Origin of the sequence: Bacillus sp. FSL P4-0334 (assembly GCF_038004825.1) — a bacterium.
GTDB lineage: Bacteria > Bacillota > Bacilli > Bacillales > Bacillaceae > Bacillus > Bacillus velezensis.
Genome location: NZ_JBBORX010000001.1, coordinates 1,656,048 through 1,713,718 on the forward strand (window position 1 = coordinate 1,656,048; position 57,671 = coordinate 1,713,718).

At 46.8% G+C, this 57,671-nt stretch carries 56 protein-coding genes, 2 tRNA genes, 2 rRNA genes and 2 riboswitches (2 of these 62 cut by a window edge); of the genes, 48 read left to right on the forward strand and 12 right to left on the reverse strand.

What is annotated here, in order from left to right:
• From NSQ37_RS08565 to tsaD, 9 genes are all read left to right on the forward strand, one after another.
• Positions 1-925: ribosomal RNA gene (locus NSQ37_RS08565) — 23S ribosomal RNA — on the forward strand (it extends 2,005 nt beyond the left edge of the window).
• A 50-nt stretch (positions 926-975) separates the two neighbouring features.
• Positions 976-1,091 (forward strand): 5S ribosomal RNA (gene rrf, locus NSQ37_RS08570).
• Between the two features lie 19 nt (positions 1,092-1,110).
• A tRNA-Met gene (locus tag NSQ37_RS08575) sits at positions 1,111-1,187 on the forward strand.
• Positions 1,188-1,197: 10 nt separating this feature from the next.
• Positions 1,198-1,274: transfer RNA gene (locus NSQ37_RS08580), tRNA-Asp, on the forward strand.
• A 182-nt stretch (positions 1,275-1,456) separates the two neighbouring features.
• Entirely contained in the window at positions 1,457-2,434 is a 978-nt protein-coding gene (gene thiL, locus NSQ37_RS08585) for a thiamine-phosphate kinase (RefSeq protein ID WP_043021605.1), read from the forward strand.
• Between the two features lie 15 nt (positions 2,435-2,449).
• Complete coding sequence (gene tsaE, locus NSQ37_RS08590) at positions 2,450-2,926, forward strand: tRNA (adenosine(37)-N6)-threonylcarbamoyltransferase complex ATPase subunit type 1 TsaE (RefSeq protein ID WP_007408853.1); 477 nt, start codon at positions 2,450-2,452, stop codon at positions 2,924-2,926.
• Positions 2,907-3,596 (forward strand): tRNA (adenosine(37)-N6)-threonylcarbamoyltransferase complex dimerization subunit type 1 TsaB, encoded by a 690-nt coding sequence (gene tsaB / locus NSQ37_RS08595; RefSeq protein WP_043021606.1) that lies wholly within the window; start codon positions 2,907-2,909, stop codon positions 3,594-3,596. The genes tsaE and tsaB overlap by 20 nt, the downstream gene beginning before the upstream one ends.
• A 10-nt stretch (positions 3,597-3,606) precedes the next feature.
• A complete protein-coding gene (gene rimI / locus NSQ37_RS08600) occupies positions 3,607-4,062 on the forward strand; it encodes a ribosomal protein S18-alanine N-acetyltransferase (protein ID WP_043021607.1) in 456 nt (151 codons plus the stop codon).
• The gene (gene tsaD, locus NSQ37_RS08605; protein ID WP_043021608.1) at positions 4,055-5,095 is read left to right on the forward strand and encodes a tRNA (adenosine(37)-N6)-threonylcarbamoyltransferase complex transferase subunit TsaD; all 1,041 of its coding nucleotides are present in this window, start codon (positions 4,055-4,057) and stop codon (positions 5,093-5,095) included. The genes rimI and tsaD overlap by 8 nt, the downstream gene beginning before the upstream one ends.
• 222 nt (positions 5,096-5,317) lie before the next feature.
• On the opposite strand, the gene NSQ37_RS08610 is transcribed toward tsaD, so the two are convergent.
• Entirely contained in the window at positions 5,318-7,246 is a 1,929-nt protein-coding gene (locus NSQ37_RS08610) for an ABC-F family ATP-binding cassette domain-containing protein (RefSeq protein WP_043021609.1), read from the reverse strand.
• A 139-nt stretch (positions 7,247-7,385) separates the two neighbouring features.
• Between NSQ37_RS08610 and moaC the strand changes: the two genes are divergently transcribed.
• Genes moaC through tatC form a run of 4 tightly spaced genes read left to right on the forward strand, consistent with a single transcriptional unit; the run spans position 7,386 to position 9,496 of the window.
• Positions 7,386-7,898 carry a cyclic pyranopterin monophosphate synthase MoaC gene (gene moaC / locus NSQ37_RS08615; protein WP_003155986.1) on the forward strand — a complete coding sequence of 171 codons (513 nt, stop codon included), beginning with the start codon at positions 7,386-7,388 and terminating at the stop codon, positions 7,896-7,898.
• On the forward strand, positions 7,895-8,542 hold the full coding sequence (locus NSQ37_RS08620; RefSeq protein WP_003155984.1) for a redox-sensing transcriptional repressor Rex: 648 nt from the start codon (positions 7,895-7,897) through the stop codon (positions 8,540-8,542). Before moaC ends, NSQ37_RS08620 begins: the two co-directional genes overlap by 4 nt.
• An 18-nt stretch (positions 8,543-8,560) precedes the next feature.
• Positions 8,561-8,731 (forward strand): twin-arginine translocase TatA/TatE family subunit, encoded by a 171-nt coding sequence (locus tag NSQ37_RS08625; RefSeq protein ID WP_003155981.1) that lies wholly within the window; start codon positions 8,561-8,563, stop codon positions 8,729-8,731.
• Between the two features lie 6 nt (positions 8,732-8,737).
• On the forward strand, positions 8,738-9,496 hold the full coding sequence (tatC, locus tag NSQ37_RS08630; RefSeq protein ID WP_095352346.1) for a twin-arginine translocase subunit TatC: 759 nt from the start codon (positions 8,738-8,740) through the stop codon (positions 9,494-9,496).
• Positions 9,497-9,534: 38 nt separating this feature from the next.
• Here the strand turns inward: tatC and NSQ37_RS08635 are convergent, their stop codons facing one another.
• Both NSQ37_RS08635 and NSQ37_RS08640 read right to left on the reverse strand, forming a co-directional pair.
• The gene (locus NSQ37_RS08635; protein ID WP_003155975.1) at positions 9,535-9,726 is read right to left on the reverse strand and encodes a YdiK family protein; all 192 of its coding nucleotides are present in this window, start codon (positions 9,724-9,726) and stop codon (positions 9,535-9,537) included.
• The gene (locus NSQ37_RS08640; RefSeq protein ID WP_003155972.1) at positions 9,723-10,457 is read right to left on the reverse strand and encodes a CPBP family intramembrane glutamic endopeptidase; all 735 of its coding nucleotides are present in this window, start codon (positions 10,455-10,457) and stop codon (positions 9,723-9,725) included. The genes NSQ37_RS08635 and NSQ37_RS08640 overlap by 4 nt, the downstream gene beginning before the upstream one ends.
• 236 nt (positions 10,458-10,693) lie before the next feature.
• On the opposite strand from NSQ37_RS08640, the gene groES reads away from it, so the two are divergent.
• The 4 genes from groES (at position 10,694) to NSQ37_RS08660 (ending at position 14,497) form a co-directional block, all read left to right on the forward strand.
• Entirely contained in the window at positions 10,694-10,978 is a 285-nt protein-coding gene (groES, locus tag NSQ37_RS08645) for a co-chaperone GroES (RefSeq protein WP_003155970.1), read from the forward strand.
• 41 nt (positions 10,979-11,019) lie between these two features.
• Entirely contained in the window at positions 11,020-12,654 is a 1,635-nt protein-coding gene (groL, locus tag NSQ37_RS08650; protein WP_326365023.1) for a chaperonin GroEL, read from the forward strand.
• Positions 12,655-13,071: 417 nt separating this feature from the next.
• Positions 13,072-13,644: a hypothetical protein gene (locus tag NSQ37_RS08655; RefSeq protein WP_025284352.1), complete on the forward strand. Its 573-nt coding sequence runs from the start codon at positions 13,072-13,074 to the stop codon at positions 13,642-13,644.
• A gap of 463 nt (positions 13,645-14,107) precedes the next feature.
• Positions 14,108-14,497 (forward strand): hypothetical protein, encoded by a 390-nt coding sequence (locus NSQ37_RS08660; protein WP_025284353.1) that lies wholly within the window; start codon positions 14,108-14,110, stop codon positions 14,495-14,497.
• 197 nt (positions 14,498-14,694) lie between these two features.
• Here NSQ37_RS08660 and NSQ37_RS08665 read toward each other — a convergent pair whose 3' ends face one another.
• Positions 14,695-17,172, reverse strand: coding sequence for an NB-ARC domain-containing protein (locus NSQ37_RS08665; protein WP_341123572.1), 2,478 nt, complete (start codon positions 17,170-17,172; stop codon positions 14,695-14,697).
• A gap of 200 nt (positions 17,173-17,372) precedes the next feature.
• Between NSQ37_RS08665 and gutB the strand changes: the two genes are divergently transcribed.
• The 8 genes from gutB (at position 17,373) to NSQ37_RS08705 (ending at position 25,166) form a co-directional block, all read left to right on the forward strand.
• Positions 17,373-18,434 (forward strand): sorbitol dehydrogenase, encoded by a 1,062-nt coding sequence (gene gutB, locus NSQ37_RS08670; RefSeq protein ID WP_326365025.1) that lies wholly within the window; start codon positions 17,373-17,375, stop codon positions 18,432-18,434.
• 73 nt (positions 18,435-18,507) lie between these two features.
• The gene (locus tag NSQ37_RS08675) at positions 18,508-19,884 is read left to right on the forward strand and encodes an MFS transporter (RefSeq protein ID WP_326365037.1); all 1,377 of its coding nucleotides are present in this window, start codon (positions 18,508-18,510) and stop codon (positions 19,882-19,884) included.
• Positions 19,885-19,985: 101 nt separating this feature from the next.
• A complete protein-coding gene (locus NSQ37_RS08680; RefSeq protein WP_160242600.1) occupies positions 19,986-20,948 on the forward strand; it encodes a carbohydrate kinase family protein in 963 nt (320 codons plus the stop codon).
• Between the two features lie 232 nt (positions 20,949-21,180).
• A complete protein-coding gene (locus NSQ37_RS08685) occupies positions 21,181-21,498 on the forward strand; it encodes a YjdJ family protein (RefSeq protein WP_025284358.1) in 318 nt (105 codons plus the stop codon).
• A gap of 113 nt (positions 21,499-21,611) precedes the next feature.
• Entirely contained in the window at positions 21,612-22,298 is a 687-nt protein-coding gene (locus tag NSQ37_RS08690; protein ID WP_015239300.1) for a PspA/IM30 family protein, read from the forward strand.
• 50 nt (positions 22,299-22,348) lie between these two features.
• On the forward strand, positions 22,349-23,374 hold the full coding sequence (locus NSQ37_RS08695) for a TFIIB-type zinc ribbon-containing protein (protein WP_047935395.1): 1,026 nt from the start codon (positions 22,349-22,351) through the stop codon (positions 23,372-23,374).
• Positions 23,374-24,135 carry a TPM domain-containing protein gene (locus NSQ37_RS08700; RefSeq protein WP_122503754.1) on the forward strand — a complete coding sequence of 254 codons (762 nt, stop codon included), beginning with the start codon at positions 23,374-23,376 and terminating at the stop codon, positions 24,133-24,135. Before NSQ37_RS08695 ends, NSQ37_RS08700 begins: the two co-directional genes overlap by 1 nt.
• Before the next feature lie 26 nt (positions 24,136-24,161).
• Positions 24,162-25,166 (forward strand): SPFH domain-containing protein, encoded by a 1,005-nt coding sequence (locus NSQ37_RS08705; protein ID WP_020955434.1) that lies wholly within the window; start codon positions 24,162-24,164, stop codon positions 25,164-25,166.
• Between the two features lie 41 nt (positions 25,167-25,207).
• On the opposite strand, the gene NSQ37_RS08710 is transcribed toward NSQ37_RS08705, so the two are convergent.
• From NSQ37_RS08710 to NSQ37_RS08725, 4 genes are all read right to left on the reverse strand, one after another.
• A complete protein-coding gene (locus NSQ37_RS08710; protein WP_160222896.1) occupies positions 25,208-27,139 on the reverse strand; it encodes an acyltransferase family protein in 1,932 nt (643 codons plus the stop codon).
• Between the two features lie 271 nt (positions 27,140-27,410).
• Positions 27,411-28,271 (reverse strand): anti-sigma-V factor RsiV, encoded by an 861-nt coding sequence (gene rsiV, locus NSQ37_RS08715; protein ID WP_012116981.1) that lies wholly within the window; start codon positions 28,269-28,271, stop codon positions 27,411-27,413.
• On the reverse strand, positions 28,271-28,768 hold the full coding sequence (locus NSQ37_RS08720) for an RNA polymerase sigma factor (protein WP_003155802.1): 498 nt from the start codon (positions 28,766-28,768) through the stop codon (positions 28,271-28,273). The genes rsiV and NSQ37_RS08720 overlap by 1 nt, the downstream gene beginning before the upstream one ends.
• A 188-nt stretch (positions 28,769-28,956) precedes the next feature.
• Positions 28,957-29,997: a 2,3-butanediol dehydrogenase gene (locus NSQ37_RS08725; protein ID WP_341123578.1), complete on the reverse strand. Its 1,041-nt coding sequence runs from the start codon at positions 29,995-29,997 to the stop codon at positions 28,957-28,959.
• A gap of 363 nt (positions 29,998-30,360) precedes the next feature.
• On the opposite strand from NSQ37_RS08725, the gene NSQ37_RS08730 reads away from it, so the two are divergent.
• Both NSQ37_RS08730 and NSQ37_RS08735 read left to right on the forward strand, forming a co-directional pair.
• Entirely contained in the window at positions 30,361-30,729 is a 369-nt protein-coding gene (locus tag NSQ37_RS08730) for an RlpA-like double-psi beta-barrel domain-containing protein (RefSeq protein WP_007408877.1), read from the forward strand.
• Positions 30,730-30,794: 65 nt separating this feature from the next.
• On the forward strand, positions 30,795-31,841 hold the full coding sequence (locus tag NSQ37_RS08735) for a TolB family protein (RefSeq protein ID WP_025284362.1): 1,047 nt from the start codon (positions 30,795-30,797) through the stop codon (positions 31,839-31,841).
• Between the two features lie 30 nt (positions 31,842-31,871).
• On the opposite strand, the gene NSQ37_RS08740 is transcribed toward NSQ37_RS08735, so the two are convergent.
• The 4 genes from NSQ37_RS08740 to gabP form a co-directional block, all read right to left on the reverse strand.
• Positions 31,872-32,030 carry a hypothetical protein gene (locus NSQ37_RS08740; RefSeq protein WP_012116985.1) on the reverse strand — a complete coding sequence of 53 codons (159 nt, stop codon included), beginning with the start codon at positions 32,028-32,030 and terminating at the stop codon, positions 31,872-31,874.
• Positions 32,031-32,128: 98 nt separating this feature from the next.
• Positions 32,129-32,338: a cold-shock protein gene (locus NSQ37_RS08745; RefSeq protein WP_007408879.1), complete on the reverse strand. Its 210-nt coding sequence runs from the start codon at positions 32,336-32,338 to the stop codon at positions 32,129-32,131.
• Positions 32,339-32,542: 204 nt separating this feature from the next.
• Complete coding sequence (cotA, locus tag NSQ37_RS08750; RefSeq protein ID WP_032871767.1) at positions 32,543-34,081, reverse strand: outer spore coat copper-dependent laccase CotA; 1,539 nt, start codon at positions 34,079-34,081, stop codon at positions 32,543-32,545.
• A 107-nt stretch (positions 34,082-34,188) separates the two neighbouring features.
• The gene (gene gabP / locus NSQ37_RS08755) at positions 34,189-35,574 is read right to left on the reverse strand and encodes a GABA permease (RefSeq protein WP_007408881.1); all 1,386 of its coding nucleotides are present in this window, start codon (positions 35,572-35,574) and stop codon (positions 34,189-34,191) included.
• A 386-nt stretch (positions 35,575-35,960) separates the two neighbouring features.
• On the opposite strand from gabP, the gene NSQ37_RS08760 reads away from it, so the two are divergent.
• The 21 genes from NSQ37_RS08760 to purM all read left to right on the forward strand — a co-directional run.
• Positions 35,961-36,833, forward strand: a complete 873-nt coding sequence (locus NSQ37_RS08760) for a cation diffusion facilitator family transporter (protein ID WP_122503756.1) — start codon at positions 35,961-35,963, stop codon at positions 36,831-36,833.
• Between the two features lie 138 nt (positions 36,834-36,971).
• Positions 36,972-37,934 (forward strand): AAA family ATPase, encoded by a 963-nt coding sequence (locus tag NSQ37_RS08765; RefSeq protein ID WP_122503757.1) that lies wholly within the window; start codon positions 36,972-36,974, stop codon positions 37,932-37,934.
• Entirely contained in the window at positions 37,934-39,118 is a 1,185-nt protein-coding gene (locus NSQ37_RS08770) for a DUF58 domain-containing protein (RefSeq protein ID WP_059366755.1), read from the forward strand. The genes NSQ37_RS08765 and NSQ37_RS08770 overlap by 1 nt, the downstream gene beginning before the upstream one ends.
• Before the next feature lie 18 nt (positions 39,119-39,136).
• On the forward strand, positions 39,137-41,344 hold the full coding sequence (locus NSQ37_RS08775) for a DUF4129 domain-containing transglutaminase family protein (RefSeq protein ID WP_341123583.1): 2,208 nt from the start codon (positions 39,137-39,139) through the stop codon (positions 41,342-41,344).
• 163 nt (positions 41,345-41,507) lie between these two features.
• A complete protein-coding gene (guaA, locus tag NSQ37_RS08780; protein ID WP_007408887.1) occupies positions 41,508-43,049 on the forward strand; it encodes a glutamine-hydrolyzing GMP synthase in 1,542 nt (513 codons plus the stop codon).
• 104 nt (positions 43,050-43,153) lie between these two features.
• Entirely contained in the window at positions 43,154-43,687 is a 534-nt protein-coding gene (locus NSQ37_RS08785; protein WP_033574951.1) for a sigma-70 family RNA polymerase sigma factor, read from the forward strand.
• A complete protein-coding gene (locus NSQ37_RS08790) occupies positions 43,669-45,108 on the forward strand; it encodes a DUF4179 domain-containing protein (protein ID WP_326365027.1) in 1,440 nt (479 codons plus the stop codon). Before NSQ37_RS08785 ends, NSQ37_RS08790 begins: the two co-directional genes overlap by 19 nt.
• Before the next feature lie 123 nt (positions 45,109-45,231).
• Positions 45,232-45,333, forward strand: a riboswitch (purine riboswitch).
• 131 nt (positions 45,334-45,464) lie between these two features.
• Complete coding sequence (locus NSQ37_RS08795) at positions 45,465-46,787, forward strand: NCS2 family permease (RefSeq protein WP_007408891.1); 1,323 nt, start codon at positions 45,465-45,467, stop codon at positions 46,785-46,787.
• A 197-nt stretch (positions 46,788-46,984) separates the two neighbouring features.
• Positions 46,985-47,767 carry a hypothetical protein gene (locus tag NSQ37_RS08800; protein WP_099566467.1) on the forward strand — a complete coding sequence of 261 codons (783 nt, stop codon included), beginning with the start codon at positions 46,985-46,987 and terminating at the stop codon, positions 47,765-47,767.
• Positions 47,768-47,905: 138 nt separating this feature from the next.
• Positions 47,906-48,079, forward strand: coding sequence for a Fur-regulated basic protein FbpA (locus NSQ37_RS08805; RefSeq protein WP_003155777.1), 174 nt, complete (start codon positions 47,906-47,908; stop codon positions 48,077-48,079).
• 122 nt (positions 48,080-48,201) lie between these two features.
• Complete coding sequence (locus tag NSQ37_RS08810; RefSeq protein ID WP_025284369.1) at positions 48,202-48,756, forward strand: DUF2179 domain-containing protein; 555 nt, start codon at positions 48,202-48,204, stop codon at positions 48,754-48,756.
• The gene (locus NSQ37_RS08815) at positions 48,753-48,950 is read left to right on the forward strand and encodes an NETI motif-containing protein (protein WP_007609843.1); all 198 of its coding nucleotides are present in this window, start codon (positions 48,753-48,755) and stop codon (positions 48,948-48,950) included. Before NSQ37_RS08810 ends, NSQ37_RS08815 begins: the two co-directional genes overlap by 4 nt.
• A gap of 78 nt (positions 48,951-49,028) precedes the next feature.
• Positions 49,029-49,130: riboswitch (purine riboswitch) on the forward strand.
• A 132-nt stretch (positions 49,131-49,262) separates the two neighbouring features.
• Entirely contained in the window at positions 49,263-49,751 is a 489-nt protein-coding gene (purE, locus tag NSQ37_RS08820) for a 5-(carboxyamino)imidazole ribonucleotide mutase (protein WP_007609846.1), read from the forward strand.
• Complete coding sequence (gene purK / locus NSQ37_RS08825; protein WP_051025512.1) at positions 49,705-50,886, forward strand: 5-(carboxyamino)imidazole ribonucleotide synthase; 1,182 nt, start codon at positions 49,705-49,707, stop codon at positions 50,884-50,886. Before purE ends, purK begins: the two co-directional genes overlap by 47 nt.
• Positions 50,886-52,178, forward strand: coding sequence for an adenylosuccinate lyase (gene purB / locus NSQ37_RS08830; protein ID WP_016937017.1), 1,293 nt, complete (start codon positions 50,886-50,888; stop codon positions 52,176-52,178). The genes purK and purB overlap by 1 nt, the downstream gene beginning before the upstream one ends.
• Positions 52,179-52,253: 75 nt before the next feature.
• Entirely contained in the window at positions 52,254-52,973 is a 720-nt protein-coding gene (purC, locus tag NSQ37_RS08835) for a phosphoribosylaminoimidazolesuccinocarboxamide synthase (RefSeq protein WP_053104705.1), read from the forward strand.
• Positions 52,973-53,227, forward strand: a complete 255-nt coding sequence (gene purS, locus NSQ37_RS08840) for a phosphoribosylformylglycinamidine synthase subunit PurS (RefSeq protein WP_326221398.1) — start codon at positions 52,973-52,975, stop codon at positions 53,225-53,227. The genes purC and purS overlap by 1 nt, the downstream gene beginning before the upstream one ends.
• Positions 53,224-53,907 (forward strand): phosphoribosylformylglycinamidine synthase subunit PurQ, encoded by a 684-nt coding sequence (gene purQ, locus NSQ37_RS08845; protein WP_007408898.1) that lies wholly within the window; start codon positions 53,224-53,226, stop codon positions 53,905-53,907. Before purS ends, purQ begins: the two co-directional genes overlap by 4 nt.
• Complete coding sequence (gene purL / locus NSQ37_RS08850) at positions 53,891-56,119, forward strand: phosphoribosylformylglycinamidine synthase subunit PurL (protein WP_326221396.1); 2,229 nt, start codon at positions 53,891-53,893, stop codon at positions 56,117-56,119. Before purQ ends, purL begins: the two co-directional genes overlap by 17 nt.
• Positions 56,095-57,525 (forward strand): amidophosphoribosyltransferase, encoded by a 1,431-nt coding sequence (purF, locus tag NSQ37_RS08855; RefSeq protein WP_007609856.1) that lies wholly within the window; start codon positions 56,095-56,097, stop codon positions 57,523-57,525. The genes purL and purF overlap by 25 nt, the downstream gene beginning before the upstream one ends.
• A 91-nt stretch (positions 57,526-57,616) precedes the next feature.
• On the forward strand, positions 57,617-57,671 hold the start of the coding sequence (purM, locus tag NSQ37_RS08860; RefSeq protein ID WP_015239317.1) for a phosphoribosylformylglycinamidine cyclo-ligase. Its footprint extends 986 nt past the window's final position; only the first 55 of its 1,041 coding nucleotides appear in the window; it begins with the start codon at positions 57,617-57,619; its stop codon lies off the right edge, out of view.

Sequence of the window (57,671 nt, forward strand, 5' to 3'; positions counted from 1 at the left end):
GCAACGATCTGGGCACTGTCTCAACGAGAGACTCGGTGAAATTATAGTACCTGTGAAGATGCAGGTTACCCGCGACAGGACGGAAAGACCCCGTGGAGCTTTACTGCAGCCTGATATTGAATGTTGGTACAGCTTGTACAGGATAGGTAGGAGCCTTGGAAACCGGAGCGCCAGCTTCGGTGGAGGCATCGGTGGGATACTACCCTGGCTGTATTGACCTTCTAACCCGCCGCCCTTATCGGGCGGGGAGACAGTGTCAGGTGGGCAGTTTGACTGGGGCGGTCGCCTCCTAAAAGGTAACGGAGGCGCCCAAAGGTTCCCTCAGAATGGTTGGAAATCATTCGCAGAGTGTAAAGGCACAAGGGAGCTTGACTGCGAGACCTACAAGTCGAGCAGGGACGAAAGTCGGGCTTAGTGATCCGGTGGTTCCGCATGGAAGGGCCATCGCTCAACGGATAAAAGCTACCCCGGGGATAACAGGCTTATCTCCCCCAAGAGTCCACATCGACGGGGAGGTTTGGCACCTCGATGTCGGCTCATCGCATCCTGGGGCTGTAGTCGGTCCCAAGGGTTGGGCTGTTCGCCCATTAAAGCGGTACGCGAGCTGGGTTCAGAACGTCGTGAGACAGTTCGGTCCCTATCCGTCGCGGGCGCAGGAAATTTGAGAGGAGCTGTCCTTAGTACGAGAGGACCGGGATGGACGCACCGCTGGTGTACCAGTTGTTCTGCCAAGGGCATCGCTGGGTAGCTATGTGCGGACGGGATAAGTGCTGAAAGCATCTAAGCATGAAGCCCCCCTCAAGATGAGATTTCCCATTCCGCAAGGAAGTAAGATCCCTGAAAGATGATCAGGTTGATAGGTCTGAGGTGGAAGTGTGGCGACACATGGAGCTGACAGATACTAATCGATCGAGGACTTAACCAATTTGAATGTATGCTTACTGTTATCTAGTTTTGAGAGAACACTCTCAATGGTTTGGTGGCGATAGCGAAGAGGTCACACCCGTTCCCATGCCGAACACGGAAGTTAAGCTCTTCAGCGCCGATGGTAGTCGGGGGTTTCCCCCTGTGAGAGTAGGACGCCGCCAAGCTTTTCTAAAATTTTATCATCGCGGGGTGGAGCAGTTCGGTAGCTCGTCGGGCTCATAACCCGAAGGTCGCAGGTTCAAATCCTGCCCCCGCAACCAAAAAATAAATGGTCCGGTAGTTCAGTTGGTTAGAATGCCTGCCTGTCACGCAGGAGGTCGCGGGTTCGAGTCCCGTCCGGACCGCCATTTTTATTGTAAACGAAACGATCATGTTTTCGTTTTTTTTGTGTTTTCTTTTAAATGCTGGCAGCTTGGTATCTAACCAAGCTTTCTTTTATATCGTTAAAGTCTTGGATATTGAAACATAATCCGATACACTAGAAAGAGCTGTATTTCACAAGAGCGTCAGAAAGGGAGACGGGAGATATATGGATGAGTTTGATTTGATTCACAGTATTACGCCGCATTCGCATTATCATCCTTCCGTCGATGTAGGGATCGGTGATGATGGTGCGGTTTATACAGCGTCACCCCATATGCAGCAAATTGTCTGCCTTGATACAATGGTGGAGAATGTCCATTTTAAATTAGAGTATTCCTCTCCTCATGATATCGGTTATAAAGCGCTTGCTGTTAACATTAGTGACGTGGCGGCGATGGGAGGCATTCCGAAGTTTTATTTGGTGTCTCTAGCGGTTCCTTCTTGCTGGCAGAAAGCTGACGTCCAGGCAATGTATGAAGGAATGGCGGAACTGGCGAAACTATATCAAATGGATTTGATCGGGGGAGATACCGTCTCCGCTTCCGGTCAAGCTGTTATTACCGTTACTGTCATCGGAGAAATTGAGAAGGATCGCGCTTGTCTGCGAAGCTCGGCAAGACCCGGGGATGTTGTGTTTGTTACGGGGGATATCGGTTCGTCTGCAGCAGGACTGTCTCTTTTGTTGGGAGAAACACTTCCTTCTGCTTTTCACACGAGTGATTATTTTATCCGAAAACATAAACGGCCCGTTCCGAGAGTTCAGGTCGGCCGCTTCTGCTCTCAGCTTCAGCGCACGGCTCTGAATGATATCAGTGACGGATTGGCCAGTGAGCTGCATGAAATAGCTGCGGCAAGTTCAGTTACGATAGAAATTGAAGAACAACTTCTGCCGGTGCATCCGGATTTGCCTGAGGGAGATTCTGAGTGGAAGAAATGGGTGTTATTTGGCGGTGAAGATTTTGAATTGGTTGGAACGGTTTCTCAGCAAGAGTGGATTTCTTTGCTTGATTACTGCACTCAATCGGGCATTCCGATTGCGAAGATAGGAGCGGTAACTGAACGGAAGGAAGCATGGGTTCTTTTGACAGCCAATGATCAGAGACAAATCGTCCTTGAGAAAAAAGGATACAATCATTTTAAATAAGACGGGTGACTCACTTTGAAGACATTACAATGGAGAACGAAAAACCCCGAAGAAACGAAAGCCGTAGCCAAGCTTGCCGCTTCTTTGGCAAAGCCGGGAGACATTTTGACACTGGAAGGCGACTTAGGCGCGGGAAAAACGACTTTTACAAAGGGTTTTGCCGAAGGACTGGGAATCACGAGAGTGGTAAACAGCCCGACTTTTACAATTATAAAAGAATACCATGACGGTTCGCTTCCTCTATATCATATGGATGTGTATCGTATGGAGGATGAAAGCGAAGACTTAGGACTTGAAGAATATTTTGAGGGACAAGGCGTCTGTTTAATTGAATGGGCTCATTTAATTCAGGATCAGCTGCCTGCTGAACGGCTGCAGATCGTCATCACAAGAGCCGGTGATGAGGCAAGGGACATTACCTTTACGGCTTGCGGAACACGGTATGAAACGCTTTGTGAGGAGATAAATAAACATGACAATACTGGCAATTGATACGTCAAATTACACGTTGGGTGCCGCGCTCGTTCGTGACAAAACGGTGAGGGCGGAGTATATTACATATTTAAAAAAGAATCATTCCGTGCGGGCCATGCCTGCTGTCAATTCATTGCTGAAGGATTGCGGCCTAACACCGCAGGACCTTACGAAAATAGCGGTGGCGAAAGGACCGGGTTCGTACACAGGTGTCAGAATCGGTGTGACGCTGGCAAAAACATTGGCATGGTCGCTGAAGCTTCCGGTTTCCGCTGTCTCGAGTCTGGAGGTGCTGGCGGCTAACGGACGGCACTTTCAAGGACTGATCTGCCCGTTATTTGATGCCCGGCGCGGACAGGTATATACGGGACTTTATGAATATCAGGACGGCCGATTACAATCCGTTCTTCCTGATCAGAATGTCCTTTTGACTGATTGGCTCGGCATGCTGAAAGAAAAAGCGTCTCCGGTTTTATTTTTAGGGCACGATACAGCCATTCATGAAGAAACCATTCTGCATGAGCTGACATCTCAAGCAGTGATTGGAACGGCTGCACAGCATAATCCGCGGCCGTCAGAGCTGGCGTTTTTAGGCTTGGAAAAAGAGGAAGCGGATGTCCACAGCCTTGTTCCGGATTATTTGCGTCTGGCAGAGGCTGAAGCGAAATGGATGGAATCTCAAAAATAGGGTGATAGGGATGAAAACGAAAACGGCGATTCGAAGCATGCGTCCGGAAGATATTGATCAAATTTATGAAATTGAAACAGCATCCTTTACTTCTCCGTGGACGAAGGATTCATTTTATCATGAGCTTTTGGAAAATCCGTATGCCCACTACCTTGTCATTGAAAAGGACGGCTGTCTGGCGGGGTATTGCGGAATCTGGATTATTATAGATGACGCGCAGATTACGAACATAGCCATTAAGCCGGAATATCGGGGCCAATCATTGGGAGAAACGCTGTTTCGCTCTGCGATAGAATTGTGCAGAGAAGAAAAGGCAAGAAGGCTCTCTCTCGAAGTCAGGGTCTCAAATCATCCCGCCCAATCCTTATATAAAAAATTCGGTCTTCAGGCCGGAGGAATCAGAAAACAATACTATACAGATAACGGAGAAGATGCGTTATTAATGTGGGTGACATTACATGAGTGAAAAACAAGATATTTATGTATTAGGAATCGAAACAAGCTGTGATGAAACAGCGGCCTCGGTCGTGAAAAACGGGAATGAAATTATTTCAAACGTTGTCGCTTCTCAAATTGAAAGCCATAAACGTTTCGGCGGGGTCGTGCCTGAAATAGCGTCCAGACATCATGTGGAGCAGATTACCCTTGTGATTGAGGAAGCTCTTTCAAAAGCGGAGATGGGCTTTGATGATCTTGATGCGATTGCCGTAACGGAAGGACCCGGACTTGTCGGAGCCCTGTTAATCGGAGTCAATGCGGCAAAGGCGTTAAGCTTTGCCCATCAAATACCGCTAGTCGGCGTCCATCACATTGCGGGTCATATTTATGCAAACAGGCTGATAGGAGAGCTTCAATTCCCGGCGCTTGCTTTGGTTGTGTCAGGCGGACATACGGAATTGGTTTATATGAAAGAGCACGGTTCATTCGAGGTTATCGGTGAAACGCTGGATGATGCCGCAGGCGAAGCTTATGACAAAGTGGCAAGAACGATGGGGCTTCCTTATCCGGGAGGGCCGCAGATTGATAAGCTGGCTGCTGTGGGAACGGATTCCATTCCGCTTCCGCGTGCGTGGCTGGAAGAAGGGTCTTACAATTTCAGCTTCAGCGGCCTGAAGTCAGCCGTGATTAACACGCTTCATAACGCCTCACAAAAAAATGAGGTGATTCCTCCGGAGGATCTTGCCGCAAGCTTTCAGCAGAGTGTCATTGATGTACTGACGGCAAAAACCTCTAAGGCCGCGAAAGAATACGGGGTTAAACAAGTGCTGCTGGCAGGGGGCGTAGCCGCTAACAAAGGGCTGAGAGCCGCACTGCAGCAGGAATTCAGCCATTCGGGAGATCCCGAGCTTATCATCCCGCCGCTTTCTTTATGCACGGACAATGCAGCGATGATTGCGGCTGTTGGAACCGTTGCTTTTGAAAAGGGGATCCGGGGCTCATATGATATGAACGGACAGCCCGGTTTGGAATTAACATCTTTTGATCGTCTCACGTTGTAAAACGTGAGGCTTTTTTTACTTATTAACAGATAATTCTAACATATCCACAGGATTGTGAATATATTCAGAAATCCAGGCTGGATAAGGGGCTGTAAGTTGTTAGTAAAGTGGATAAAGTCAGAAAATTTTGTGGATAGTGTGTATAACACGCTTACTTACATGGCTGACAAGGAGGATAGCTGTGGATAAAAAAGCACCCCTTAAAGAGGTGCTTGACTTTTTCTATTCTTCTGAGGAGAGTTCCTCCCATTCTGCTAATAAGTTTTCGAGCTCATGATTCAGAGCTTCATTCTCCGCGTGAATGGTCTGTACCTTTTCATGATCCTGATACACGTCAGGATCGCACAGCAGCTCCTCATTGGCGCTGATTTTCTCTTCGGCTGATGAGACGGCTGCTTCAATTTCTTCAATGCGTCTCAGGCGCTGCCGTTCTTTCTTCTTCCATTCTTTTTCTTCCTCGTAAGTTCTTTTCGTATCCTGTTTGACCTTGCCGGCAGGCTGAGCCTGCTCCTTTTCCTGCCGCTTCATTTCTTCCAGTTCCAGCTGCTGGGCTTTTTTCTCGGTGTAATAGTCATAGTCACCCAAATATTCTTCTGCATGATCCGGAGACAGCTCCAGCACCCTTGTGGCGATCCTGTTAATAAAGTAGCGGTCATGCGATACAAATAACAGTGTTCCCGGATAGTCGATCAGGGCGTTTTCCAGCACTTCTTTACTGTCCAGATCAAGGTGGTTTGTCGGTTCATCAAGGATGAGAAAGTTTGCTTTTTGCAGCATCAGCTTGGCAAGCGCGACTCTTGCTTTCTCACCGCCGCTTAGAGAACGGACAGGTTTCAGGACATCGTCTCCGCTGAACAGGAAGTTGCCGAGGCATGTCCTGATCTCTTTTTCCGGCATGTCCGGATATTCATCCCACAGCTCGTCCAGCACGCGTTTGGACGAGGTCAGTTCAGCCTGCTCCTGATCATAATAGCCGATTGTGACATTGGAACCGTACGTGATCGATCCGGATTCGGGGCTGAGCGTGTTCATAATGGTTTTCAGCAAGGTTGATTTGCCGATTCCGTTCGGTCCGACGAGGGCGGCGCTTTCGCCTCTTGTAATGCCGAAGGTCAGGTTTTTCAAGAGCGGCGGCTGGCCGTCATAGCTGATGGAAACATCCTGTACGCGCAGGACGTCGTTTCCGCTCTGTTTTGTAATGTCAAAACGGAAGGCGGCTGATTTTTCATCACCGAGCGGCTTTGCCATGACGTCCATCCGTTCAAGCTGTTTTCTTCTGCTTTGGGCTCTTTTCGTTGTAGAAGCTCTGGCCAGATTGCGGTCGACAAAATCTTGAAGCTTGGCGATTTCGTCCTGCTGTTTTTCATACAGCTTCAGGTCTTTCTCATACTGCTCAGCTTTTTGTTCTAAATAGGCGCTGTAGTTGCCGAGATATTTTTTGCTTTCTGTCCGTGAGACCTCGTACACTTGGCTGACGACTTTATCAAGAAAGTATCTGTCGTGGGAAACGATCAGGATGGCGCCTGAATATCCCTGTAAATAATGCTCAAGCCATGTAAGCGTATCGATGTCGAGATGGTTCGTCGGTTCATCCAGAATAAGGAGATCAGGCTGGGTCAGCAGCAGTTTTCCGAGCGCAAGTCTTGTTTTCTGACCGCCGCTCAGGCTTTGCACTTTCACGGAATCGTCAAATTTTCCGAAGCCGAGGCCGTGAAGGATAGATCGGACATCCGCTTCATATTGATAGCCGCCTTTATCCTTGAAATCCTGCTGAAGCCTGTCATAGGTTTTCATCAGCGTCTCAAGCTCCGCGGGGGCGGCCGTGGCCATCTTTTCTTCAATAGAGCGCATCTCTTTTTCCATTGCTTTCAGGAAATCAAAAACGCTCAGCAGTTCTTCTTTTATGGTAAGCTGGGATTCCAAGCCTGTGTGCTGGGCGAGATATCCCATCGTTAATTCTTTCGGTTTGATTAATTCACCCTTTTCATATGAAAGGTGACCTGCGATAATTTTAAGGAGAGTTGATTTGCCGGCTCCGTTTCTGCCTACTATGGCGATGCGATCCCGAGATCTGACTTCAAGCTTTATATTGTTTAAAATAGGATCAGCGCCAAAAGATTTGGATAGCTGATTAATTTGTAAGATCATCATATTATTTCACCTCTGTTATAATAAGTTAAGTGTAGCTTATCAACCTGCTGTCAGCAAACAATACATCAGAATTGGAACATTATAGGATAAGACATCAGGGAGAAAATAGTGTATGATCAGAAGTAAGGAGAGTTTAAATATGAATGGATTTTCTCATTTTAATGAAGAAGGCCGTGCCCGCATGGTGGATATAAGCGATAAATCTTCAACAGTCCGTACTGCCGCTGCGATATCCAGCGTACACATGAAGCATGACGTGTACAGCAGAATCAAAAACCGCGAGATCGGAAAAGGAGACGTGCTGGCTGTCGCACAGGTGGCAGGAATTATGGCCGCAAAGCAGACGTCAGCGATTATCCCGATGTGCCACCCGCTTTCTTTAAGCAGCGTCGACATTTCATTCGGCTGGGAGGAAAAGGATTCCGAAGCCGTTCTTCATATACAGGCAAGCGTAAAAACGAAAGGGAGTACAGGTGTGGAAATGGAAGCGCTAACTTCCGCTTCAGTCTGCGCTTTGACCGTTTATGATATGTGCAAGGCGCTGGATAAAGGAATGGTCATCGGCCCGACCTGCCTCATGGAAAAGACAGGAGGCAAAAACGGTGATTTTAAAAGAGATGCATCTGAGTATAAAGTGGAGGACCAATCATGAACAAGGATCAATCAAAAATTCCACAGGCGACGGCAAAACGGCTGCCGCTTTATTATCGCTTTTTAAAGAATTTACACGCGTCAGGAAAACAGCGCGTTTCATCAGCTGAACTGAGCGACGCGGTAAAAGTCGATTCGGCCACGATCCGCCGGGATTTTTCCTATTTCGGGGCGCTCGGCAAAAAAGGATACGGCTATAATGTGGATTACCTGCTGTCATTTTTCAGAAAAACACTGGATCAGGATGAAACGACGAACGTCATTTTGATCGGTGTCGGGAATTTAGGGACGGCGTTTCTTCACTATAATTTCACAAAAAATAATAACACAAAAATATCTATGGCTTTTGATGTGAATCAGAGTAAAATAGGAACTGAGGTAGGCGGTGTGCCTGTCTTTGATCTTAATGATTTAGAGCTTCACATTAAGGATGAACCCGTGGCGATTCTTACCGTTCCTGCGGTTGCCGCCCAGTCAATCACCGACCGGCTCGTGTCGCTCGGAATCAAGGGGATCCTTAACTTTACGCCGGCCCGTTTGAATGTGCCGGATCACATTCGAATTCATCATATAGATTTAGCTGTAGAGCTTCAATCATTGGTTTATTTCTTGAAGCATTATTCTGTTTTGGAAGAAATTGAATAGCGAAAGGAGGAGCTGCACATGATCGGTCCTGGAAGCCTGGCGGTTATCGGTGTGGTAGCGGTGATTATTTTCGGTCCGAAGAAGCTTCCCGAATTAGGAAAAGCGGCGGGGGACACGCTTCGTGAATTTAAGAACGCTACTAAGGGATTAGCCGGTGAAGAAGAGGAAAAAAAGAAAGAAGAACAGTAAGATAGGATGACGCGTATGAGAGTGAATCAAATGACGCTTGTGGAGCATATTGCCGAACTTCGGAAACGATTGCTGATTGTGGCGTTATCCTTTACGGTTTTCTTTATTGCCGGCTTTTTTCTGGCAAAACCTATCATTGTGTATCTTCAAAAAGCCGATGAAGTAAAAGAGCTCACCCTTAATGCTTTTAACCTGACGGATCCGCTGTTTATCTTTTTGCAGTTCGCGTTTATCATCGGCATCATTTTGACTTCGCCGATTATTCTCTATCAGATTTGGGCGTTTGTCAGCCCGGGTCTGTATGAGAAGGAGCGCAAAGTAACACTCAGCTATATTCCGATTTCGATCGTGCTGTTTGTCGGTGGTGTGTCGTTTTCTTATTATATTTTATTTCCGCTGGTCGTTGATTTTATGAAGCGGGTCTCGAATGACCTCGATGTCAACCAGGTGATCGGGATCACCGAGTACTTTCATTTTCTGCTGCAGCTGACGATTCCGTTCGGACTGCTGTTTCAGATGCCGGTGCTGATCATGTTTTTAACGAGACTCGGTGTGATCACGCCGATGTTTTTATCGAAGATCAGGAAGTACGCGTATTTTGTGCTGCTTGTGATCGCCGCGATGATTGCGCCGCCTGAGCTGCTGTCTCACTTGATGATTACCATTCCGCTTTGCATTTTATACGAGGTCAGTATCCTGATTTCAAAAGCGGCGTATCGGAAAAGGCAGACCAGCAGTGAATCCGATCAGGACGTATCAGCATAAAAAAAGCCATTTCTCAATGATGAGAAATGGCTTTTCTTTTATTTTTGATTTTTTTTCACTTTAAATGAGAAAGCGAACATTTTAAACGAGATGCTGATATTATAAGCGGCGAAAACCATCAGCAGTATGGAATAAAAAGACCACATGCTTCCCGGAGAGCTTGCGGCCAAATACGTAAAGATACAGCCGACTGCGAAATAAATCAAGCCCCAAGTCATTGGGTTCCTCATACAAACAATCCTCCAATAATTAATTGCATTTGCTCACTATGCTGTTCAATATATTTTTGGGCGGGGCCGAGCTGCATGACCACGACAATGGTATTCATCATGACATGGGCGAATATCGGCACAATAATCCGTTTCGTCTGCACATACAAGAACGCAAAGGTAAAGCCCATGGCCGTATACAGCAGCAGGTGCGTGAGGTCTTGATGCACAATGCCGAAAATGACGGAACTGATCAGTCCGGCGATAAAGAAATTCGTTTTTTCATATAATACACCGAAAATGATCTTCCGGAAAATGATTTCTTCAAGAATCGGCCCGACGATAGAAGAAACGATAATCATGAGCGGCATGGCTTTAATAATGTTGAGAATGGCTTTCGTGTTTTCGGAACCGCTGCCCACATGAAAGACATACTGCTCAATCATCCCGGCGATTCCCTGAGAAAATAAAGCGAGCCATATTCCCGCGACCGCCCAGAGAACGGACATGCCGGCGGATGCTTTCTTCCCGTTTCTTAATGTCTGCTTCGGCGCGGTTCTCAAAATCAAGAGAACGATAATCAGGCAGATAAAAAAGCTTACGACGGAATAAATCCCCTGAGCCATGGTGAGATTCGCATTCGTAGGGTGCCCGCCCGCATAGCCGAATTTGTACATTAAAGGAATGCCGATCAATGCGGAAAGCTGCATGATAACATATGTCAAAATGATATACCAATACTGTTTTCTCAAATGATATGTACTCCTTTATCCTATAAAATCAACTTATTTGTTCTTATTGTAACACAAGTGAACTTGACGTGAAAAAAGGAGAAAATCAGTGCGAGAGAGAATCATGTAAGCGTGAAAATTTTTTATTCTTATGACTTGAAATTGGAAGTGAGATTCTTTATTATAATAACTGTGTTAGCACTCTTTAGAGCTGAGTGCTAAAATTACATATTCATACTATTGAGGAGGTTATTACATTGTTAAAGCCATTAGGTGATCGCGTTGTCATTGAACTCGTAGAATCTGAAGAAAAAACTGCCAGCGGAATCGTATTACCGGATTCTGCAAAAGAAAAGCCGCAAGAAGGCAAAATCGTGGCAGCCGGTTCAGGTCGCGTGTTGGAAAGCGGAGAGCGCGTTGCTTTAGAAGTAAAAGAGGGCGACCGCATTATCTTCTCAAAATACGCCGGTACTGAAGTGAAATACGAAGGTACTGAATACTTAATCTTACGTGAAAGCGACATTTTAGCTGTAATCGGCTAAGCAAATAAATATTTTTAAAAATTCGAGGAGGTTTCGTTAACATGGCAAAAGATATTAAGTTTAGTGAAGAAGCACGCCGCGCTATGCTTCGCGGTGTCGATGCGCTTGCTGACGCTGTAAAAGTAACTTTAGGGCCAAAAGGACGCAACGTGGTTCTGGAGAAAAAATTCGGTTCTCCGTTAATTACAAATGACGGTGTGACAATCGCAAAAGAAATTGAACTTGAAGATGCGTTTGAAAACATGGGTGCGAAGCTTGTAGCTGAAGTAGCCAGCAAAACAAACGACGTTGCCGGTGACGGTACGACGACTGCGACTGTACTTGCGCAGGCTATGATCCGCGAAGGCCTTAAAAACGTAACTGCGGGGGCTAACCCTGTCGGCGTGCGTAAAGGTATGGAACAAGCCGTGACTGTAGCAATCGAAAACTTAAAAGAAATTTCTAAGCCGATCGAAGGCAAAGAGTCTATCGCTCAGGTTGCTGCGATCTCTGCTGCTGATGAGGAAGTCGGAAGCCTTATCGCTGAGGCAATGGAGCGCGTAGGAAACGACGGCGTCATCACAATCGAAGAGTCTAAAGGATTCACAACTGAGCTTGAAGTTGTTGAAGGTATGCAATTCGACCGCGGATATGCGTCTCCTTACATGGTGACTGACTCTGATAAGATGGAAGCGGTTCTTGACAATCCTTACATCTTAATCACAGACAAAAAAATCACAAACATCCAAGAAATCCTTCCTGTGCTTGAGCAAGTTGTACAGCAAGGCAAACCATTGCTTCTGATCGCTGAAGATGTTGAAGGTGAAGCGCTTGCTACACTCGTTGTCAACAAACTTCGCGGCACATTCAACGCTGTTGCCGTTAAAGCTCCTGGCTTCGGTGACCGCCGTAAAGCAATGCTTGAAGACATCTCTGTTCTTACAGGCGGAGAAGTAATCACAGAAGACTTAGGCCTTGACCTGAAATCTACTGAAATCGGACAATTGGGACGCGCTTCTAAAGTTGTGGTAACGAAAGAAAACACAACAATCGTAGAAGGCGCCGGCGACACTGAAAAAATCGCTGCACGCGTCAACCAAATCCGCGCTCAAGTGGAAGAAACAACTTCTGAATTCGACAGAGAAAAATTACAAGAGCGTCTTGCGAAACTTGCCGGCGGCGTAGCTGTCATCAAAGTCGGCGCTGCGACTGAAACTGAGCTGAAAGAGCGCAAACTTCGCATCGAAGACGCCCTCAACTCAACTCGCGCAGCTGTTGAAGAAGGTATCGTATCCGGCGGTGGTACAGCGCTTGTCAACGTATACAACAAAGTCTCTGCAGTGGAAGCTGAAGGCGATGCGCAAACAGGTATCAACATCGTGCTTCGCGCGCTTGAAGAGCCGATCCGTCAAATCGCGCACAATGCAGGTCTTGAAGGATCTGTCATCGTTGAGCGCCTGAAAAACGAAAAAATCGGCGTAGGCTTCAACGCTGCAACTGGCGAATGGGTAAACATGATCGAAAAAGGTATCGTTGACCCGACAAAAGTTACACGTTCAGCCCTGCAAAACGCAGCTTCTGTAGCAGCAATGCTCTTAACAACTGAAGCGGTTGTCGCTGACAAACCGGAAGAAAACGCCGGCGGCGCAGGAATGCCTGACATGGGCGGCATGGGCGGTATGGGCGGTATGATGTAAAAAATTATGATCCCTGTTTGGACATAAGGGGTTGCCAGATGTAATGCCATACGAGGTCTCTCACAAGTTCAATGAATTTGTGAGGGGCTTTTTTTATTTCTATCATTCATCTCAAATTACGAATGAATGATGCTAATTTATTTAAGTTAGCATCGGCTATAGTACAAGATACTCTCAATTTTCCAAAAACAGATTTAATAATTCATTTGAAGCAGTTACTAAGGATGCAGAGTGCTATTTAAACACCAACAATCCTGTCTATCTGAAATTTAAACATCATTTTACTGTTAATAATTATACCCAAGAGGATGGTCAAACAATTGCACAAGCATTTGCAGATTGCCTTAAAGAAAAATAAAATCTGAATAATTAATTCTTCCCAAAAGTAATGCACATTATGAGGGGGCGCATATCATTGTGATACAGTTAAAGATTATATATAAGGCAGTATTAGTAATTTTAATAAGTGCCTGTTTATTATTGTTTAATGGATGGTATTTTCATAAATGTATTATTGATCCGCATTACTACCAATTAACAGATTTTTCGGAAGAAGATATTCAAATTTTTGAGCATTTTTATAATATTGATCTACCTTCAAACACGAAGTTTATTAAAGCAGAGCAATTTGAAACAGGGGTAGGTAATTATTCTGCGATTTTGTACGTAGCATTACCTGCCAAAAAGGTAAAGCCTTTAGTTTCTGACTATTCTTATATGCCTATCTTTTATAACAATAGGTATACAGTATTTTATGGTGTTAATATTACAAGCAGCAATAAGGAAACAGCACAAATTACATTTGGAGCAGACGATAGTTCGCTGAATGGTTCTTTATGGAGTAAGCAAGTAAGGAATCTCTTAGAATCGAAAGGGAAGTATATTGGCGTTTCAGATGAAACTTATGTTATTTCTGCGTTTTTAATTAACGTCGTTTTTATTGCATTACTTGTTTGGATCTTGAAAAAGAGCAGAAGAACTAGAGTTTGAATTAAGAAATATTTGAACTCACCAGCATAATGTTGATTAGGAATACTTAAGGGTATATCGGACAGAAAGAGTTTTCATTGCACAGATCTTTATTAAATAATAACACTAAACCAATTTTAAATGCAGTTCAAGGGTATTAGAATAGTCTTGTTTAATAGTATGGAAGGAAAGAGAAAGGGGAAACATGAGGAACTTATCATGCTGTTATTCACATTGTGTTTTCTACCCCATATCCATTGGGCGCTTGGAAGGACACCTTGGCAAAGGTTTTATAGATGATACTATACTTCAAATTTTAAGCTTCATTTCACAAAAATCTTAAATTTGCATTAATATTATAAATTTCTATCATACTTATTCATTTCTCGGAAGAAAGATATGGAAAAACCTCTGTTTTTTTTAGGAAAATATGTTATTATAATTTTGGATTTAAAATATTAAAAAGAAAAGAGGAATTCTAAAGATGAAAAAGTTAGTAATGACCCTGTTTACAGCAGTACTTTTGGGAGTTGCTATTTTCGCAGGTGGGTCAGAAGCCTTAGCTATGGATTCGAAAGGTACAATCAAATTTAAAACAGATGCTAATACATATACGAAAAGTGCTACTTCCATTGTAGTTACGGGTACTTTGGCTAGGGATTTAGATAATGGCTTTTCAGTAATTATCTTAAATAATAAAGGTAAAGTATTTGCCAGAAAAGATATTTCGCATAGTATTGGTTCACGTAATTTTCGTGTGAGTTTTTCAACGAAAAATCTTCCTGCAGGTAAGTATGATGTGCAAGTTGGACAGGATTGGGGAGGAAGATATTGGTCAGGTGAACTAAAACATTATATTACAGTACAGCATTAATACGGCTGTATAAGTATTAACCTCTTGTTGTTAAAAAGTTTAACTTTAGAAATTTGTTTTCTGTGAAAAATTAATTTTTCAATCAAGGTATCTTAATCAATTTACTGTACTGATAAAGATACCTTTTTATCTTTAAAAACAACAAGGTCATGAGTGTTTTTCAAAGCTCTTACCGCTAGCCGCAATGTATTTGTCTTTTAAATGAGAATATCCATTTGCTCCACCTCACCCCGAATCCCAATCCCAGGCTCCCACGAATCAATCAGACGAATCGCCTTTTGATTAGCTTCTATCGCTTTCGTAGTTTCTCCTTTTCGATACAACAGCTGTGCCATTCCGTAATGATAGTAAATCAGTTCAACTTGATTGGCGTTGTGTTTGTCATAGAGCATTTGTTCAAAGGCTTTTTCCGCTTTTTCGAGTTGATCACACTTGACGTAAGCCATGCCGAGGTTGAAATAGGCTTCTATCGTTTTTTCGCCGCCGTATGCGGCGCTGGTGGTGTTTGCCGCTTCGTATAATGTGATGGCTTCTTCGTAGTGAGAGCGGGCGAAACTCAGGTCGCCGCGGACCAGAAGAACCCTGTGCCGGATAATGGGCGAGACGGGCTGATCTTTGATGCCGTCCAGCATTGCTGCCGCTTTGTCCGGTTCTCCGATTTTTAACAGCAGCCTTGCTTGCAGGGCGATTCCCCATACTTTCAAGTCATCGTGATCCGGCGCGCCTGATTGTTCGAGTATCTTCAGGCCGGCTTCTATTTGCCTGAGAGCTTCGTCTGAATCGTTGACTTCCATCAGCGCCCAGCCTGCCGTGTCGATCCGAAAGTAAGCTTCCCGTGTGTGTTCGCCTGATTGATGGGCGGCATCGGCAGCTTTTAATCCGTATTCGATTCGCAGGGGCAGGCTGATTCTGCTTAGAAAATGGCTGATGCGGATGATGAGTTTAATCAGGATGTCATGTTGTCCGGTTTCGCCCGACCATTCGATGACTTTTAGGATGTTCGGCCATTCCTTTTTCATTTGCTCTAAATTCCGTCCCAGCAAGTAGCTCCAATAGACAGAATTGGGCCGTTCCCGTTTTAAATGGGTTTCCGCATAATCAATATAATAATGCGCCCAGCGGCTGCGGGCTTCTTTTGCTAATTCGTGATTTTCGGATAAGTGCTGTTCTCCGTAAGCGACAACGGTTTGATGGGCTGCATATTGAATACTACCTGCGCTTCGTTCCGGCTGTATTAAAGCATATGACCGCATTTGCTCAATCGCGTAATGAAACCGCCGGAAGTCTAATCCGGCCGCTTGAGCCAAGCTTTTTTCATCAGGGGGCTTAGCGAAAAAGCAAAGCGTCTGCCATAGTTTTCGTGTGTCTTCATGACATCTGTCCCATGTGCGGCCAAAGAGAACCTCAAACAATTCCAATAATGAGTAGCCTGCTTGTTTAAGTTCTTGAATGAGCTGGGGAGCGGGGATATCGTCGTCTGACATGTAAGCGATGCTCAGTGCCATGGCCTTCGGGTTGCCGGCGGCTGCCGAGACGAATTCATTCTTAAGGTCAGGTGATAGCTCCAACAGCTGCTCCAGCTTTTCCCGTTTTTGCGGGAGGTTGCATGTTTGCAGACAGCGGTGCACTTCTTGCTGAAAAAATTCAAGGGCATCCGTTTGTTCAAGGCCGCTCAGCTGGATGGCCGCCAGTTCCCCGAGGCCGTCCCGGTATGTCTGTTTTACGTTTTCCCGTGCCGTAAGGAGGACCTTTACGCCTTGCGGAAGGCCGATGATAAATTCGTGAATGTCACGTTCCGCCATATCGATGCTGTCAACGATCAGCAATACTGGTTTTTCGTTTGAATGAGCGGCTAATGCATTGCGGACGACAAACCGTTTTTCATTGATGGATTTGTCGATTTGTTCTGTGCGTCCGAGCTGATAGGCGATTGTGTTTAAAAAATCGCTGAAGCTCAATCCTTTCCAGTCAGCACTGATCCAGATGATGCTGTTGAATGCCGGCCAGTCTGTAGAACTGCCGGCACAAAGGTAGGCTGCTTCAAGAGCGAGCGTTGTTTTTCCCATGCCGGCCCAGCCGGTGAGTAAACAGACCGGTGACGGAGACAGCATCCATTGCCGGATTGCTTCCATATCAAAGTTGCGTCCGATAAAGTTTCCCGTCCGGCGTGACGGTAAGTTATGCGTGACGGAGTTTCTTGTAAGCGCATTCGTTTTGTGGCTTGGTCTGTCATGAAACAGCCGCTTTACTGCTTTTTCAACATCGTCATCACTCGGCGCTCCGAATGATCCGTCTTTCCGGAGTATTTTTGCTTTTTTTAGACAAGACGCCGTCCAAACGGGCAGTGCGGGCTTGATAACGGGAATCGTGGTGTTTTCCAGAAGGCCGGTCAGCCATTCAGGATCCATGTCGGTCTTTTCTATAATAATCCAGATCATGCCGAACAGCTTTCCGTCGTCAATTCGTCCGGGAATGTAGTTTGCGCCCATCTGTCCGATCCAGCTTTTGATCGTGTTAGAGGAAACACCTAATCGGAGTGCGATTTGATCTATATAAGACTGTCCGGATTTTACGTTCTTTGTCCTTTTAATTTTGAAATCAGGATGATGTTTCAGCGATTTGACGGCAGGTGCCAGCAGTTCTGCAAATTGTGTCCGGTTTTCAAGTTCAGCCATTAGCCTGCACCTCCTATTAGTACTATTTTATCAATTCAGTGTTTTTTGTATATGAAAAAATAAAAAGTACAGTGCGGCTGTCCTTTTATACAGCAGGAAAGGCTGTTGAACGTATGGAAAAGCAGATAAAATAGGGGCAGTAACAGAGAAAACAAAAATGTATGCACTTACATTTCAAAGCAGAGAAAGGATTTTGCCAAATGACTCACACAGTGCCTCAAAACATGAAAGCGGCGGTTATGCACAACACGAGAGAAATCAAAATCGAAACATTGCCCGTGCCTGAAATCAATCATGATGAAGTGTTGATTAAGGTGATGGCTGTCGGAATTTGCGGATCTGATCTGCATTACTATACAAATGGCAGAATAGGCAATTATGTAGTGGAAAAACCATTTATCCTCGGTCATGAATGTGCGGGAAAAATTGCCGCCGTCGGATCGTCTGTCGATCAATTCAAGGTTGGAGACCGTGTCGCCGTCGAACCCGGTGTCACATGCGGACGCTGTGAGGCGTGCAAGGAGGGGCGTTATAATCTTTGCCCGGATGTACAGTTTTTGGCGACACCGCCGGTTGACGGCGCGTTTGTCCAATATATCAAAATGCGCCAGGACTTTGTTTTCTCGATTCCGGATTCACTATCCTATGAAGATGCGGCTTTGATTGAACCGTTTTCTGTCGGCATTCATGCGGCATCGAGAACGAAGCTTCAGCCCGGTTCAACGGTTGCGATCATGGGAATGGGCCCTGTGGGGCTGATGGCCGTTGCGGCAGCGAAAGCATACGGGGCAGGCACAATCATTGTGACCGACTTGGAGCCGTTGCGGCTAGATGCCGCGAAAAAAATGGGCGCGACTCATGTCATCAATGTCCGGGAACAGGATGCCGGTGAAGAAATCAAAACGATCACGAATGGCAGAGGCGTTGATGCTGCCTGGGAAACAGCGGGGAATCCGGCGGCATTGCAATCCGCACTGGCTTCCGTGCGCCGGGGCGGAAAACTGGCGATTGTCGGTTTGCCTTCTCAGAACGAGATTCCGCTCAATGTGCCGTTTATTGCAGATAACGAGATTGATATATACGGAATCTTCCGTTATGCGAATACGTATCCGAAGGGAATTGAATTTCTCGCTTCCGGCATAGTGGACACGAAGCATCTTGTAACGGACCAATATCCGTTGGAGAAGACGCAAGAGGCGATGGAACGGGCCTTTCAATACAAAAATGAATGCTTAAAAGTGATGGTGTATCCAAATCGCTGAGTGAACGGGGAGGATCTTTGCATTCTCCCTCTTGCTTATCAAAAATGAAAACGGATTCTTGGGGTGGGAAATGATGATTGAAACAGAAAAAGCAGCGGCAGTAAAGACGAAATATCGCGGCCTGTCCTGGATGGAACGGGTCGGCTACGGATTCGGCGATATGTCGTACAATATTATCTTTCAGTTTGTAAACGCATACTTGTTATTCTACTATACAGACGTCGGCGGCATTAAGCCTGCGGTCATCGCAGCTTTGTTTCTTATCGTAAGGGTGCTGGACGCTATTTTTGACCCGATTATGGGCGTGATTTTAGACAAGACGAATACAAGATGGGGAAAGGCAAGGCCGTATCTTTTGTGGGTGGCGTTTCCTTTTGCGCTATTTACGTTCTTATGCTTCACGACCCCTCATTTCGGCGAAACGGGGAATATGGTTTATGCGTACATCACTTATATTCTGCTTGGGATGTCCTTCAGCATGCAGACGATTCCGGTCAACAGCTTAACGGGGCGGATGACGAATTCCGTGGAGGAACGGACGGTTCTGACGACGACCCGGATGATTTTAGTTTATATCGGAATTCTGTTATCGATTTCCTGTGCGACACCGCTTGCGGACGCCATCGGCGGGAAAGATCAGGCGTTTGGATTTCAGATGACGGCGCTCATCTATGCGGCTGTCAGCATCGTTTTGAATCTGTTCAGTTTCTTTACTGTGCGGGAACGGATTCAGCCTGAAAAAAGAAAAAAACAAGGAATGAAAAAGACGTTGTCCGTTTTGTTCCGAAACAAGCCTTTGCTCATTTTGGTTTCTGCATTTTTGGCGTTTGCGATTGGGTTTAACATTAAGCTCAGCACGATGGTGTACTATTTTACGTATAACGTCAGCCATAAGGAATTTGTGTTTTTAGGAACCGTGTTGTTTTTCGGCGCAGCGCTGATCAGCAATCTGTTTATTCCTTTCTTTTCTGAGAAGCGGGGCCGGAAGCAGGTTATGATCATCACGGCGGCGCTATCGCTGATTTCTTATGCGGGCCTTCAGTTTACATCGTATTCTTCGCTGCCGCTTATTTTCTTTTGGCTTTTCGTTTCGGGATTTTTCACGACGCCTTTAAATACGCTTGCTTGGGGAATGGTTGCCGATTGTGTCGATTATGCGGAATGGAAAACCGGAGTCCGGGCTGATGGCGTGGTGATCTCGAGCATGAGTTTCATCAATAAGCTCGGAGTTGCGTTAGCCGGGTCATTTTCGGCCGTTTATCTCGGAATCGCCGGATATGCCGCGAATACCGATCAGACGGCCTCGTCATTGAATGCGATTAAAAATATGAATGCGCTCATTCCGGGATTGTTCATTCTGCTGTCTATTATTCTTATTTCTTTTTATCCTTTAACTGAAAAAAAATATCAGCAGATGATGTCTGATCTGGAGCAAAGGGCTGCCAGATAAGTATACGTAAAATTTAAAATATTCTATGTAAACGGTTGTATTTATGACAGAAAGCACTATACTGAAACTATAATCGAGAATTGATAAATGAGTGTGATAATGTGGGAAGCCAATCTGTTATTTGTATTGGAGAATTGTTAATTGATTTCTTTTGTACCGATGTGGATGTTGATTTGACGGAAGGGCGTAATTTCTTAAAAAGTGCCGGCGGCGCACCGGCGAATGTGTCGGCAGCCATTGCTAAGCTGGGCGGAGACGCGGCTTTCAGCGGAAAAACAGGCAAAGATCCGTTCGGGTATTTTCTGAAGCAGACATTGGACGCCGTACACGTCGATACCTCTATGCTCGTCATGGATGAGAAAGCGCCTACAACGCTTGCGTTTGTTTCATTAAAACAAAATGGGGAGCGCGACTTTGTGTTTAACAGAGGAGCGGACGCTTTGTTTACGCTGGATGATATTGATCAGGAAAAGGTAAACGATGCCAAAATCCTTCATTTCGGATCAGCGACGGCATTGTTATCTGATCCGTTTTGCTCAGCCTATTTACGGCTGATGTCGATTGCGAAAGATAATGGACAGTTTATTTCCTTCGATCCTAACTACCGTGAGGATTTATGGAAAGGAAGAGTTTCAGAGTTTATAAACACCGCAAAAAAAGCCGTTGCCGTAAGTGATTTTGTGAAAGTCAGTGACGAAGAGCTTGAGATCATCAGCGGTGCGAAGGATCATAAAGAAGGTGTTGCGGTTCTTCATGAGCTCGGGGCCGGTATTGTGGCGGTGACACTCGGGAAAAGCGGGACCCTTCTTTCAAATGGGAAGGATATTGACATCATTCCGAGCATTCCGGTGACATCAATAGACTCAACGGGAGCGGGAGATGCGTTTGTCGGCGCGGCGCTGTATCAGCTGGCGCGCACGGATGAGATTCAGACGGCAGCCGATGATTTTGCGAAGCTGCGTGATATTGTCTCATTTGCCAATAAGGTGGGGGCGCTCGTGTGCACCAAAATCGGTGCGATCGATGCTTTGCCGAGTTTAAAAGAGGTTGAAGTATCACTGTAAAATATCGAGGATGCTTCTTGAAAGTCATCGGACTTCGGGAAGCATCCTCTTTATTTAGGTCTGAAACCCTTTTCGATATACGGTATACTTTAGAAAGGCATCCAGTAAATTGAACCGCTGTGAAGTTCATACAATAACTTTTTTATCAGTTCTGAGTAAAACCAAGTTTCTGCTGCTGCCGTCATGTATAGTGTGACGGCCTGTGATATTGAACCGCGGAGGAATGTTTTTCATGAAACATGTTTTTCTTATTGTGCAATGCGCGTTTTCTGTTTTTTGTTTTCTTTGTCTCGCCGCTGTCAATTGGTATCAGGGGAGTGAGCTTGTTTCTGATTCGTTTGATTGGAATTATACGGCTAAATTTTCAAAGCTTTTGAATGGGACGGATACGATTACAAGTCCGGAACAGATTTCGCAGCTGGATTTCTTTGTGTATGCGGCGAAGCATTACCCGTTAGTGAGCGGGTTGATGATCGCGCTGTTTATTTATTTTTTGTTCTCACTGTATCTGGTCGTAAAGAATTTCCGCCGGCACAAATGGGCTGAATGAGACTATTTTCATATAAAATACATAAATTTATGAGAAAATGAAACTTTTTTCGAAAAAAACAGTATAGATAACTATGAACTTGTTACTATTTAATTTTGGGAGGAAAATGAAAAATGAGTATTTTAGGAAGATTTAAAGACATCATGTCAAGCAATATCAATGCGCTGCTGGACAAAGCTGAAAACCCTGAAAAAATGGTTGATCAATATTTGCGGAATCTGAACAGTGATTTAGGAAAAGTGAAAGCGGAGACGGCTTCTGTCATGGCTGAGGAACAGCGGGCGAAAAGAGCGTTAACAGAATGCCAGGCTGATGCCGAAAAGATGGAAAGTTATGCGATGAAAGCGTTGCAGGCCGGCAATGAAGCCGATGCGCGGACGTTTTTGGAAAGGAAAGCGGCTGTTGAATCAAGACTGACTGAGCTGCAGACGGCTTATCAGCTCGCTTCTTCCAACGCGTCTCAAATGCGCAAAATGCATGACAAGCTTGTCGCTGATATCGGAGAGCTTGAGTCGCGCCGAAATGCCATCAAAGCGAAGTGGTCTGTGGCAAAGACGCAGGAGAGAATGAACAAATTGGGGTCCTCTGTGTCAAATGCGGGCCAATCGATGACAGCTTTCGGCAGAATGGAAGACAAGGTCAACCAAGCGCTTGATCATGCCAATGCGATGGCTGAGCTGAACGCGTCTCCGAAAGACGATATTGACGATCTGACGGCTAAATATGACAGCAATCAAAGCAGTGTCGATGATGAATTGGCGGCGCTCAAGCAGAAAATGCTTTTCAGTAAAGATCAATAGACAGCGGGCTGCAGCTTTGTCCGATATAAAGAGAAAGTGAGAGAAACAGAATGATCATTTCTTATAAATGCCCGAACTGCGGCGATGATATGGTCTTTGACAGTTCATCCGGCATGCTGACATGTCACAGCTGCGGGCGGCAGGATCAGATTGAGAGCCTGCCAAAAGAGTATATAACGACGAGATTTTCCGAAAATGAGGCGAACGAGTACCGCTGTGAGAATTGCGGTGCGGTATTAATGACTGAGGCGGAAACGACGGCCACGACGTGCGGGTTTTGCGGAGGAGCCGCCGTTCTCGCCGACCGATTATCGGGAAATCTCGCGCCTTCGATGGTGATTCCTTTTACGATCAGTAAAGAAGAAGCCATGAGCGCTTTTAAAAAGTGGTGCCGAAACGGCCGTCTGACACCGAAAGGATTTATGTCTGCTGATCGGGTGAAGAGCATAACGGGCATGTACGTGCCGTTTTGGATGTTTGATTTAAACAGCAAGGTTCAGGTCAATGCCGTTTGTACGAGAGTGCATCACTATGAAGATGGAGAATACCGGGTGACGGAGACCGAGTATTACAACGCGTACCGAGATATCAATCTTGATTATCTCAAAATTCCGGTCGACGCTTCAGAAAAAATGAATGATGAATTAATGGACAAATTGGAACCTTACTCATACAGTGAACTGAAGGAGTTTAATACGGCCTATTTAGCGGGATATATAGCGGAAAAGTACAATTATACCGATGACGATCTCTTTCCGCGGGCGAAGGATAAAATCAGCCATTATATTGATTCTTATATCAGATCCACCTTCTCCGGATATACGACGGCTGACATTACGGATGAGCAGATTCAGACCGATAAAATCAGCAGCTTTTACGTACTGCTTCCGGTCTGGATGGTCAGCTACGACTATGAGCGGGCTGAGCACATTTTTGCGATGAACGGGCAGACGGGCAAGGTTGTCGGCAAACCGCCGATCAGTGCCGGAAAAGTGGCCGCGTGGTTCGGCGGCATAACCGCCGGTGCGTTTTTAGCATTAAGACTCGTCTCACTTATGATAGGAGGCGGTTTTTGATGAAAGTATCGATAAAAAAAGCGTGTCTCTTCTGCTTCGTCCTTTTTCTGATGCTGTCTTTTGGTTTACATACATCGGCGTCTGCCGCGGAACAGAAGCAATATGTTTATGACAATGCTCATTTATTAACGAAGGATGAAACGAAGAAACTTGAGGAATTGGCCGGGAAGCTCGGGGCAAAGCGCCATACCGATTTTATCATTCTTACCGCAAACGGAACGGGCGGTAAGGACATCGAGCAGTACGCCGGTGATTTTTATGACAGTCATTTTAGCGGAAGCACGGCGATTTTGACCATTGATATGAAAAAGCGGGAAGTATTTATCTCCGGATATAAAAAGGCGGAGACGTATTTGAATAACAGCCGGCTGAATACGATCAGAAATACGATCTCGTCAGATATTTCCGCAGGCCATTATGAAAAGGCGTTTCAGACCTACATCAAGTTGGCTTATAAAGATATGGGGCAAAGCCCGGACGACAAGTCTGACAATCTGCTGCTCACATGGTGGTTTCAGCTCATTATTGCCGCAGCCGCGGCCGGCATCGCCGTCACTGTGATGGTGTACAATTCCGGCGGCAAGGTCACCGTCACCGGCAGCACGTATATGGATCACGATACGTCTGAAGTGCTGAGCCAGCACGACACATATATCCGAACCGACGTTACAAGAGAAAAAAAGCCTGATAAAGATAATGACAATGACGGCGGAGTCACGAGGGGCGGCACGAGTTACAGCGGAAGCAAGGGAAGTTTTTAAATTATATGTAAAGGATTTGAGCATACATGGGTTTTTTCAGAAATCAGTTAGCAAATGTGGTGGAATGGGAAGAATTCAGAGATGACATGGTTTTCTATAAATGGAACAACCGTGAAATTAAAAAAGGCAGCCGTCTGATCATCCGGCCGGGACAGGATGCCATCTTTTTATACAACGGGAAGATTGAAGGGATTTTCCGTGATGACGGCGATTATGATATCGAATCAGAAATCATTCCGTTTCTATCTACACTAAAAGGGTTTAAGTTTGGCTTTAACAGCGGCATGCGGGCTGAAGTGCTGTTTGTGAATACGAAGGAGTTCACCGTGAAGTGGGGCACAAAAAACGCTATCAACATTCCGGCGGCAGGTATGCCGGGCGGTATGCCGATCCGCGCAAACGGCACATTTAACTTCAAGGTCATTGACTACATCGGATTGATTGATAAGATTGCGGGTGTCAAAGACAGCTATTTAGTGGAGGACATTAAAATCCGGATTACGTCTATTCTCGATCAGCTTTTGATGAAATGGATCACCAGAGAAGGAAAAGACATGTTCAATCTGCAGTCGAATTCCTTTGAAATCGGAAAAGGGATTCAAGAAGATCTTGATATGCAGCTGATCGGAGACGGCATGTCGATTACGGGCTTCAATATTATGAGCTTTAATTATCCGCAGGAAGTTCAGGATATGATTACGAAAAACGCTTCTTACGGCATGGTGGGCGATGTGAACCGCTATCAGCAGATTTCCATGACGGACGGAATGTCATCCGGCAAAATGAGCGGAAGCGGCGCCGCCTCAGACATGGCGGGCATGATGATGGGAATGAATGCGGCAAATCAAATGATGAACCAAATGAACCAAAATCAGCAGAACCAGCCGCAGCAAAATCAAAGTCAGCAGAATCAGGGGACGGCACCGGCGAACGGCTCGGAAGGAGCGGCTAAGCCGAAATTTTGTCCGAACTGCGGAACGAAAACGGAAGGCGCGAATTTTTGCCCGAATTGCGGACAGAAGCTTGCCTGACGATATACGAAAAAGAGGCCTTTTTGGGGCCTCTTTTTTTGTCATGATTTCATTGTTTGAACGATGAGGGATGTCAGCGCTTTAGACCCCTCAGGTATGAGATGGACGCCGTCCGGTGTGAAGTATTCAGGGTGCTGCAATGCTTTTGCGTGCCAATCGACAAGCGTCACATTTTTGCGAGACTCGGCCTGCCGGCGCAATGATTCGTTTACTTTGCTTTCCCACTGCCGCGGCACACGCGTGTTGACAAGATAGATATCGGCTTTTGAAAAAGAGCTGATCAGTGATTCAATTTGGCTGTTTGTGAAATAGCCGTTCGTCCCTAACTCGATGATGACCGCTTTGTTCGGCTGATTAAATGACGCATATTCCGAAGTGAGCTGGAGTGCTTGAGAGACTTGTCTTCCTACCTTTCCGTCGATGGTGACATGAGGGAGGGACTGCCGCAGGTATGACGCAATGTCCAGCATCACCGAGTCACCGATGGCCAGCACGTCTTGCTGAGGCTGTGTTTGTTTTGGATCAGCCGTTTTTTGAGATGACTGTTCCTTTTTCTCTTCGTTTTTCTTTGTATTTGATTTGTCTGTTGGTTCTTTCTTGTTTTTGTCTGACGCGGTGTCCGTTTTTTCGCCGCCGTGTTTTTTCTTGCTGTCATCTTCTTTTGCCGGTTGATCGTGATCGGCCGTTTTGTGCGAAGAGGCGGCGGTTTCTTGCTGATCATTTTGCGCGTACGTCCATTGCGGCTGTTTTTTCTCTTCGGCTATCCCTGACAGCCCGCCCGCAAATACGAGAATGGCGGCAAGAATGAGGCCGAGCGACATTCTGCTGATGACAGAGGACGTCTTCCATTCCAGAAAGCGATTCAGAAACACGCGGCGTAAAAATGGCCGGAAGCCCGCAGTGCGGATCGGCTGTTCAATGAAATGGTAAGAAAGCTCGGCAAGAATGAAAGTGGCACCGATTCTGACGGCGCAGTGCCAATAAACCGGATTTCCGATTTCCTGCACGGGTGTGCTCAGTACGATAACCGGGTAATGCCAAAGATAGATTCCGTATGATCTCGTTCCGATCCAGCGAAGCGGCTTCCATGAAAGAACATGTCCCAAAAAGCTGCTCGGATGGCATAAACATGCGACAAGAACCGCTGCGGTGATGCTGATCAAAAGCATGCCGCCCTTGTACAGGAAGGGTTCATATTCATCCGTGTAAAAGACGCAAAGCAGCAGCGCGGCAAAAGCGGCAAGCTCCGTCCCGTGAAGCAGGTGTTTCATGCTGCTCGGCAGCCGTTTGGAAGATAATCGTTTCATCGGCCACACTAAAGCTAAAGCGCAGCCGATCAGCAATTCAAATGAGCGGGTATCCGTCCCGTAATAAATGCGGCTCGGATCTCCGCCGGGCACATACATCATACTCATTACGACTGCCGAACATAACGCGAGAAACATGACCGCGGCCGCAAGCCGGGCCCGTGTTTTACATATGTACATTCCCGCAAGCAGCAGGAAGGGCCATATGATATAAAACTGTTCTTCAATCGCCAGTGACCAAAGGTTTTTTAATGGCGAAGGGGAGCCGAAGCTGTCGAAATAAGAAAGCTGATGAAAGATAAACCACCAATTGCTTATGTAAAAAAGTGAGGAGACCGCATCCCCGCGTACGGTATGCAGGAGCTCGCTGTTAAACAATACGACCCAAATGACCGTCGTGATAATCATGAGATAAGCCGCCGGCAGAAGCCGCCTGATCCGGCGCACCCAAAAATCACGCAAATCAAGGGTGATGGCATTGCCTTGGGCAGGCAATATAATAGATGTAATTAAATACCCCGATAAAACAAAAAAGATATCAACACCGATGAAACCGCCGTCGGCCCAGTTAAAATTCAGATGATATGCGATAACTGCGAGGACGGCAAAGGCGCGAAGTCCATCCAGTCCGGGAATATAGCGGTGATGCAGTGACTTGTCTGACATGGTATTCCTCCAATAATGTGTGCGGAAATTCTCGCTGTTTTGCGGATGGCTATGGCAGATTTCTGTACAGTCTTCCATTTGTTCCGTTAATTAGACGCATTCGGAAGGGGATTTTGTTTCAGAAAAAATGAATGAAATGCTGTGATTTTCTTAAACTTTTCAGCCCCCGTCCGGCGTCTGTTATATGAAAAGGGTCCCATATGCATCTTGGCTGTTGCGGGATGAAAGAAAAAATCCATGATCTGCGGATATCATGGATTTTTTTCTTTCTTTATCTGATGTAGCGGTCTCCGACAAGCAGCTTGGAGATGACGGAGGTCGGTATTGTAAACTCTGTAACGCCCATATATCCGGGTGCCGCTTCATATTCGTCAAATGAAATAACAAGTTTGTGCTTATCAGTAATATAAAAATTCTGGTCGGCGCGGATGGCTTTAAAAGGCTCCGTCATATCATCATCTTCGACCCAGTATATTTTATTCGGATCTTCTTTCATCTGTTTTTTCATTTGTTCTTTAATATTTTCGCTGATGACTTTAATATAACGGTCATCTTTAAATAAACTCTTTAACGTAAGCACGGCCTCATTCTTTTTATCAATCGTGATGTAACGGCTTTGCGTATAAGATGAAGCTTGTGTTTTTTCGATATCACGGCGGATTGAGATCAAATCCGCTGTGTCAGTAACGGTTTCATAATCGCTGTAAATACTGAGGTGGCCTTTTTTGCTTTTTGAGGTCGCCTTCATAAATTCCTGATACAGCTCTTTGCTTTCTTTCATATAATGCCGGTTGATGCTGTCTTCGAGTTTATGATCGGAAAGTCCGGACAGAGCGGGCGTTTTCACATCAATGCTTGATTGGTTCTTTTCTTCCTTCATCTCCGTGAATGTGATGGCTTGGACGACTTTGCCGATGACGGGGATTTTAGACATGGCTTGTGCGGCATCCGGATTGATATTGACAACGGCGGTAAATAAGACGGCCGCAGCGACTGCCGCGGATGTCGGCCACATCACGATTCGTTTTTTCTTCGGTTTTTGCTGAAGGGCTTTTTCGACAATGCTGTCCAGTTCCTTAGGAATGGGCACACTTTTATACTCTTCTCTTAATTGTTCTAATCTCTTTTCCATTAAGAAAGATCCTCCTTCGTCAGCTGAATGCGCATGAGCTTCAGCCCCCTGTAAAGGCGTGTTTTGACGGTGTTGATGTTTTCCCCCGTGATGTCCGCGATTTCTTCTAATTTCAGGTCTTCAAAGAAACGCAGAATGATAATGGTTTTATATTGATGCGGCAGGTCATCAAGCGCTTCGTGAAGGTCTGTGTCTTTGTAGTGATCTTCCTTTCCGCGGCTTAAAAACTCGATCGTTTCATCGTCCATCACTTTCAGTTTTTTCTGTTTGCGGAGAAAATCAATGGCCGTGCGCACTAAAATTTTATAAAACCAGCTTTTGATCACATCGGGGTTTTTGACGGATTCGACCGATGTCAGCGCTTTTTGAATTGATTCCTGAACAATATCTAACGCGTCATCCTTGTTCTTTACGTAACTGTACGCCAGCCGGTAAAAGTCTTCCTTGCGCTCAGTTATGCACGTCACAAGCGACGCTTTGGCTGTTTCGTTCTTCATTGCTTCAAAGGGCTCCTTTTTTAAAAATACGTATCATAGGCTGCTGCCTAAGGATAGACGGGACAGGGTGAAAAATAGTTTGCGCAGAGGGGATCATTTTTAAAAGGAAAAGGAAGGAAAGACGATGAGATGAAAAAAAGAGCCGGAACGGCTCTTTTTCGGATGTGTCTGATATTCAGCTGAACGGTTTAGTTCGGTTTGACTAAGATTTTCACTTGGTTTTTCTCTTTGATTAAAGCGCCGAAGCCTTCTTCAATCAGATCGTCGAGCACGATTTTTTTCGTGACGAGCTTATCTGCTGAGAAGTAGCCCTCTTTCATCAGTGCAAGAACGGAAGGGAAGATGTCACGGTATCCGATAATGCCTTTTACGGTCCGTTCTTTGATAACGATATCGTTCGGATGAATTTCCGCTCCTTTTTCCCAGATGCTGACGATAACCGTTTCACCGGCAATGTTTGTTGACTGGATCGCCTGGCGGAGAACGACAGGAACGCCTGTTACTTCATAAGAAACATCAACGCCTCCGTTTGTGCGTTTAGCGATTTCTTCAACGACATCGTCCGTTTTTGACGGATCAATGATGATAGCGCCGAGTTCTTTCGCTTTTTCCTGACGTTCCGGTGAAAGTTCAACCGCGTAAATATCTGTGGCGCCGGCCGCTTTCAGGGCTTCAATCACAAGCAGCCCGATCGGTCCGCAGCCAAAAACTGCCGCCTTGTCGCCCGCTTTTAATTTGCTTTGGCGGACGGCGTAAAGCGCTACCGCTGACGGCTCAACAAGTGCGCCCTGTTCGTAAGAAAGCTCTTCAGGAAGCTTAAACAGCAATTCTTCGTCAACGGATACATATTCAGAAAATCCGCCGCCGCCTCCGGCTAAGCCTAAGAATCCCATTTGTTCATCAAGGTTATAGGCTCCCTGATGTTCGTGTGTGGCAAAAATCGGTTCCACGACGACACGGTCGCCGACGCTGTAATTTTTGACGCCTTCGCCCACTTCAACGACTTCTCCTGAGAATTCGTGACCCATCGTGACGGGCGCCATTTCGTTTGTTAACGGATGAGGTTTGCCGACCGGAATAAAGATCGGGCCTCCCAAATATTCATGAAGGTCGCTTCCGCAAATCCCGCACCATTTGACTTTAATTTTGACTTTACCCGGTTCTGCTTTAGGTTCATCAATGTTTTCGATTCGAATGTCTTTTTGATTGTGCCATCTTGCCGCTTTCATTGATTATCACTCCTAGTCTGATTGAAACGAGTATAGGTACATGATCAATATGAACCGCGGTTAAAAGGAATAAAGTGCCTGCTTCCTAAAGCCTGATTTCTCAAAATATATCATATTATGCAACTATCAATAGGCCTTATAAAAAGTCCATATTGAATGCAGAAATACTCTATGAATATTATAACGCTAATGAATTAAATTTTGTAGTATAATTTACCATGGAATTATATAGAACGGGAAATTGTGCCGTCGTTATGTGCATGTCTCATCACGTTGTAATGAACATGTAAAGTGATTGAAATATTATAATCGTCTTCTTGGTGTATAATTTTGCCTAGAATAAAGAATCAGGAGGACGAAAGCTTGAAGAAGTTATTCTTAGCCTTATTGATTTTAGCAGGAAGCACGCTGGGAGCGATCAGTTACTCTTCTGATGCAAGCGCTAAAAAAGTGAACGGAAATATTACATGGTATAATGGAGTCGGTAAAAAAGGATCTTCCGGTAAAAAACTGGGACACTGGGATTGCGCGACAAAATTAGGATTTGACGTTCCGAGAAACGGAACGAAAATCAGAGCTTATGCGAAAGCAAAACCGAAAAAGGTTATCACCGTATACAAAAATGATGTAGGCCGTCTGCCGAATGCCGTATTGGATGTCAGCCCGAAAGCGTTCAAAGCGCTCGGATATCCATTAAGCAAAGGAAGAGTATCCGGACACTACAGCTATTAAAATAGACCATCTTAAAAAGCAAGGACACTGATTCTTGCTTTTTCTGATTGACGGAGAGATTGATAATGAAGAAGAAACGATGGATCTGGATGTTGCTGGCTGCCGTTTTGGCGGCGGCGGTCATCGCGTCCGTTTTACTGATTAAAGGAAAAAGCGACGGCGGCGGGAAAGCCGTTGTCTCCGGCGGCCATGACAAGCTGCTTGTTTCCATTACAGACAAAGATCTGATGACGAAATATTACGAAGACAGCCGCGTGCTGTACGAGGAAAAGCTTTCGGCATATCCGGCGTTTGCGCTGGATGACGCCCATCAGGTGCTCTATTTTGTCGGGAATAATGACCAAAATGAGATGCGTCTCTATAAGCTTGATCTGAAGACGAAAAAGAAGACGGTGCTTTATAAAGGAACGGCAAGCGCTGACAGTCTGTTTTTATCAAAGGATCTGACGCACATTTATTTCCGTCTCGGAAAAGCGGATGAAGATATTTTCCGTCTCGCATCTTTTGATTTGAAAACGAAACGTTATGAAAATCTGTATCCCGCCGCCGATGAGAAAGACGACAGTGTAAGCAGCTTCTTTTATAACCGGAGCCAAAACGATTTTGCGCTTCTGCATTATTCCGTAAAAGAGGATTATCAAAAAACGGATGAGGCAAATGAGAAGGGGATTGACCCTGAACCGACGAATATCCGGTTTGCAGCAGGAGCGGGCGAACACCTTCAGGATTTGACAAACCTTGAACAGTTTATCAGCGACGTGGCGGTGTCACCGGACGGAAAGAACCTTGTCTTTACATCTTATACCCAAAAAGGGACGGAACAAAAAGCGTCCATCCGTCTGATGAATGTCAAAACGAAAAAAGATGAAACGATTATCTCAAACGGGAAGGACTTCGCTCCGCTGATTGATGCCCAGCCTCAGTTTTCTAAAGACGGCAGCATCATTTATTTCATGGCGGAAGCAAAAGGCGCTAAGCGTCTGAAGGATGAAACGGGGCGGAATGCGAAGGTCCGGACCATTTATGCTTATCATTTGGATACGAAAAAATGCGAAAAAGTCTGGGAAAATGACAACGGCATTATTAACAGTTTTTCCGTCATCCAATCATGAAAAAAACACTCAGCGCCCGCTGGGTGTTTTTTAATGAACAAAGCTGGCTGCGGCTGAGGCGAGCCATTTGAAAAAACGGAGAATCGGAACGGCAAAATGAAGCGTTTCGATGAATGACTGTGCGGCAAGGTTCATTTTCCGCCGTTTTGCCATTTCCTTCAGATCGTTCTGCTGCCGATCGTTTTTCATGTTCATTGCTCCTTTGCATCATAAAAGGACATGATATCGCAAAGGCCTCTCATGAGACATGGAGGCCTTCTCTATGTTGAGACTCGTAAAAGGGAGGTCTAACTTGATGCCGTTTGATTATTGTTTTGGAGATTTACCAACGAACGGACGCCGTCGATCATTTTACTGCCGCAAAGGGGGCAAGTCGGGGTATCACTGCCGGCAAAATTCTTTCTGCTCCAGCCGATACAGTCCTCTTTTGTGCATTCCCACGTACTGACATCTTCTTTAGGCAGCGGTTCCTGATTACGTTTGTTGTAGTAAGACATAAAGTCACTTCTTCCCTTATGAATTTTCGTGCACTCCTTCATTGTCTCATACTTTTCCCTAATCTCCTAATTCCTTTTTCTATCCAGATTTCCAATGAGGGTGCATCGTCTTCCTGTTATTACAGTATATGCAAATAAGTGTCTTCTTATTTTTTCTTTTTGGATAAATAAAAAAGCCCCTTCTCTAAAAGGGGTGATATTTGTTTACTGCTTATCCGTGACGTCCATCGGTCTCATCATGTCGTAATCTTCATGTTCTAAAATATGGCAGTGCCATACGTAGCGTCCGCTGTAAGGAGCGAAGGTCGCCGCGATTCTGATGACCTCTCCCGAGTGCGCCTGCACGGTATCTTTCCAGCCTTTCTCACTTGGAGGAGGCGGGACGGCGGGGCCTGTATACACAATGTCGCCGAATTTGTTATAACGCTCTAAGTCAAAAGGACGCCGGTCAAGGATTTGGAAGGAAACAAGGTGCAAGTGTATCGGATGGGTTCCCCCCATCGGATTAATAATCGACCAGATTTCCGTTGTGCCGAGCTTCGGCGCTTCTGTCACAGGATCATGCCATCGCTTGTTATTCAGCGTCAAAACGGGCCGGCCGTATTTGTCTTGCGTATTTGTAAGTTTAAGCGTCCTGATATTGTGTATTCTCTTTGATGTCACATTAGGCATTGTTGAAAGATATTTAGGCTTCCGGCTTGTGTCTGCTCCCTTCAGCGGTTTTGTGACGCGGAATTGCATCACATTGGCGTCTGTATCCGGATCGGCGTCGCCCCCGCAGCCGGTGCCGTTCGTTAAAATGATATGTTCTCCGTCAAAGGCGGAGAAATCGATGAGCACATCATACCGCTCTGCCGGGGCTAAGCTGATAGATTGTGTTTTGACAGAGCGGGGAAGCAACCCGCCGTCAGAACCGATTTGGATAAACTTCCCGCCGTTATTGAGCGAGAGAGAAAATGTTCTCGTATTGGAGGCATTAAGGATGCGGAAACGATATGTCCGCGGTTCAACTTCCATATACGGCCACGCTTTACCATTGACGAGAATGGTATTTCCGCAAAAAAACGGGACGATGGAAGGGTCGGGCAGCGTTTCGGAAGGGGTAGCAGGCCCGCTCGGATAAGACAAGGAACCGTCGTCATTTAACGTGCGGTCCAAAATCATAAGCGGTACGTCGTACTCTCCGGAGGGAAGCTTCAGCTGCTTTTCTTTTCGCTCGCGGATGATATACATCCCGGCAAGCCCGGCGTACACATTGAGCCTCGTAATCGCCATGGCGTGATCGTGATACCATAACAGAGCCCCGCGCTGTTTGTTTGGATAATGGTATACCTCTCTCTCAAAATAAGGACCCGTTTCCTTAAAATCCTTTGTGAACCATGCTTCCGGGTAGCCGTCGCTGTCCGGCGGCGTTGCTCCTCCGTGTAAATGGACGACGGTTTTGACATCGGGTTCCTGATGGCCGCTTTCTGAATGGTGAATGGTATGATCCACGGGCAGAAAATGCTTATCCGGAAGGTCATTCATCCATTTAATATAGACGTTTTCATCTTGGTTCACGTCGATCGTCGGGCCGGGAAATAAACCGTTATACCCCCACAGCCGGGTCGGCGGGAGATCGCGGTGCAGCTTGTGAAAGCATTCCTTCATGGTGACTTCATAATACGTGCTGCCGTCTGATTTCTTCTGCGGCTGGAGTGTTTCGATAATCGGCAGTTCATCTGCAAATTTTTCTAGTGCCATTTTTCATCCTGTCCTTATCATTTATTGAAATCCTGTACTACAGTTAATGCTGCCTGGAACAGGTTGGTTAAAAAAACACCCGCCCTTTTTGAGGGGGGTGTTTGCGGTTATTGCGCAATCCGGCTTTCGGAAGCGCTCTCTTTCGGTTTTTGTTTTTTGCGGAATACATATGAGGCAAGTACCAGCAGAGTAATAAATCCTGTCAGCAGAAATTCAGACCGCATTGAACTGATAAACAGCATAGATAACAAGATGGCGCAAATGGCGATGATCGTCAGGTAGGTTAAGTACGGATAAAACCACATTTTGATTTTAAGAGATTCAGGGTTTGTCCGTTCGATTTTCTTTCTCATTCTCAGATGTGAGACGGCGATGACGAGATAGACGAGCAGTGCGATCGCCCCTGATGAATTGACCAGGAACAAAAATACGGAGTCGGGAGAAAAGTAGTTCATAACAACGGCAATATAGGAGAAAAAGGTGCCGGCGATAATGGCTTGAACCGGTACGCCTCTTTTACTCAGTTTCATAAAACGCCGCGGCGCTTCATTTCGCTCTGCCAGTGAATACAGCATCCGTGACGTCGTATAAAGCCCGGAGTTCAGGCAGGACAGAACGGCTGTCAGGACGATGAAATTCATGATTTGAGCGGCTGCGGGAACCCCGATATGGCTCAAAACGGCAACGAAGGGGCTTTCCAAAATATTGGCTGAATCCCACGGCAGCAGTGTGACCACAACCGCAATGGAACCGACGTAAAAAATAATGATCCGCCAAACGACTGAGCGGGTCGCCTTCGTGACGGATTCGACCGGATTTGACGTTTCTCCCGCTGCGATTGCGACGATTTCAGATCCCATGAAAGAAAAAATGACAACGACGATGCCGAGCAGAACGGAACTTGGACCTTTAGGGAAAAATCCGCCGCTGCCCGCCAGATTTTCCAGCCCGACCGGTTTGCTGCCGGGGACGATTCCGAAAATGAACGCAAATCCCGCGATTAAGAAGACAACGATCGTCGCTACCTTCACTAAGGAAAGCCAGTATTCAAATTCGCCGAACGATTTAACTGAATAAATATTCGTCAGTGTTAACAGCACGGTCAGAAGCAGACTCGTCAGCCATAACGGAATGCCCGGGAACCAGTACTGTATGATTCCGGCGCCTGCAATGGCTTCAATGGCAATGACGATGACCCAGAAAAACCAATACAGCCATCCGATCGTAAAACCGGCCCAAGGACCGATGGCGTCATGCGCGTACTGTGAAAACGAACCGCTTGTCGGGTTGACGGAGGACATTTCCCCCAGCATTCTCATAATAAAAATCACTAATAATCCTGCTAAAGCGTAGGAGACAATCGCTCCGGGTCCGGTGGAATGAATGACTGATCCGCTTCCGACAAATAATCCGGCGCCGATCACGCCGGCAATTGAAATCATAGTCATATGCCGGGTTTTTAATCCCTTTGATAAAGAGTTAGGCTGATTCATTCTTTGCCTCCTTTTGGTTTGTTTATGCTGAATATTCCGACAAGTATTATTCTATCATAAATGCCACAGGCAGTTGAAAATGATGTAAGAAAATATGACATTTTTTCTCGTCCGTACAGCAGAAGGTTCCGGAAGGAAAAGAAATAATTTTCTGTTATTTCTGTGTTTTGATGGGTTTGAAAATAATTCCATGAACATGGGTTGGCGAGAATCCTTGATACGATTGGGATGAGAGGGGTTTTGTGAATAAAAATAAGTTTCCTGAGCGCATAAATGTTCTATGCTTACTATTTTTCTGTGGAAAGTGAATCATGTTTCTATAGACCCACTGTATCTTCGCTTTGTATGATAATGAAGGAAAAATTGAACGGGAAGGAGGATTTTCAGTGGAGAGATATCATGAATTGAAAAAAGGCGAAACCGGAGCGATTGTCAGTATTGGCGCATATGCGGCATTGTCGGCTGTGAAGCTTGTAATCGGTTATTTGTTTCACTCAGAAGCGCTTCAGGCCGACGGTTTAAATAATACGACTGATATCGTGGCATCTGCGGCTGTTTTCATCGGTTTGCGCATCTCTCAGAAACCTCCTGACGAAGATCATCCTTACGGCCATTTTCGGGCAGAGACCGTCGCGTCACTCATCGCTTCCATTATTATGATGCTTGTCGGAATGCAAGTGCTGTTCAGCGCCGCGCAATCTATTTTTTCCGTTAAAGAGGAAACACCGGATATGATAGCCGCCTGGACGGCCGCGGGGAGCGCGGTCGTGATGCTGATGGTCTACCGCTATACGAAAGGGCTTGCGAAAAAGGTAAACAGCCAGGCGCTTTCAGCTGCGGCTGCTGATAATAAATCAGATGCGCTCGTCAGTATCGGCACGTTTATCGGAATTTTTGCTTCACAGTTCTATTTGGCTTGGGTGGATACGGTTACCGCGTTTATCATCGGGTTGATCATCTGCAAAACCGCGTGGGATATTTTTAAGGAATCTTCTCATTCGCTGACTGACGGTTTTGATGTCAAACATATTTCTGATTATAAAAAGACGATTGAACAGATTGCGGGCGTCAGCCGTTTAAAAGATATTAAAGCGAGATATCTGGGCAGCTCCGTTCATATTGATGTCGTCATTGAAGTGCCGTCAGATCTGAACATTAAAGAGAGTCATGAGATCGCAAATGAGGTAGAACGCAAGATGAAAGAGGAACATGCCATTGACCATTCACACGTTCATATGGAGCCTCTCCAGCTGAAATAAAGCTTCCTTTCTAAAGGGAGCTTTTTCCTTTTTCAGACTGGAAACAATTCGCTGGAAACGTTTTTTTATACTGTTTATATTTTGTGGTAAAGTTAGGTTACGATAATTGAAATTTGAGAGATGACTAGGAGGAGAAGAATGGCTTATAAAGAAGAGCTGCATCCGCTGCTGGAGAAAGCCGTTGAGCATATTGAAAACATCATCATAGGAAAACGGGATATCGCCATACTCAGTCTGGCCGCCATTCTCGCAAAAGGGCATGTGCTGCTGGAAGACGTGCCGGGAGTCGGAAAAACGATGATGGTCCGCGTTTTGGCCAAGCTGATCGGAGCTGACTTTAAGAGGATTCAGTTCACGCCGGATCTTCTGCCGTCAGATGTGACGGGTGTCTCTATTTATAATACGAAAACGATGGAATTTGAATACCGCCCTGGACCGATCATGGGGAATATCGTGCTGGCTGATGAAATTAACAGAACCTCTCCGAAAACGCAGTCTTCCCTGCTTGAGGCAATGGAGGAAGGGAATGTCACGATTGACGGAAACACAATGCGGCTGGCTGAGCCGTTTTTCGTCATGGCCACACAAAACCCGGTTGAATATGAAGGAACGTATCCGCTTCCCGAAGCCCAGCTTGACCGGTTTTTATTTAAGCTGCGCATGGGCTACCCGACTGCCGAGGAAGAGCTTCAAGTTCTGTCTTTGCAGGAAGGGCGCAATCCGCTTGAAACAATCGAGCCCGTCATTTCTAAAGAACAGTTTATCAGCCTTCAGCAAAAATTGGAGCAGGTGCGGGTGGATGATGGAATTAAAGCGTATATCGTCGGCATTACTCAGCATACCCGCCGGCATCCGTCCGTACATCTGGGCGTAAGTCCGCGCGGTTCAATCTCATTAATGAAAGCTGCGCAGGCGTACGCGCTGCTTCATGACCGCGATTACGTCATTCCTGATGACGTCCAGTATTTGGCTCCGTATACGCTGCCGCACAGAATGATCTTGACCGCCGAGGCGAAATTTAACGATGTGACGCCGGAAGCGGTTATAGAAGACATCATGCAGACGGAAAAAGTCCCCGTTCAAAGGATGTCGGTCCGCTAATGAGAAAGAAGATGCATTGGCTTCTATATGGCTGGAAGCTGCTTATGTTGGCCGTACTGACGGCGGCTGTCTTTTCTTATGCCATGTTTCAGGGCGGATTTGTGAGCTGGTTTTTATTTTATGCGTTTTTGCCGTTTACCGTTTACGCCGGGCTGGTCGCTGTGTACCCGCTGCGGGCGTTTCAGGTGGCGCGTGACGTGTCCTCTGCCCAGTTAACCTCAGGCGACAGGCTGTCTGTCACCATCAGGCTGACGAGGCGCCTGCCGTTTCCGCTGACATATATGGTCATTGAAGATGTGATGCCGGAAACGCTTGGCGAGAGGCGCAGTGCGAAACAGCTCGTGTTTCCGTGGTTTCAAAGGAAGCTGACGTTACAATATGAGCTGCCGCAGGTGCCGCGCGGAGAGCATCATTTACATACGATAAGAGTGCGGACGGGAGATGTTCTCGGGCTTTTGGACAAGACGGCGTCGTTTTCCGTTACGGATACGGTTCTGGTTTTCCCGGCGTACGGGTCTGTTCACTATAAGCCGCAGGCTGCCTCCGGAGAAGAGGGTGCGGCTGCTGGCGCTCCGTTTCAGGTACACCGCTCCGCAATGGCTGCGAGCGTCAGAAATTATCAGCCGGGCGACCGGTTTTCCGCGCTTGACTGGAAAACATCGGCGCGGCGAAATGAGCTGATGACGAAGGAATTTGACCCGCTGCAGAGTGTGAATATGATTCTCCTTTTGGACTGCAGGCCGTCCCCATCGTTTGAAGCCGCGGTATCAGCTTCGGCATCCCTGCTTTACACGGCGCTTGTGAAGGGCTCTCCCGCAGGGTTTATTTCATTGGGGAGCGACCGGACCGTTTTTCCCGTCCGGGAGGGAGACCGGCATTTCAGAAAGATGCTGCGTTACCTGGCATCAGCTTCAGAATCGGAAGAAGCCGATGCAGGCGGGCGTTTAGGAAAAGAGCTGGCGGATCCGCGCGTCCGCAAAGCTTCCATTGCCGTCGTGACGGGCAGTCTTACAGAAGACCTTCTCAAACAGGCTGAGCCCGGCCGTGCTGACATGACGGTGTTTTTGGCGAAAGAAACGAATGCCGCGCTTTCGGAGAAAGAACGGAAACTCGCTCTCATCTTCGCTCAAAAAAATATTAAGGTGCAAATGATCAGGGACAAACGGGTGTCCCATGTTGTTTAGAAAGAGAGGTGGCGCGCCATGCCGCATGACGAGAACCAGGGAAGCAGGCTGAGTCTGCTGCTGTTTTATTTTCTCGCTTTTTTATTGTTATGGGAATGGCTCAGGCCGCTGCACAATTTTACAGATACAAAACATACCGGTTTTTTCATCGTTTTTATCGGTTTGGCATTTCTGCTGTCATTCTTCCGGATGAGGTGGTACGTCACCGTGCCGTCCTGCATTCTGTTTACGTTGATCAGTATTTACATCCTGTTTTATAAAGGTTCGGTTTTTCAGCCGGAATGGCTCGTTTCTTTTTTGCGGGACGTCATGCAAAATGCCCGCCACATCGGGACCGGAAGATGGAATGATATGAATCCGTCATTCCGCACATTGCTGTTTTTTGTACTTTTATGGCTGCTCGTGTATTTGCTGCATTACTGGGTGATCTATCAGCGGAAAATATTATTCTTTTTTATCATGACGGTGGCGTATATCACCGTGCTTGATACGTTTACTCCTTATGATGCCGCGTACGCCGTCATCCGGATCGTCTTTATCGGCTTTTTGATGATGGGGCTTTTGTATATGGAGCGCATCCGGCTTACGGAACACATAGCGTTTAAAAAAAGATTGATACTCAAATGGTTTCTGCCGCTGATGCTGTTTATCTGCGCTTCCGTCGTGTTCGGTCTGGCGGCTCCGAAATCAGACCCGAACTGGCCGGACCCCGTGCCGTTTCTTAAAAAAATAACAAACCACAAAGAAGTGCCCGCCGCCGAAAGCAAAATCGGCTACGGCAATCATGATGAAACATTGGGCGGCCCTTTTCAGCAGGATGATACGCCGGTTTTCACATGGAACGGAAAAGAACGGGCGTACTTCCGGGTGGAAACGAAGGATACATACACGGGGAAAGGCTGGGTGGAGACCGATCAGGGCATGTCCTATAAACTGAACGGCGGCAACGTGGAAGATATATGGTTTGACCGGAGTGTGCAGACGAGACGGTATACGGCACAGGTGTCCATTGATGAGAATTATCTCTATAATCACGTCATGTATCCGATCGGCGTCTCCAATATTAAACCGAAGCACTCGATTCAGCTTGAAATGAACGGAAACACCGAGCAAATTACGCCGGTCAGTGAACAAGTGGGCAACATCCGCAATATGGGACGGTACACGGTGACTTTTCAGGCGCCCGTCTTTAAGCTGAATGATCTCCGAAAAGTGAAAGTGAAACGATACCGTGAGCAGAATCAATTCAATGACCGGTATTTACAGGTCCCCGACAGCCTTCCGAAAAGAGTGAGACAGCTTGCGGACAGACTGACGCGGGATCATCATAATATGTTCGATAAAGCGAAGGCGATCGAGGATTATCTCGGATCTTCCGCATTTTCGTATAATACACAGGATGTCGCGGTTCCGGAGCACAATCAGGATTATGTCGATCAATTTCTGTTTGAAACGAAAAGAGGATATTGTGATAACTTTTCATCGGCAATGGCTGTGCTGCTCCGCTCTGCGGGAATCCCCGCCCGTTGGGTGAAGGGCTATACATCCGGCGAATATAAAGGGGCAGGCGACCATAACGGCCACATTTATGAAGTCACAAACAACAACGCCCATTCGTGGGTAGAAGTGTATTTTCCCGATCAGGGCTGGGTGACGTTTGAGCCGACGAAAGGCTTCACCAATCCGACGGAGTTTACGTCAGAGCAAAATCATACCGCGGCAAAAGACAGCGGAGGCTCAGCGGGAAATTCGGATGAACCGTCTGACAAGCAGCGTCAGGAAACAAAGCCGGAAAAAGAGGAAACACCGAAAAAGCGGGATCACAGCGCGGCACCGCAGCCTGTGATCCGCAACAAAACCGCGGCACAGCTATGGTCGTATGCAGCCATCGTCATCGTGATTTCAGCCGCGGCGGCACTCGCCTGGCTGCTCCGGGCGCGCTGGATTCCGCACGTTACAGCAGCCAGATTGAAGCGGCGTACGGATGAAGACGTCTTTTTCGACGCATATGCCGCGCTGCTCCGCCAGCTGAAACGAAAAGGATTCAGCAGGGGAGACGGAGAAACACTGCGCGATTTTGCTGCGAGGATTGACGAGGCGCACCATACAAACGACATGTCCGAGCTGACGCTACGCTATGAGCGGGCCTTATACCGCAGGGATAATGCCGCGGAGCTTTGGAATGAATCGGGACAGTTGTGGGAAAATATAATTAAAACAAGATAGTCTTGACCGCATATCGTCCTGTTGTTAGAATAAATGAATGTTAAATGGGAGCCCGGGAGCGTTAAAAAGCCGGGCTTCCGTACAAGTCTTGCGCGACAGAGGGCTGAACGTTTGTCCTCCGTTTTTTCTGTGTCAAAAACTTAGAGGAGATTAGGTGACAACCATGACGAAGTTAGTGAATGAAATGATTCTTGTTCTTGATTTCGGCAGTCAGTATAACCAGCTGATTACCCGCCGGATCCGTGAATTTGGCGTATATAGCGAGCTGCACCCCCATACGTTGACAGCTGAGGAAATCAAAGAAATGAATCCAAAAGGAATTATCCTTTCAGGCGGACCGAACAGTGTATATGATGAAGGATCTTTCCGCTGTGATGAAAAAATCTTTGAACTCGATATTCCTGTATTGGGCATCTGCTACGGCATGCAGCTGATGACTCATTACCTCGGAGGGAAAGTCGAGGCGGCAAGCCAGCGCGAATACGGAAAAGCGAACATTCAGATTCAAGGAACTCCTGACTTGTTCAAAGATCTTCCGGAAGAACAGGTTGTGTGGATGAGCCACGGCGATTTGGTTGTAGAAGTTCCTGAAGGCTTCACTGTTGACGCAACAAGCCATCACTGCCCGAATTCAGCGATGAGCAAAGCGGACAAGAATTGGTACGGCGTTCAGTTCCACCCGGAAGTGCGCCACTCTGAATACGGCAATGATCTTCTGAAAAACTTTGTATTCGGCGTTTGCGATTGTGAAGGCAAATGGTCAATGGAAAACTTTATCGAAATCGAAATGCAAAAAATCCGTGAAACAGTCGGAGACAAGCAGGTTCTATGCGCGCTAAGCGGCGGTGTTGATTCCTCTGTTGTGGCTGCTTTAATTCATAAAGCGATCGGCGACCAGCTGACTTGTATTTTCGTCGATCACGGCCTGCTTCGTAAAGGCGAAGCTGAAGGCGTCATGAAAACGTTCAGCGAAGGCTTTAATATGAATGTCATTAAAGTTGATGCGAAAGACAGATTCTTAAACAAGCTGAAAGGTGTTTCTGATCCTGAGCAAAAACGCAAAATCATCGGTAACGAATTCATTTACGTGTTTGATGATGAAGCGGACAAGCTGAAAGGCATCGATTACCTTGCGCAAGGAACGCTTTACACGGATATTATCGAGAGCGGTACTGCAACGGCCCAAACGATCAAATCGCATCACAATGTCGGCGGACTTCCTGAAGATATGCAGTTTGAACTGATCGAGCCGCTGAACACCCTTTTCAAAGACGAAGTGCGCGCGCTCGGCACAGAGCTCGGCCTTCCGGATGATATCGTATGGCGTCAGCCGTTCCCGGGCCCTGGACTTGGCATCCGCGTACTCGGCGAAGTAACGGAAGAAAAACTTGAGATCGTTCGTGAATCAGACGCGATTCTGCGTGAAGAAGTGGCGAACCACGGCCTTGAGCGCGACATCTGGCAGTACTTCACGGTTCTTCCTGACATCCGCAGCGTCGGCGTCATGGGAGATGCGAGAACGTATGATTACACAATCGGTATCCGTGCCGTAACATCAATTGACGGCATGACATCTGACTGGGCGCGTATCCCTTGGGATGTGCTTGAAGTGATTTCGACACGGATCGTCAACGAAGTGAAACACATCAACCGCGTCGTGTATGACATTACGAGCAAGCCACCTGCAACGATTGAGTGGGAATAAATCAAGATAAAAAAACGTCTCTTTTTAAAAAAGAGGCGTTTTTTTTCATCTTTTTGAAACCGTTTTGCCCTGATTCATATCTAACAGCATAGGAGGTGGATAAGGTGAAGGAAGAACGATTGATCAAAAAGGCGAAAAAAGGTGATGCCGCAGCCTTTGAAAAACTGATCACAGCTCATCAGGAGACTTTATATAAAACAGCTTATCTCTATTTGCATCACAAGGAAGATACGCTGGACGCAGTGCAGGAAACGGTTTACAAGGCTTTTCTGCATATCGCGCAGCTGAAGGAGCCGAAATATTTTAAAACGTGGCTGATCCGGATTTTGCTTCATACGATTTTTGCGATGAGGAAAAAGCACGGAGACGTCATTCCGTTTGAGCCGCAACACGATACGCGCGCGGAGAATAAGAACATTGAAGAATACATAGATCTTCGGAATGCCCTGGAAACCCTTGACGAACATATACAGCTGACCATTCAGCTTTATTATTTTCAAGATTTCTCGATTGCTATGATCGCTGAACAGACCGGTATGGCGGAAGGCACTGTAAAAACGCATCTCCACAGGGCGAGAAAAGCATTGAAGCAGGAGCTGGAAAAGGAGGATAAACATATATGGAAAAGCATCAAATGAAGCAATTGTATCAGGACATTGACGTGCCGAAAGATGAATTGAAAAACGTGATACACAGCGCCGTTGTCCGTGCCGGAAAAGAAGGCGCCGTCAGACGGAGATGGGGACGAAAAGTGATAAACGGACTCGCGGTTGCTGCTGCTTTGTTTATTCTGTATCTGTCCTCAGGCTTATTCATGCCCTCCGTTAACACGGCTATGGGAAACATCCCTGTTGCCGGGCAGATTTACAGGGTATTTCAGGATAAGGCAGGTTCTGCGCTGTTTAAAAGCAATTTGGTGACAAAACTGAACGAGAAAGCGGAATCGCGCGGAATCACGGTGACAGTGAAAAGTGTGTATTACGACAGCGGACAGCTCGTTTACAATTTTACCGTTGACAATTTGAAATCTGATGAGGAGGATATTCCTTTTGAAGTAGATTATAAAGACAGCCGGAATATATTATCTTTGGATTATGACAGTCAGGGCATGAAAAAAGTGAAAGACGGGCAGTACGGGGGGCAGCTTCGCTTTTTTGCGGACGGCCCAAAGATGAAAGACGGTGATAAGCTTCCGCTTGTCATTACACAAATCAAGGATATTCCCGGAAACTGGCGCTTTACACTCCCGATTAAAAAACAAAAGTCCGTTTCTCTTGAAGGAACGAAAGCTGTGAATGTAAACGGGTTATACCGCTTTTTCGATATCCGGGCGGAAAACGGAACGACGGGATCGGCTCTCCTGTATTCAGTCGACTTTCAAAATGCAGCTAAAAATGATGCCATCTCGATTGACGAAGCAACGGATGATGCAGGAAACCATTATGAAATGACGTTAGCGGCTATTGAACTTGGCAACAGGAAGAACCTTCCCGGCGGCGGGAAAAGAATACGCGGCCAAACTCAATTCAGCAAACCGATAGACCCGAAAGCGAAAACACTTTTCATAACGGGCGATGTAAAATCAGAATCAGAGCCTGGAGAAATCGTCCCTCTGAAAACAAAACTGCCCGTCAGTTATAAAACGAAACATCATCATGTCGGCATCACCGTCAAAAAGATCAAACAGCAAGGCAGACGGGTGATCGTCGATTATCAATTCACAGGAATTAATTACAGCAAAGCGGATAAAGATCAGTTGATGAATGTCGGTGAGTCAATCGGTCTCGGCAATACGAAAAAAATGAAAACCTGGCCATCGCTTAATGAGTATGAAAAAGGCTATTATCTGAAAGGGAATAAGGCGAAAGTCACGAACCTTAAAACGGGTGAAATGGAATCCGTTTTTGAATTAGATGATTCGTCCGATAAAGACTATTCGTTGTGCGATTTCTCATTCGATTCATATGCTTTGTACGTCAATCAAACGGCTATGAACTTGCTGGCGGATGATAAGGGGATCACATTCGCGGTGCCGGTCCGGCCTGCGGACGGAAAATGATGTCTGGAAGGCGGGTTTTGCCGTCTTCCATTTTTGGTCAATTAACGAATAAACCAAATTTTTTTAACGGGATTGTTCGTTTTTTTTATTGAGTTTTCAAAATTGAATTGATACAATAGACTCAGAAATCAAATATGCAGATATCGTATAATGGCGGGGATATGGCCCGCAAGTTTCTACCAAGCTACCGTAAATGGCTTGACTACGGATCAATCTCAATCGTTTGATATAAATAATCCATTCTTATTTATTCAGACTGAACGTATGTAGTCAAGCGTCCCAAATGTATTTGGGGCGTTTTTTATTTGGCGGATAACGGGCAGAATAAATGGGAGAGAATGAAGGAGGCAATTGGCTTGAAGCAATTTTTTCAGTTTGATGAGCTGGGGACAAGCTATCGTAATGAAATCATCGGCGGTTTAACGACCTTTTTGTCAATGGCGTACATTCTGTTCGTCAATCCGCTGACATTGTCTTTAAACGGTGTGAAAGGATTTCCCGAAGCATTAAAAATTGATCAGGGCGCGGTGTTCACCGCTACAGCCTTGGCGTCTGCGGCCGGCTGTATTTTAATGGGGCTCATTGCAAAGTATCCGATCGCGATTGCGCCGGGTATGGGATTAAATGCGTTTTTTGCTTTCTCTGTCGTACTCGGCATGGGGATTTCATGGCAGGCTGCGCTTTCCGGCGTCTTGATTTCCGGAATTATCTTCGTGGCGCTTTCGCTGACGGGACTGCGGGAAAAAATCATTAATGCGATTCCGCCTGAGCTGAAATTGGCGGTCGGCGCGGGTATCGGTTTGTTTATCACATTTGTCGGTTTGCAGGGTTCGGGCATTATTGAAGCGAACTCATCGACTTTGGTGTCTATCGGCAATATTCACAGCGGCCCTGTGCTGCTGACGGTTTTCGGTGTTATTGTGACGGTCATTCTGATGGTGCTTCGCGTAAACGGCGGCGTATTTATCGGAATGCTTCTGACGGCGGTTGCCGGCATGGTCTGCGGACTGATTCCGGTTCCGACGCACATTGTCGGCAGCGTGCCGAGTCTTGCGCCGACTTTCGGACAGGCGTGGATGCATCTTCCGGATATCTTCTCCGTCCAAATGCTGATTGTCATTTTAACGTTCCTGTTCGTCGGGTTTTTCGATACGGCCGGAACGCTGGTGGCTGTAGCGACACAGGCCGGGCTGATGAAGGAAAACAAACTTCCGCGTGCGGGAAGAGCGCTTCTGGCGGATTCAACATCAATCGTTATCGGAGCCGTACTCGGTACGTCCACAACGACTTCTTATGTTGAATCTAGCTCAGGCGTTGCGGCGGGGGCGCGCTCCGGCTTCGCGGCTGTTGTGACGGGCATTCTCTTTTTGCTGGCGATGTTTTTCTCGCCGCTTCTGTCAGTTGTCACCACGAATGTGACGGCTCCGGCTTTAATTATTGTCGGCGCGCTGATGGTGGCGCCGCTCGGGAAGATCGCCTGGGATAAATTCGAGGTGGCTGTGCCGGCATTCTTAACGATGATTATGATGCCGCTGACGTACAGCATTGCGACGGGGATTGCGATCGGTTTTATATTCTACCCGATTACAATGATCTGCAAAGGAAAAGGAAAAAGCGTTCACCCGATTATGTACGGGCTGTTCGTCATCTTTATCCTGTATTTCATCTTCTTGAAATAACGGAAAAACCGGCTGAGTTAAGCCGGTTTTTTGTTTTTGTCCTATTCCGTAAAACCAATACATACTATAAAACGTCATGTGGGTGTCCGGGTGAAGAAAACCGCTTGACTGTTTAAGGACGCTTCGGTACCTTATATAAGTGTTTTATTTTCTTGTTTAACAAATTCCGCCGTATTTTTTTGATAGGAGTTGCTGACATGACGGAAGAAAGAAAAGAAACGTTGGAAGAAGAAAAACAGCATCAGGGGACTGATGAAGAACCGCTGTCGAGAATGTCCAGAAATGCGGGACGTTATCAAAAGCAAAAGAAAAAAGATAAGGAACGGCGCCCGGCTCCGGCTTTTACGGAAAAACTCGCTTCTGCATGGGCCGCGGTCAAACGTTATTGCCGTTTCGCGCTGCGCATTTTGACATCACCGGTGAAGGTCGTTGGGGAAGACGGCTTTTCCCGCTTTAAATATGCTCTTATTTCAATGCTTGTATTCAGTATCTTTTTCTCAATCGGAAATTGGTTTCAGCTGAGGGCTAGCCAGCAAAGGCCTCTCGGATACGGGGAGCGGCATCATACGTTTTTTGACGGCTTTACCGTCGTTCTCGTGTATACGCTCGTCTTTTTTGCCGCTGCGGCGGGCGCGGTCTGGCTTGTATCACGCTATATGATGAAACAGAAAATTACGATGCGGGATGCGGCCGCGGGGGTCGGATCGCTTTTGGTTCCGGCTGTCGCCAGCTCTATCGTGTGGATGATTTTCGCGATATTGAATCTGCCGGTCATCACCGTGGTGTTTACAGCGCTGACCTTGTTTCTGGCCGCCTCGGCGATGGTGCAGTTTGTGCAGATTCTATACAAATCGGCTGAAAAGCCTGCGGCTGACGTGATGTACTGTATTTCCGCGGCGGTTATCATCATGCTCATTTTTACGGCTGTGACATGGCCGCTTATTTCAGAGTACTTTACTGCTTCGCTGATCCCTTTATAAGTCGAAATTTGTCTTTCACAATGTTTACAAATTTTTCTAATAAAGCGTGTTGTTTTGAGGACCCGGCCGAGATATGATGAGAGCAACAGCAATTCGAAAGCGGCACTACTCTTTATGATTCGGAAAGGGATGATGAAGATGGCCCCGTTGTTGCGAGAAGCCATTAATCGGAAAAAACAGCACCTGAGGACAAAACTGATCCGCTCAGGGTTTTATCAAGACCATGTTCAGGAACTGTCCGGATACACGCTGAGTGAACTTGAGAAGGAATATGAAGCCGTCAAACGATTGAAAAAAGCCGAGCTTCACTGATAAGAGCTTGAAAGTCTGCCTTGCGGGGCGGGCTTTTTTTTCTTTTGAAAATGATGAAAAGAGGGTAAACTATCCTTAATTGAAGGATTGATGCTTTTCAAAGTATCAGAGGAGGGGAATCAGTGATGCAGACGATTTTATCCAACAGTATAGGTATGGTTCTCATTATTCTCATCATTAACATTATATATGTCTCTTTCTTTACGATCAGGATGATTCTGACATTAAAGGGACAGCGCTATTTCGCCGCAGGCATCAGTACGATTGAAATCCTTGTGTATGTAACCGGCCTGAGTCTCGTGCTCGGCAATCTGAATCAAATTCAAAACGTCATTGCCTATGCGCTCGGCTACGGCATCGGTGTTATAGTGGGAATGAAAATTGAGGAAAAACTGGCGCTCGGCTATATTACAGTCAACGTCATTACGAAGGAGCTTGATCTGGACCTGCCGAAACAGCTCCGGGAAAAAGGATACGGGGTTACAAGCTGGGTTGCGGGCGGACTTGAAGGAGACCGGACCGCCATGCAGATTCTGACGCCGCGCAAATATGAGCTTCAGCTTTATGATACGATTAAAACACTTGATGAAAAAGCGTTTATCATCGCCTTTGAGCCGAAAACGATCCACGGCGGATTCTGGGTGAAAGCAGTGAAGAAGAGGAGAATTAAGGAATGACAAAGCCAAAAAAGAAACGGTTTGAAGTAACGGAAGATGAAACGATTGACACCATTCTCACTTTAATGAAGGAAGAGGGCTATATGCCCGTCCGGCGGATGGAAGAGCCGATCTTTACAGAAAAGAAAGAAAATGGATCAATTCAAGTCGTTCCTTGCGGGAAAAAAATCGTATTTGAAGGGAAATTGATCTAAACACGAACATTAAAAGAAAGAATTTTTATATCGTTCGATAATGTCGTTGACATTATCCAAGTCCGTTGTTAAGATAAACATGAAATCAAAACACGACCTCATATAATCTTGGGAATATGGCCCATAAGTTTCTACCCGGCTGCCGTAAACGGCCGGACTATGCAGGAAAGTGATAAACAGCTGACATGGATATCGCAGAAGCGAACGACTGACGATACGCGCGCCATGCCCGGTTTGTATTGCTTCCTCATAGTTGCAATATAAGCCGGGCTTTTTTTTCTGAAAAACAAAGCATGAGAAGGTGGGAACAGAATGCAGCCGCTAGCAGGAATCATCATGGGAAGCACCTCCGATTGGGAGACAATGAAACATGCATGCGACATACTTGACGAACTTCACATTCCTTATGAAAAACAGGTGGTATCCGCGCACCGGACGCCTGATTTGATGTTTGAATATGCAGAAAGCGCCAGAGACAGGGGCTTAAAAGTCATTATTGCCGGAGCCGGAGGAGCGGCGCATCTGCCGGGAATGACGGCGGCCAAAACGACGCTGCCGGTGATCGGCGTACCGGTTCAGACAAAATCGCTTAACGGGCTTGATTCTCTTCTGTCTATCGTGCAGATGCCCGGCGGCGTGCCGGTCGCGACGACTGCGATTGGGAAAGCGGGCGCAGTGAACGCGGGTCTGTTAGCCGCGCAAATTTTGTCGGCATTTGACGATGACATTGCGGATAAACTAGAGGCGAGAAGAAATGCGACAAAACAAACTGTGCTGGAAAGCAGTGATCAGCTTGTCTGATAAAAAAACGATTTACCCCGGCGCCGTCATCGGCATTATCGGAGGCGGACAGCTCGGAAAAATGATGGCTGTCGCCGCAAAACAAATGGGCTATAAAGTCGCTGTCGTCGATCCCGTGAAAGACTCGCCATGCGGACAGATCGCCGATATTGAGATTACCGCCCAGTACAATGACCGTGAAGCGATTCAAAAATTGGCCGGAGTCAGTGACATCATTACCTACGAATTTGAAAATATCGATTACGAGGCGCTCAACTGGCTCAAAGAACATGCATATCTTCCCCAGGGAAGCGAGCTGCTGCTCATCACCCAAAACAGGGAAACGGAAAAAAAGGCGATCCAGTCAGCAGGCTGTCAAGTCGCGCCTTATCGGATCGTAAACAGCGGACGGGAGCTTGAGGAAGCCGTTCAGGCACTGGGGCTCCCGGCGGTGCTGAAAACATGCCGCGGCGGATATGACGGCAAAGGCCAATTTGTCATTAAGGAAGAAGGACAGACAGATGAAGCGGCTGCGCTGTTAGAAAACGGCACGTGCATACTTGAAAGCTGGGTATCGTTCCGGATGGAGCTTTCCGTTATCGTGACGAGATCGGTACACGGTGAGATTTCAACCTTTCCGGCTGCTGAAAATATCCACAAAAATAATATTCTGTTCCAAAGCATCGTGCCCGCGAGAGCGGAGGAAACGGTTCAGAAGCGGGCAGAGGCGCTTGCCGTTCAGCTCGCGGAGAAATTGGAACTTGTCGGGCCGCTTGCGGTGGAAATGTTCGTCACGGAAGACGGAGACCTTTTGATTAATGAACTGGCGCCGCGTCCTCACAACTCCGGGCATTATACGCTCGACCTTTGTGAAACGAGCCAATTCGAACAGCACATCAGAGCGGTCTGCGGACTTCCTCTCGGCAGAACCGATCTTCTCAAACCGGGAATGATGGTGAATCTGCTCGGTGATGAAGTGAAGCTTGCGGAGGAGCATACGGAGCTTTTAAAGGAAGCCAAACTATACCTGTACGGAAAACATGAGATTAAAAAAGGCCGCAAAATGGGGCATATGACATTTTTACGGAAGCCTGATGAAACATGGATTCAGGACATCACGAACATATGGATGAAAAGAGACGGAGGACGAGCATAATGATCGAACGTTATTCAAGACCTGAAATGTCCGCGATCTGGACGGACGAAAACAGATACCAGGCATGGCTGGAAGTCGAGATTTTAGCCTGTGAAGCCTGGGCTGAGCTTGGCGTCATTCCGAAAGAAGACGTCAAAGTCATGCGCGAAAACGCGTCTTTCGACATCAACCGCATTTTGGAAATCGAGCAGGATACGCGCCATGACGTCGTTGCATTCACCCGCGCGGTTTCAGAATCATTAGGCGAAGAAAGAAAATGGGTTCACTACGGCCTGACGTCAACAGATGTCGTGGATACCGCTCTTTCCTATCTATTAAAACAGGCGAATGAGATCTTGCTCAAGGACATTGAGAGATTTGTTGACATTATAAAAGAAAAAGCGAAAGAACATAAATACACGGTCATGATGGGCCGCACGCACGGCGTACACGCGGAACCGACGACATTCGGCCTGAAACTCGCGCTTTGGCACGAAGAAATGAAACGCAACCTTGAACGTTTCAAGCAGGCAAAAGAAGGGATCGAAGTCGGGAAGCTTTCCGGCGCGGTCGGCACATATGCAAATATTGATCCGTTCGTAGAACAGTATGTCTGTGAAAAACTCGGCCTGAAAGCGGCGCCGATTTCCACTCAGACATTACAGCGCGACCGTCATGCGGATTACATGGCGGCACTGGCTTTGATCGCGACGAGCATTGAAAAATTCGCAGTGGAAATCCGCGGTCTGCAAAAGAGTGAAACTCGTGAAGTGGAAGAGTTTTTTGCAAAAGGACAAAAAGGTTCATCGGCTATGCCTCATAAACGGAATCCGATCGGGTCGGAAAATATGACGGGCATGGCGCGCGTGATCCGCGGGTACATGCTGACGGCATACGAAAATGTACCGTTATGGCATGAGCGTGATATTTCTCATTCATCAGCTGAGCGCATCATTCTTCCTGACGCGACAATCGCGCTGAATTACATGCTGAACCGATTCAGCAATATCGTCAAAAACTTAACGGTATTCCCGGAAAATATGAAACGCAACATGGACCGCACACTCGGTTTGATCTATTCTCAACGCGTGCTGCTTGCTTTAATCGACACGGGTCTGCCTCGTGAAGAAGCATATGACACGGTTCAGCCGAAAGCGATGGAAGCATGGGAAAAACAAGTGCCGTTCCGTGAGCTTGTGGAAGCGGAGGAAAAAATCACGTCCCGTCTCACACCGGAACAGATTGCCGATTGCTTTGACTACAATTATCATTTGAAAAACGTCGACTTGATCTTTGAGCGTTTAGGTTTATAGAAGAAGCCAGCCGGAGGCGGCTTCTTCAGCCGCCATAGATTGAATATTCCCAACATTCGGGTTAGGAGGCCTTCCGTGAATATTGTGAACAATAATCTTCTTTATGAAGGAAAAGCGAAACGGATTTATCAAACTGAAGACGAACAGATTCTCCGCGTGGTCTACAAGGATTCCGCAACAGCCTTTAACGGTGAGAAAAAAGCGGAGATCAGCGGAAAGGGCCGTCTGAACAATGAAATTTCAAGCCTGATTTTCAAACATCTGCACGCCAAAGGAATTGACAACCACTTTGTGGAGCGTGTTTCAGAATCAGAGCAGCTTATCAAAAAAGTGAGCATCATTCCCCTTGAAGTCGTGGTCAGAAACGTTGCCGCCGGAAGCATGTCGAAACGTCTCGGCATCCCGGAAGGAACTGAGCTTCCGCAGCCGATTATCGAATTTTACTATAAAGATGACGCACTCGGCGATCCGCTCATCACAGAAGATCATATCTGGCTTTTAAAAGCGGCGGCTCCTGAGCAGGTGGAAACGATCAAATCAATTACAAAACAGGTGAATCAAGAGCTGCAGCATATTTTTGAAGACTGCGGCGTCAGATTAATAGATTTTAAGCTGGAATTCGGCTTAGACGCAGAGGGACGGGTGCTTTTAGCGGATGAAATTTCTCCTGACACGTGCCGTCTGTGGGACAAAGACACAAACGAAAAGCTCGATAAAGATTTGTTCAGACGGAACCTGGGAAGCTTAACCGACGCATATGAAGAGATTTTCAAAAGACTGGGAGGCATTTCATAATGTATAAAGTGAAAGTTTATGTCAGCTTAAAAGAAAGTGTGCTCGATCCTCAAGGAAGCGCGGTGCAGCATGCATTGCACAGCATGACCTACAATGAAGTGCAGGATGTGCGCATCGGAAAATATATGGAGCTGACGATTGAAAAATCTGACCGCGATCTTGACGCGCTCGTGAAAGAAATGTGTGAAAAGCTCCTTGCCAATACAGTCATTGAAGACTACCGATATGAATTTGAGGAGGTTGTCGCACAGTGAAATTTGCGGTGATTGTGTTACCCGGCTCCAACTGTGATATTGATATGTTCCACGCCGTAAAGGACGAACTCGGCGAAGAAGTCGAGTATGTCTGGCACGAGGAAACAAGCCTTGACGGATTTGACGGCGTGCTCATCCCCGGCGGGTTTTCATACGGCGATTACTTGAGATGCGGCGCCATCGCCAGATTCGCAAACATCATGCCGGCTGTGAAAAAAGCGGCTGCCGAAGGAAAACCGGTTCTCGGCGTCTGCAACGGATTCCAGATTCTGCAGGAGCTCGGACTTTTGCCCGGCGCGATGAGACGCAACAAAGACTTAAAGTTCATCTGCCGCCCGGTTGAATTAATCGTGCAGAACGGCGGCACGTTATTCACATCTTCCTATGAAAAAGGACAATCGATTACGATTCCGGTTGCTCACGGCGAAGGCAATTTCTACTGTGATGACGAAACGCTTGAAAGATTAAAAGAAAACAATCAAATCGCCTTCACATACGGCGGCGATATTAACGGAAGCGTCAGCGGCATTGCCGGCGTCGTGAATGAGAAAGGCAACGTATTAGGCATGATGCCTCACCCAGAGCGCGCAGTCGATGAACTGCTCGGCAGCGCAGACGGTCTTACATTGTTCCGGTCTATCGTGAAAAATTGGAGGGAAACTCATGTCGCTACTGCTTGAACCAAGTAAAGAACAAATAAAAGAAGAGAAACTCTATCAGCAAATGGGTGTCAGTGATGACGAGTTCGCACTCATTGAATCTATTATCGGAAGATTGCCGAACTACACTGAAATCGGGATTTTTTCCGTGATGTGGTCAGAGCACTGCAGCTATAAAAACTCAAAACCGGTTTTACGCAAATTCCCGACAAGCGGCGAACGCGTGCTGCAGGGTCCCGGAGAAGGCGCGGGAATCGTTGACATCGGTGACAATCAGGCGGTCGTGTTCAAAATTGAATCTCATAACCATCCGTCAGCGATTGAGCCATACCAAGGTGCTGCGACGGGAGTGGGCGGCATCATCCGTGACGTTTTCTCAATGGGCGCCCGTCCGATAGCTGTATTAAACTCTCTTCGATTTGGTGAGCTCACTTCACCTCGTGTGAAGTACTTGTTTGAAGAAGTAGTGGCGGGAATCGCGGGATACGGAAACTGTATCGGAATTCCGACGGTCGGCGGAGAAGTGCAGTTTGACGCAAGCTATGAGGGCAATCCGCTTGTCAATGCAATGTGCGTCGGCTTAATTGATCATAAAGATATTAAAAAAGGCCAGGCGAAAGGTGTCGGCAACACGGTCATGTACGTCGGCGCTAAAACGGGCCGCGACGGCATACACGGCGCTACTTTCGCATCAGAAGAAATGTCAGATTCATCTGAAGAAAAACGTTCCGCGGTGCAGGTCGGCGATCCTTTCATGGAAAAACTTCTCCTGGAAGCATGCCTTGAAGTCATCCAATGCGACGCCTTAGTCGGCATTCAGGATATGGGGGCGGCCGGTCTGACAAGTTCGAGTGCTGAAATGGCAAGCAAAGCCGGCTCAGGCATTGAAATGAACCTTGATCTCATTCCGCAGCGGGAAACAGGTATGACCGCTTACGAAATGATGCTTTCCGAGTCTCAGGAACGCATGCTTCTCGTCATTGAACGCGGACGTGAACAGGAAATTGTCGATATTTTTGATAAATATGATCTTGAAGCGGTTTCCGTAGGTCATGTTACGGATGATAAAATGCTCCGCCTCCGCCATAACGGAGAGGTTGTTTGCGAGCTTCCGGTCGACGCGCTGGCGGAAGAAGCGCCTGTATACCACAAGTCGTCAGCAGAACCCGCGTACTACCGCGAGTTTCAGGAAACGGAAGTTCCCGCGCCTGAAGTAAAAGATGCGACAGAGACGCTTTTTGCCCTGCTGCAGCAGCCGACAATCGCCAGCAAAGAGTGGGTGTACGATCAATATGACTACATGGTGCGCACAAATACGGTGGTCGCTCCGGGCTCTGACGCGGGAGTGCTCAGAATCCGCGGCACGAAAAAAGCGCTGGCGATGACGACGGATTGCAACGCCCGTTATTTATATCTTGATCCAGAAGAAGGCGGGAAAATCGCAGTTGCCGAAGCAGCGCGCAACATCGTATGCTCCGGCGCCGAACCGCTTGCGGTCACGGATAATCTGAATTTCGGAAACCCGGAAAAACCTGAAATTTTCTGGCAGATCGAAAAAGCGGCCGACGGCATCAGCGAGGCGTGCAATGTTCTCAGCACTCCCGTCATCGGCGGTAACGTATCACTTTATAATGAATCGAACGGAACGGCGATCTACCCGACGCCTGTTATCGGCATGGTCGGCTTAATTGAAGATACCGCTCATATTACGACACAGCATTTCAAACAAGCGGGGGATCTTGTATACGTGATCGGCGAAACAAAACCTGAGTTTGCCGGAAGCGAACTGCAAAAAATGACAGAAGGCCGCATTTACGGCAAAGCGCCGCAAATCGACCTTGATATAGAGCTGTCACGTCAAAAAGCATTGCTTGACGCGATTAAAAAAGGCCTCGTTCAATCCGCTCATGATGTGTCTGAAGGCGGCTTAGGCGTAGCGGTTGCAGAAAGTGTCATGACGACGGAAAACCTTGGCGCCAACGTGACTGTAGAAGGGGAAGCGGCGTTATTATTCTCTGAATCTCAATCCCGCTTCGTCGTTTCGGTGAAAAAAGAACACCAAGCGGCGTTTGAAGCGGCTGCGGCTGATGCGGTTCATATCGGCGAGGTAACGGCTGACGGACTTCTGGCGATTCAAAACCAGGACGGACAACAATTGGTTCACGCGCAAACGAAAGAACTTGAGCGCGCGTGGAAAGGAGCTATTCCATGCTTGCTGAAATCAAAGGCCTGAATGAAGAATGCGGTGTGTTTGGCATCTGGGGACATGAAGAAGCTCCGCAGATCACATATTACGGCCTGCACAGCCTCCAGCACAGAGGACAGGAAGGCGCGGGAATTGTCGCAACTGACGGTGAAAAACTGACGGCGCATAAAGGACAGGGGCTTATTACCGAGGTTTTTCAAAACGGCGAACTGAGCAAAGTGAAGGGAAAAGGCGCGATCGGGCACGTTCGTTATGCGACGGCAGGCGGAGGCGGATATGAAAATGTTCAGCCGCTCCTGTTCCGTTCACAAAACAACGGCAGCCTCGCGCTCGCCCATAACGGCAACTTGGTCAACGCCACACAGTTGAAGCAGCAGCTTGAAAACCAAGGGAGCATCTTTCAGACTTCCTCCGATACGGAAGTGCTGGCTCATCTGATTAAACGCAGCGGACACTTTTCGCTGAAGGATCAAATCAAAAATTCACTATCTATGCTGAAAGGCGCTTATGCCTTTTTAATCATGACTGAAACAGAAATGATCGTAGCGCTTGACCCGAACGGACTCAGACCGCTGTCAATCGGCATGATGGGTGATGCTTACGTCGTCGCTTCAGAAACGTGCGCATTCGATGTGGTCGGTGCGACATACCTTCGCGAGGTAGAGCCGGGCGAAATGCTGATCATCAATGATGAAGGCATGAAATCAGAGCGTTTCTCCATGAATATCAACCGTTCCATCTGCAGCATGGAGTACATTTATTTCTCAAGACCTGACAGCAATATCGACGGCATTAACGTGCACAGCGCCCGGAAAAACCTCGGAAAAATGCTTGCCCAGGAGTCCGCGGTTGAAGCGGATGTCGTCACAGGCGTGCCGGATTCCAGTATTTCTGCAGCCATCGGCTATGCCGAGGCAACGGGCATCCCGTACGAACTCGGTCTCATTAAAAATCGTTATGTCGGCAGAACGTTTATCCAGCCGTCACAGGCTCTCCGTGAGCAAGGTGTCAGAATGAAGCTGTCCGCCGTCCGCGGTGTTGTTGAAGGAAAACGGGTCGTCATGGTTGATGATTCCATCGTGCGCGGGACGACAAGCCGCCGGATTGTCACGATGCTCAGAGAAGCGGGTGCGACAGAGGTGCATGTGAAAATTAGTTCACCGCCGATCGCTCATCCGTGCTTCTACGGCATCGACACATCAACCCATGAGGAGCTGATCGCTTCTTCTCATTCCGTGGAAGAAATCCGCCAGATCATCGGTGCTGACACGCTTTCTTTCTTAAGTGTAGACGGATTGTTAAAAGGAGTCGGCCGAAAATTTGAAGACACCAATTGCGGACAATGCCTCGCTTGTTTTACGGGCAAATATCCGACGGAAATTTATCAGGATACAGTGCTTCCTCACGTAAAAGAAGCGGTGCTGACAAAATAAAATGTGAAAATGACATAAAGGCAGCGGGAATTCAGGCTGCCTTTCTCTTTCTGCCTTTTAAGGAGAAACGAATTGACAAGGAGTGATAGGGATGTCTGATGCTTATAAAAATGCCGGAGTTGACATCGAAGCCGGATATGAAGCCG

Excerpts from the sequence above, each read along its gene's own strand:
- NSQ37_RS08725 (WP_341123578.1), bottom strand. The coding sequence starts at position 29,997 with ATGAAAGCGGCAAGATGGCACAATCAAAAAGACATTCGAATCGAAAAC.
- NSQ37_RS08665 (WP_341123572.1), bottom strand. The coding sequence starts at position 17,172 with ATGGCTGAACTTGAAAACCGGACACAATTTGCAGAACTGCTGGCACCT.
- NSQ37_RS08775 (WP_341123583.1), top strand. The coding sequence starts at position 39,137 with ATGCCGCATGACGAGAACCAGGGAAGCAGGCTGAGTCTGCTGCTGTTT.
- tsaB (WP_043021606.1), top strand. The coding sequence starts at position 2,907 with ATGACAATACTGGCAATTGATACGTCAAATTACACGTTGGGTGCCGCG.
- NSQ37_RS08620 (WP_003155984.1), top strand. The coding sequence starts at position 7,895 with ATGAACAAGGATCAATCAAAAATTCCACAGGCGACGGCAAAACGGCTG.
- rsiV (WP_012116981.1), bottom strand. The coding sequence starts at position 28,271 with ATGGAAAAGAGATTAGAACAATTAAGAGAAGAGTATAAAAGTGTGCCC.
- cotA (WP_032871767.1), bottom strand. The coding sequence starts at position 34,081 with ATGGCACTAGAAAAATTTGCAGATGAACTGCCGATTATCGAAACACTC.
- gabP (WP_007408881.1), bottom strand. The coding sequence starts at position 35,574 with ATGAATCAGCCTAACTCTTTATCAAAGGGATTAAAAACCCGGCATATG.
- NSQ37_RS08720 (WP_003155802.1), bottom strand. The coding sequence starts at position 28,768 with ATGAAGAACGAAACAGCCAAAGCGTCGCTTGTGACGTGCATAACTGAG.
- NSQ37_RS08710 (WP_160222896.1), bottom strand. The coding sequence starts at position 27,139 with ATGTCAGACAAGTCACTGCATCACCGCTATATTCCCGGACTGGATGGA.
- purF (WP_007609856.1), top strand. The coding sequence starts at position 56,095 with ATGCTTGCTGAAATCAAAGGCCTGAATGAAGAATGCGGTGTGTTTGGC.
- NSQ37_RS08790 (WP_326365027.1), top strand. The coding sequence starts at position 43,669 with ATGGAAAAGCATCAAATGAAGCAATTGTATCAGGACATTGACGTGCCG.
- NSQ37_RS08675 (WP_326365037.1), top strand. The coding sequence starts at position 18,508 with ATGATTGAAACAGAAAAAGCAGCGGCAGTAAAGACGAAATATCGCGGC.
- NSQ37_RS08705 (WP_020955434.1), top strand. The coding sequence starts at position 24,162 with ATGGGTTTTTTCAGAAATCAGTTAGCAAATGTGGTGGAATGGGAAGAA.
- NSQ37_RS08695 (WP_047935395.1), top strand. The coding sequence starts at position 22,349 with ATGATCATTTCTTATAAATGCCCGAACTGCGGCGATGATATGGTCTTT.
- NSQ37_RS08815 (WP_007609843.1), top strand. The coding sequence starts at position 48,753 with ATGACAAAGCCAAAAAAGAAACGGTTTGAAGTAACGGAAGATGAAACG.
- NSQ37_RS08690 (WP_015239300.1), top strand. The coding sequence starts at position 21,612 with ATGAGTATTTTAGGAAGATTTAAAGACATCATGTCAAGCAATATCAAT.
- NSQ37_RS08800 (WP_099566467.1), top strand. The coding sequence starts at position 46,985 with ATGACGGAAGAAAGAAAAGAAACGTTGGAAGAAGAAAAACAGCATCAG.
- NSQ37_RS08805 (WP_003155777.1), top strand. The coding sequence starts at position 47,906 with ATGGCCCCGTTGTTGCGAGAAGCCATTAATCGGAAAAAACAGCACCTG.
- NSQ37_RS08660 (WP_025284353.1), top strand. The coding sequence starts at position 14,108 with ATGAAAAAGTTAGTAATGACCCTGTTTACAGCAGTACTTTTGGGAGTT.
- groL (WP_326365023.1), top strand. The coding sequence starts at position 11,020 with ATGGCAAAAGATATTAAGTTTAGTGAAGAAGCACGCCGCGCTATGCTT.
- thiL (WP_043021605.1), top strand. The coding sequence starts at position 1,457 with ATGGATGAGTTTGATTTGATTCACAGTATTACGCCGCATTCGCATTAT.
- NSQ37_RS08685 (WP_025284358.1), top strand. The coding sequence starts at position 21,181 with ATGAAACATGTTTTTCTTATTGTGCAATGCGCGTTTTCTGTTTTTTGT.
- NSQ37_RS08625 (WP_003155981.1), top strand. The coding sequence starts at position 8,561 with ATGATCGGTCCTGGAAGCCTGGCGGTTATCGGTGTGGTAGCGGTGATT.
- purS (WP_326221398.1), top strand. The coding sequence starts at position 52,973 with ATGTATAAAGTGAAAGTTTATGTCAGCTTAAAAGAAAGTGTGCTCGAT.
- moaC (WP_003155986.1), top strand. The coding sequence starts at position 7,386 with ATGAATGGATTTTCTCATTTTAATGAAGAAGGCCGTGCCCGCATGGTG.
- purE (WP_007609846.1), top strand. The coding sequence starts at position 49,263 with ATGCAGCCGCTAGCAGGAATCATCATGGGAAGCACCTCCGATTGGGAG.
- purL (WP_326221396.1), top strand. The coding sequence starts at position 53,891 with ATGTCGCTACTGCTTGAACCAAGTAAAGAACAAATAAAAGAAGAGAAA.
- tatC (WP_095352346.1), top strand. The coding sequence starts at position 8,738 with ATGACGCGTATGAGAGTGAATCAAATGACGCTTGTGGAGCATATTGCC.
- NSQ37_RS08765 (WP_122503757.1), top strand. The coding sequence starts at position 36,972 with ATGGCTTATAAAGAAGAGCTGCATCCGCTGCTGGAGAAAGCCGTTGAG.
- NSQ37_RS08745 (WP_007408879.1), bottom strand. The coding sequence starts at position 32,338 with ATGTCTTACTACAACAAACGTAATCAGGAACCGCTGCCTAAAGAAGAT.
- NSQ37_RS08770 (WP_059366755.1), top strand. The coding sequence starts at position 37,934 with ATGAGAAAGAAGATGCATTGGCTTCTATATGGCTGGAAGCTGCTTATG.
- tsaD (WP_043021608.1), top strand. The coding sequence starts at position 4,055 with ATGAGTGAAAAACAAGATATTTATGTATTAGGAATCGAAACAAGCTGT.
- purB (WP_016937017.1), top strand. The coding sequence starts at position 50,886 with ATGATCGAACGTTATTCAAGACCTGAAATGTCCGCGATCTGGACGGAC.
- purK (WP_051025512.1), top strand. The coding sequence starts at position 49,705 with ATGCGACAAAACAAACTGTGCTGGAAAGCAGTGATCAGCTTGTCTGAT.
- NSQ37_RS08635 (WP_003155975.1), bottom strand. The coding sequence starts at position 9,726 with ATGAGGAACCCAATGACTTGGGGCTTGATTTATTTCGCAGTCGGCTGT.
- NSQ37_RS08610 (WP_043021609.1), bottom strand. The coding sequence starts at position 7,246 with ATGATGATCTTACAAATTAATCAGCTATCCAAATCTTTTGGCGCTGAT.
- rimI (WP_043021607.1), top strand. The coding sequence starts at position 3,607 with ATGAAAACGAAAACGGCGATTCGAAGCATGCGTCCGGAAGATATTGAT.
- guaA (WP_007408887.1), top strand. The coding sequence starts at position 41,508 with ATGACGAAGTTAGTGAATGAAATGATTCTTGTTCTTGATTTCGGCAGT.
- NSQ37_RS08735 (WP_025284362.1), top strand. The coding sequence starts at position 30,795 with ATGAAGAAGAAACGATGGATCTGGATGTTGCTGGCTGCCGTTTTGGCG.
- gutB (WP_326365025.1), top strand. The coding sequence starts at position 17,373 with ATGACTCACACAGTGCCTCAAAACATGAAAGCGGCGGTTATGCACAAC.
- NSQ37_RS08700 (WP_122503754.1), top strand. The coding sequence starts at position 23,374 with ATGAAAGTATCGATAAAAAAAGCGTGTCTCTTCTGCTTCGTCCTTTTT.
- NSQ37_RS08740 (WP_012116985.1), bottom strand. The coding sequence starts at position 32,030 with ATGAAAAACGATCGGCAGCAGAACGATCTGAAGGAAATGGCAAAACGG.